The organism is Mesorhizobium sp. M7A.F.Ca.US.007.01.2.1 (assembly GCF_003998165.1).
Taxonomy (GTDB): Bacteria; Pseudomonadota; Alphaproteobacteria; order Rhizobiales; family Rhizobiaceae; genus Mesorhizobium; species Mesorhizobium ciceri.
Map to the genome: position 1 here is coordinate 1 of NZ_RZQP01000019.1, position 52,736 is coordinate 52,736.

At 59.9% G+C, this 52,736-nt stretch carries 42 protein-coding genes and 1 pseudogene; 8 read left to right on the plus strand and 35 right to left on the minus strand.

Translation table 11 applies throughout. The features are described 5' to 3' along the window. Positions 1–845: pseudogene (locus EN949_RS05825) on the plus strand (hypothetical protein); the annotation flags it as partial. Between the two features lie 10 nt (positions 846–855). Here EN949_RS05825 and EN949_RS05830 read toward each other — a convergent pair. The 10 genes from EN949_RS05830 to EN949_RS05875 form a co-directional block, all read right to left on the minus strand. Then, positions 856–2,478 (minus strand): alpha-glucosidase family protein, encoded by a 1,623-nt coding sequence (locus EN949_RS05830; RefSeq protein WP_127366938.1) that lies wholly within the window; start codon positions 2,476–2,478, stop codon positions 856–858. Further along, entirely contained in the window at positions 2,465–4,480 is a 2,016-nt protein-coding gene (glgX, locus tag EN949_RS05835) for a glycogen debranching protein GlgX (RefSeq protein WP_127370876.1), read from the minus strand. The genes EN949_RS05830 and glgX overlap by 14 nt, the downstream gene beginning before the upstream one ends. Positions 4,481–4,679: 199 nt before the next feature. After that, positions 4,680–6,308, minus strand: a complete 1,629-nt coding sequence (locus EN949_RS05840) for an alpha-D-glucose phosphate-specific phosphoglucomutase (protein WP_127367291.1) — start codon at positions 6,306–6,308, stop codon at positions 4,680–4,682. A gap of 3 nt (positions 6,309–6,311) precedes the next feature. Next, positions 6,312–7,757 (minus strand): glycogen synthase GlgA, encoded by a 1,446-nt coding sequence (gene glgA / locus EN949_RS05845; protein ID WP_127370875.1) that lies wholly within the window; start codon positions 7,755–7,757, stop codon positions 6,312–6,314. A 3-nt stretch (positions 7,758–7,760) separates the two neighbouring features. Continuing rightward, positions 7,761–9,026, minus strand: coding sequence for a glucose-1-phosphate adenylyltransferase (glgC, locus tag EN949_RS05850; RefSeq protein WP_013532699.1), 1,266 nt, complete (start codon positions 9,024–9,026; stop codon positions 7,761–7,763). Between the two features lie 52 nt (positions 9,027–9,078). Continuing rightward, entirely contained in the window at positions 9,079–11,292 is a 2,214-nt protein-coding gene (gene glgB / locus EN949_RS05855) for a 1,4-alpha-glucan branching protein GlgB (RefSeq protein ID WP_127370874.1), read from the minus strand. A 108-nt stretch (positions 11,293–11,400) separates the two neighbouring features. Then, positions 11,401–13,869: a glycogen/starch/alpha-glucan phosphorylase gene (locus EN949_RS05860; RefSeq protein ID WP_024503694.1), complete on the minus strand. Its 2,469-nt coding sequence runs from the start codon at positions 13,867–13,869 to the stop codon at positions 11,401–11,403. A gap of 232 nt (positions 13,870–14,101) precedes the next feature. Then, on the minus strand, positions 14,102–14,911 hold the full coding sequence (locus EN949_RS05865) for an ATP-binding cassette domain-containing protein (protein ID WP_224621066.1): 810 nt from the start codon (positions 14,909–14,911) through the stop codon (positions 14,102–14,104). Continuing rightward, on the minus strand, positions 14,887–15,948 hold the full coding sequence (locus EN949_RS05870; RefSeq protein ID WP_013532703.1) for an ABC transporter permease: 1,062 nt from the start codon (positions 15,946–15,948) through the stop codon (positions 14,887–14,889). The genes EN949_RS05865 and EN949_RS05870 overlap by 25 nt, the downstream gene beginning before the upstream one ends. A gap of 159 nt (positions 15,949–16,107) precedes the next feature. Beyond that, the gene (locus EN949_RS05875; RefSeq protein ID WP_024503693.1) at positions 16,108–17,124 is read right to left on the minus strand and encodes a sugar ABC transporter substrate-binding protein; all 1,017 of its coding nucleotides are present in this window, start codon (positions 17,122–17,124) and stop codon (positions 16,108–16,110) included. Positions 17,125–17,352: 228 nt separating this feature from the next. Here EN949_RS05875 and EN949_RS05880 point away from each other — a divergent pair, with 228 nt between their 5' ends. The 4 genes from EN949_RS05880 (at position 17,353) to EN949_RS05895 (ending at position 21,335) form a co-directional block, all read left to right on the plus strand. Then, positions 17,353–18,579 carry an ROK family protein gene (locus EN949_RS05880; protein WP_024503692.1) on the plus strand — a complete coding sequence of 409 codons (1,227 nt, stop codon included), beginning with the start codon at positions 17,353–17,355 and terminating at the stop codon, positions 18,577–18,579. Beyond that, positions 18,579–19,025 carry an RbsD/FucU domain-containing protein gene (locus EN949_RS05885; RefSeq protein ID WP_064995170.1) on the plus strand — a complete coding sequence of 149 codons (447 nt, stop codon included), beginning with the start codon at positions 18,579–18,581 and terminating at the stop codon, positions 19,023–19,025. Before EN949_RS05880 ends, EN949_RS05885 begins: the two co-directional genes overlap by 1 nt. Further along, on the plus strand, positions 19,022–19,945 hold the full coding sequence (locus tag EN949_RS05890) for a carbohydrate kinase (protein ID WP_063171709.1): 924 nt from the start codon (positions 19,022–19,024) through the stop codon (positions 19,943–19,945). The genes EN949_RS05885 and EN949_RS05890 overlap by 4 nt, the downstream gene beginning before the upstream one ends. A 247-nt stretch (positions 19,946–20,192) precedes the next feature. Further along, positions 20,193–21,335: a DegT/DnrJ/EryC1/StrS aminotransferase family protein gene (locus EN949_RS05895; protein WP_024503690.1), complete on the plus strand. Its 1,143-nt coding sequence runs from the start codon at positions 20,193–20,195 to the stop codon at positions 21,333–21,335. 14 nt (positions 21,336–21,349) lie between these two features. Here the strand turns inward: EN949_RS05895 and cysQ are convergent, their stop codons facing one another. The 3 genes from cysQ to cysD are packed head-to-tail and all read right to left on the minus strand — an operon-like array spanning position 21,350 to position 24,997. Then, complete coding sequence (gene cysQ, locus EN949_RS05900; RefSeq protein ID WP_164768101.1) at positions 21,350–22,141, minus strand: 3'(2'),5'-bisphosphate nucleotidase CysQ; 792 nt, start codon at positions 22,139–22,141, stop codon at positions 21,350–21,352. A 10-nt stretch (positions 22,142–22,151) separates the two neighbouring features. Next, a complete protein-coding gene (gene cysN, locus EN949_RS05905; protein ID WP_024503688.1) occupies positions 22,152–24,089 on the minus strand; it encodes a sulfate adenylyltransferase subunit CysN in 1,938 nt (645 codons plus the stop codon). Between the two features lie 2 nt (positions 24,090–24,091). Next, positions 24,092–24,997: a sulfate adenylyltransferase subunit CysD gene (cysD, locus tag EN949_RS05910; protein ID WP_013532711.1), complete on the minus strand. Its 906-nt coding sequence runs from the start codon at positions 24,995–24,997 to the stop codon at positions 24,092–24,094. On the opposite strand from cysD, the gene EN949_RS05915 reads away from it, so the two are divergent. From EN949_RS05915 to EN949_RS05925, 3 genes are read left to right on the plus strand one after another with little or no spacing between them, the layout of a single operon-like run. After that, positions 24,996–25,484 (plus strand): hypothetical protein, encoded by a 489-nt coding sequence (locus EN949_RS05915; RefSeq protein ID WP_127365706.1) that lies wholly within the window; start codon positions 24,996–24,998, stop codon positions 25,482–25,484. The genes cysD and EN949_RS05915 overlap by 2 nt on opposite strands. After that, positions 25,481–26,779, plus strand: coding sequence for an O-antigen ligase (locus EN949_RS05920; RefSeq protein ID WP_127365705.1), 1,299 nt, complete (start codon positions 25,481–25,483; stop codon positions 26,777–26,779). The genes EN949_RS05915 and EN949_RS05920 overlap by 4 nt, the downstream gene beginning before the upstream one ends. Continuing rightward, positions 26,776–27,711: an NAD-dependent epimerase/dehydratase family protein gene (locus tag EN949_RS05925; protein ID WP_027164099.1), complete on the plus strand. Its 936-nt coding sequence runs from the start codon at positions 26,776–26,778 to the stop codon at positions 27,709–27,711. Before EN949_RS05920 ends, EN949_RS05925 begins: the two co-directional genes overlap by 4 nt. A 62-nt stretch (positions 27,712–27,773) precedes the next feature. Here the strand turns inward: EN949_RS05925 and EN949_RS05930 are convergent, their stop codons facing one another. The 22 genes from EN949_RS05930 to EN949_RS06035 all read right to left on the minus strand — a co-directional run bounded on the left by EN949_RS05930 (position 27,774) and on the right by EN949_RS06035 (position 52,508). Beyond that, on the minus strand, positions 27,774–28,313 hold the full coding sequence (locus tag EN949_RS05930; protein ID WP_024503684.1) for a sugar transferase: 540 nt from the start codon (positions 28,311–28,313) through the stop codon (positions 27,774–27,776). 122 nt (positions 28,314–28,435) lie between these two features. After that, complete coding sequence (locus EN949_RS05935; protein WP_127365704.1) at positions 28,436–29,371, minus strand: glycosyltransferase family 2 protein; 936 nt, start codon at positions 29,369–29,371, stop codon at positions 28,436–28,438. A gap of 93 nt (positions 29,372–29,464) precedes the next feature. After that, positions 29,465–31,453, minus strand: coding sequence for a nucleoside-diphosphate sugar epimerase/dehydratase (locus tag EN949_RS05940; protein WP_164754745.1), 1,989 nt, complete (start codon positions 31,451–31,453; stop codon positions 29,465–29,467). A 311-nt stretch (positions 31,454–31,764) separates the two neighbouring features. Continuing rightward, positions 31,765–32,607, minus strand: coding sequence for a glycosyltransferase family A protein (locus tag EN949_RS05945; protein ID WP_127365703.1), 843 nt, complete (start codon positions 32,605–32,607; stop codon positions 31,765–31,767). 56 nt (positions 32,608–32,663) lie between these two features. Beyond that, entirely contained in the window at positions 32,664–33,962 is a 1,299-nt protein-coding gene (locus tag EN949_RS05950) for a CmcI family methyltransferase (RefSeq protein ID WP_164754743.1), read from the minus strand. After that, positions 33,962–34,798: a TylF/MycF/NovP-related O-methyltransferase gene (locus tag EN949_RS05955; protein WP_127365701.1), complete on the minus strand. Its 837-nt coding sequence runs from the start codon at positions 34,796–34,798 to the stop codon at positions 33,962–33,964. The genes EN949_RS05950 and EN949_RS05955 overlap by 1 nt, the downstream gene beginning before the upstream one ends. Further along, positions 34,795–36,150, minus strand: coding sequence for an ABC transporter ATP-binding protein (locus tag EN949_RS05960; protein WP_127365700.1), 1,356 nt, complete (start codon positions 36,148–36,150; stop codon positions 34,795–34,797). The genes EN949_RS05955 and EN949_RS05960 overlap by 4 nt, the downstream gene beginning before the upstream one ends. A gap of 84 nt (positions 36,151–36,234) precedes the next feature. After that, on the minus strand, positions 36,235–37,014 hold the full coding sequence (locus EN949_RS05965) for an ABC transporter permease (RefSeq protein WP_127365699.1): 780 nt from the start codon (positions 37,012–37,014) through the stop codon (positions 36,235–36,237). A 29-nt stretch (positions 37,015–37,043) separates the two neighbouring features. Next, positions 37,044–37,763, minus strand: a complete 720-nt coding sequence (locus tag EN949_RS05970; protein WP_127365698.1) for a glycosyltransferase — start codon at positions 37,761–37,763, stop codon at positions 37,044–37,046. A gap of 2 nt (positions 37,764–37,765) precedes the next feature. Next, positions 37,766–38,689, minus strand: coding sequence for a hypothetical protein (locus EN949_RS05975; protein WP_127371650.1), 924 nt, complete (start codon positions 38,687–38,689; stop codon positions 37,766–37,768). Beyond that, entirely contained in the window at positions 38,638–40,590 is a 1,953-nt protein-coding gene (locus tag EN949_RS05980; RefSeq protein WP_127371651.1) for a class I SAM-dependent methyltransferase, read from the minus strand. The genes EN949_RS05975 and EN949_RS05980 overlap by 52 nt, the downstream gene beginning before the upstream one ends. Further along, complete coding sequence (locus EN949_RS05985) at positions 40,591–42,024, minus strand: sulfotransferase (protein ID WP_127367330.1); 1,434 nt, start codon at positions 42,022–42,024, stop codon at positions 40,591–40,593. Beyond that, complete coding sequence (gene rfbD, locus EN949_RS05990; protein WP_127367329.1) at positions 42,021–42,923, minus strand: dTDP-4-dehydrorhamnose reductase; 903 nt, start codon at positions 42,921–42,923, stop codon at positions 42,021–42,023. The genes EN949_RS05985 and rfbD overlap by 4 nt, the downstream gene beginning before the upstream one ends. Continuing rightward, a complete protein-coding gene (rfbB, locus tag EN949_RS05995; RefSeq protein WP_024503667.1) occupies positions 42,920–43,990 on the minus strand; it encodes a dTDP-glucose 4,6-dehydratase in 1,071 nt (356 codons plus the stop codon). The genes rfbD and rfbB overlap by 4 nt, the downstream gene beginning before the upstream one ends. Before the next feature lie 22 nt (positions 43,991–44,012). After that, a complete protein-coding gene (gene rfbC / locus EN949_RS06000) occupies positions 44,013–44,567 on the minus strand; it encodes a dTDP-4-dehydrorhamnose 3,5-epimerase (RefSeq protein ID WP_024503666.1) in 555 nt (184 codons plus the stop codon). Beyond that, on the minus strand, positions 44,568–45,449 hold the full coding sequence (gene rfbA / locus EN949_RS06005) for a glucose-1-phosphate thymidylyltransferase RfbA (protein ID WP_127365504.1): 882 nt from the start codon (positions 45,447–45,449) through the stop codon (positions 44,568–44,570). 143 nt (positions 45,450–45,592) lie between these two features. Then, positions 45,593–46,924, minus strand: a complete 1,332-nt coding sequence (locus tag EN949_RS06010; RefSeq protein WP_127365505.1) for an O-antigen ligase family protein — start codon at positions 46,922–46,924, stop codon at positions 45,593–45,595. After that, complete coding sequence (locus EN949_RS06015) at positions 46,921–48,180, minus strand: hypothetical protein (RefSeq protein WP_127365506.1); 1,260 nt, start codon at positions 48,178–48,180, stop codon at positions 46,921–46,923. The genes EN949_RS06010 and EN949_RS06015 overlap by 4 nt, the downstream gene beginning before the upstream one ends. Continuing rightward, the gene (locus tag EN949_RS06020; protein WP_024503663.1) at positions 48,068–50,446 is read right to left on the minus strand and encodes a polysaccharide biosynthesis tyrosine autokinase; all 2,379 of its coding nucleotides are present in this window, start codon (positions 50,444–50,446) and stop codon (positions 48,068–48,070) included. Before EN949_RS06020 ends, EN949_RS06015 begins: the two co-directional genes overlap by 113 nt. A 29-nt stretch (positions 50,447–50,475) precedes the next feature. Continuing rightward, the gene (locus EN949_RS06025) at positions 50,476–51,258 is read right to left on the minus strand and encodes a polysaccharide biosynthesis/export family protein (RefSeq protein ID WP_024503662.1); all 783 of its coding nucleotides are present in this window, start codon (positions 51,256–51,258) and stop codon (positions 50,476–50,478) included. Continuing rightward, positions 51,258–52,067 (minus strand): CpsB/CapC family capsule biosynthesis tyrosine phosphatase, encoded by an 810-nt coding sequence (locus EN949_RS06030; protein ID WP_127365507.1) that lies wholly within the window; start codon positions 52,065–52,067, stop codon positions 51,258–51,260. The genes EN949_RS06025 and EN949_RS06030 overlap by 1 nt, the downstream gene beginning before the upstream one ends. A gap of 120 nt (positions 52,068–52,187) precedes the next feature. After that, the gene (locus tag EN949_RS06035) at positions 52,188–52,508 is read right to left on the minus strand and encodes a hypothetical protein (RefSeq protein WP_127365508.1); all 321 of its coding nucleotides are present in this window, start codon (positions 52,506–52,508) and stop codon (positions 52,188–52,190) included. Positions 52,509–52,736: the final 228 nt, after the last annotated feature.

The window sequence follows — 52,736 nt, forward strand, 5'->3', positions numbered from 1 at the left end:
GACTGGCAAACGGTTCAAAACAGGTCGACGTCGCCCTCGGAGCCACCATTCCCGGGGTGCTGTCGACCACGCTCGCCATCGCCATCGGCGAACCGCCGCAATCCTCGCCATGGCTGGCGGTTGGAGAAGCCGGCACCGTGGTGCGCACCGCGCAAACGCGCATCAAGCTGCTGTTCACCCTTGGGGCCGGCAGTAATCCGAACCTGAGCGGCGGCATCAGCCTGCTGTCGGTCAGGTTGCCACTGAATGTCGAAGTGGCCTATGCCGAGGCCAAGCTGACCGACATCAGCTGCCCGACCGGACCCGACAGCTTGAAGGTGACCATTGCCGCCAAGCCTGGCGTCGCCGCGCTGAAACTTGCGGCCAGCGATACCGATAGCAACCCCACTGCCTTTGCCAATTTCAGCAACGAACAGTCGTTCTCCGACGCCAACATCGCGGATGCCAGCCTCAATCTGCTGCTGCTAAAAATCCCGCTGCTACAGGTGAAGGGTTCGGCTGGGGCCGACGTCACCAACGTCAACCCGACCAACCTGGTCTTCAATAAAACCGAGATCGCTGCCAAGATCATAAAGGCGACGCCAACACGGGACCTGACCCAGACGCTGACCGCGTCACTTGTCAACGATCTGTCGCTCTACGTCGGTCCGCTTGGCATCATCGGGCTTGACCTAACCGCCATACTCGGCGTCGTAAAGCAGCCGGTCTTAGCGCTCTTGAAAACCGTGACCGCACCAGTCGACACATTGCTTTACAGCCTGCTCGATACGCTCGGCGTGCATCTCGGCGTGGCCGATGTCCGGGTCACCGGCGCGACATGCGGACGTGCCGTGCTGGTGCAGTAACGTCGGGATATCAGTCGAGCCTGCCCAAAAAGGCTCCGAGCGCTGGCAGCAAAAGCTCAGTCTCGACGACCGCGGCATTGCCATCCAGCTGCGCAACCGCTCGGATGTCCCCCGGCAACGGCCAATTGGCCGGTCCTCCGGCGAAATTGAAGACACAGAGCAGTCTTTCACCGCCGCCGTCGCGGATGAAAGCGAGCAGGTCACCCTCGGCGTCGAGAAAGCGGATCGAGCCGGATATCAGCGCCTCATGCTCCCCGCGCAAGGCCAGCGCAGCCCGGTAGGACGCGAGCACAGAGACCGTGTCGGCATTCTGGACGTCGACGGCGCGAGCGCGATGGCTGGCCGGTATCGGCAGCCAGGGCCTGGCCGTGGAGAAGCCTGCATTGTCGGCGCCGGCCTCCCACACCATCGGCGTGCGGCACCCATCCCTGCCCTTGACGCCTGGCCAGAAGCGGATGCCGACGGGATCGCGCAGATCTTCATAGGCCAGCTCCGCCTCCTCCAGCCCGAGTTCCTCGCCCTCATAGAGGCAGATCGAGCCGCGCAGGCAGGCGAGCAGCATGATCGAGAATCTTGCGACCGCGTCGGGCTCGCTGTCCGGCCTTGTCCAGCGGCTGACATGGCGCGCCACGTCATGGTTGGAGAAGGCCCAGCAGACCCAGCCGTCGGAGACGGCCGCCTCGAAGGCTTCGACGCAGCCACGCACATGCGCAGCCGAGAACTGCGGACCGAGCAGGTCGAAGGTGTAACACATATGCAGCTTGTCGCCGCCTGAAGTGTAGGCCGCGAGCGTCTGCAGCGAGCGGCCTTCATCGCCGATCTCGCCGACGGCGGCGCGGTCGTCATATTCGTCGAGCAGCGCCCTGAAACGGCGCAGGAACGCCAGGTTTTCCGGCTGCGTCTTGTCGAACAGGTGCTCCTGGTAAAGGTAGGTGTTGGTCTCGCTGTTGGTGCCGGCGACGCTTGATGCCAAGGGTGGATTGCTGCGCAACCAGCGGTCGTGGACATAGTAATTGACCGTATCGAGCCGAAAACCGTCGACGCCGCGCTCCAGCCAGAAGCGCACAGTTTCCAGAAGCGCGTCCTGAACCTCCGGATTGTGGAAATTCAGATCGGGCTGCGAGGGGAGGAAATTGTGCATGTAATACTGCCGGCGGGTCGAATCCCATTCCCAGGCCGGGCCACCGAAGACGGAGAGCCAGTTGTTTGGCGCGCTGCCATCTGGCTTGCTATCGGCCCAGACATACCAGTCGGCTTTGGGGTTATCGCGGCTGGCGCGGCTTTCGACAAACCAGTCGTGCTTGTCGGATGAATGCGACAGCACCTGGTCGATGATGATCTTCAGGCCGAGACGATGCGCCTCGGCGACCAGCGCATCGAAATCCTCGAGCGTGCCGAATATCGGATCGACATCGCAGTAGTCCGACACGTCGTAGCCCATATCGGCCATCGGCGACTTGAAGAAAGGCGACAGCCAGATGGCGCCGACACCGAGCGAGGCGACATGGGCGAGCCTCGATGTGATACCGGCGAGATCGCCGCTGCCATCGCCGGTCGTGTCCTGGAAGGAGCGCGGATAGATCTGGTAGATGACGCAACCGCGCCACCATCCCTTCTTGTCACTCGCCGCCATTGCGCTTCTCCCTTGTGCCGGCCTGCGCTCGTTCGATCATGAAGATCATCGTCCGCCCGGATATTGGCCGCGAGATATCCGCCGCATCCGGCGCTTCGATAGCTGGGGCCCAGAAGAATCCGTCTCGTTCAGGCAAGGTGAACATCCAGGCCCGGCGATCGCCGTTGATAAGCACCGCAAGACGGCGGTCGTCATCGCTGGCGCCACTCAGGACCATGACAAGACGGTGCCGCTGCGGATCCTGCCAGCTCTGTTCATCGAGCGGCGCGCCCGTCTCAGCAAGCCATGCGACGTCCGGTATCTCCGAACCTGCCGGCGGCTGGCCGGTGAGGAAGCTTGTGTCGGAAAGCGCCGGCATCGATCGGCGCAGCCTCGAGAGTTCCGCCGTGTAGCGCTCCAGCGCCTGGTCGCGGCCGGCCCAGTCGAGCCAGGTGATCTCGTTGTCCTGGGCATAGGCGTTGTTGTTGCCTTGCTGGGTGCGGCCGAATTCGTCGCCCGCGGTCAGCATGATGGTGCCGCGCGAGGCAAACAGCGCGGCGAGCAGAGCGCGCTGGTCGTTCTGGCGAGCCGCTGCCACGGCCGGGTTGTCCGCATCACCTTCCACGCCGTTGTTCCAGGACAGGTTTTCATTGTGGCCGTCGCGGTTCTGCTCGCCATTGGCTTCGTTGTGCTTGCGCCCGTAGCGCACGATGTCGGCGAGCGTCATGCCGTCATGGGCGGCGATGAAATTGACACTGCGGCTGGCGCCTTGCCCGTTCGCGGCAAACACATCGGACGAACCGGCGAGCCGGGTCGCCAGGGCGCCGACCATGCCGGCGTCGCCACGCCAGAACCGTCTTACATCGTCGCGATACTTGTCGTTCCATTCGAGGAAAGGCGCTGGAAAATTGCCGAGCTGATAGCCGTCGGGGCCGATGTCCCACGGCTCGGCGATCAACACGCGATCGGCCAGCAGTGCGTCATCGCGCATCGCTCTCAGCAGCGGCGCCTCGGCATCGAATGTGCCCTCGACCCGCCCCAGAATGGGAGCGAGGTCGAAGCGGAAGCCATCGACACCGGCATCCCTGACGAAATGGCGAAGCGTGTCGAGGACCATTTCCTGGACCACAGGATGGTCGCAAGCGACCGTGTTGCCGGTACCGGTGTCGTTGGCCAGCCTGCCATCAGGTGTGTGCCGGTAGTAGGCCAGGTTGTCGAAGCCGCGCAGCGACAGCGTGGGACCAAGCCTGTCGCTCTCGCCGGTGTGGTTGAAGACGAGGTCGAGGATGACGCCGATACCAGCCTGGCGCAGCACAGCGACCGTGTTTCGCAGTTCCATGATGCCGCCCGGCGCAAGGCGCGGATCGAGGGCCATGAACGTCACGGGATTGTAGCCCCAGGCGTTTCGCAGCCCGAGCGGCGGCAAATGCCGCTCGTCGATCGACGCGGTCACCGGCATCAGTTCGACCGCGCCAACGCCGAGTTTTTTCAGGTGCTCGACGATCGTCGGTTGAGCAAGTGCGGCGACTGTTCCGCGCAATTTTTCGGGAACGTCCGAATGCAGCATGGTGAAGGCGCGCACCGGAATTTCGTAGACCAGGCCGCCGGCGCGGAAGAGCGGCGGCGCAGCCTGCACAGGCTTCGGTAGCGCAGCCGCGATCGCCTTCGGCATCAGCGACGCGGTATCGCCCCCCTCGCCCCGGCGATCGGCCAGCCGCCAGTCGTAGGCATAAGGCCTGTCAATCTCGACGGCGTAGGGATCGGTCAGCAATTTGTCGGGGTCGAACCACAGTCCATGCTCCGGCGCATAGTCCCCGTCGGCGCGGAAACCGTAGCGGGTTCCGGAGCCAAGACCTGCAACGAACAGCGCGTGGACGCCCTCGCCTTCCCGCTGCAGTTCGAGCCGTTCGATTTCCCGCATGCCCTGCTCGTCGAAGATCGAGACCCAAAGCCGACGGGCGGCCTGCGACCAGGCGGCAAAGCGGATGCCTTCGCGGGTGACTGTGGCGCCGAGCTGGGTCATGCCCGCGCCTCACCTTCTCCCCTGGCGGGAGAAGGTGGATCGGCGCGCAGCGCCGAGACGGATGAGGGGTGTTGGAAGGAACGCGGCGTTAGTGATCTGGACATCGGTTTGCGCCAAGCTGGAGCACCCCTCATCCGACCGAGCTTCGCTCGGCCACCTTCTCCCACAAGGGGAGAAGGTGAAACGCGCGCAGCCACTCTCAAGTGATCACGCTCGGCTTGGGGCGGCCGGTATGGCTGTGAATCCCGGCAATATCGTCAGCCGCGGCAATCAGATCGGCAAGGGCGGCCTGGGTGTCGAGATCGTGCCGAGACTTGTCCGGCTCGTAGCGCTCGATGTAGACGCGCAACGTCGCGCCCGACGTGCCGGTGCCGGACAGCCGAAAGACGACCCGCGAACCACCTTCGAACAGAACCCTGATGCCCTGATGCTCGCTGATCGAACCGTCGACCGGATCGTGATAGGCAAAATCGTCGGCGCTGGCGATTTTCAGGCCGCGCACGCTGGTGCCAGGCAGCGAGCCGAGCTTGGCACGCAGTTCGTCGACCAGCGCGTTGGCGCGGTCGCTCTCGACCTCTTCATAATCGTGCCGCGAATAGTAGTTGCGACCGTAGGTCGCCCAGTGCTCGGTGACGATCTGCTTGCAGCTTTCGCCACGCGCGGCAAGGATGTTGAGCCACAAAAGCACCGCCCACAGGCCGTCCTTTTCGCGGACATGGTTGGAGCCGGTGCCGGCACTCTCCTCGCCGCAGATCGTCGCCATGTCGGCATCGAGCAGATTGCCGAAGAATTTCCAGCCGGTCGGCGTCTCATAGATGCCGACGCCGAGTTTTTCAGCAACGCGATCGGCCGCGCCACTGGTCGGCATCGAGCGTGCAATGCCTTTCAAACCGGCCTTGTAGCCGGGCGCCAGACGCGCATTGGCGGCGAGCATGGCGACCGAATCCGACGGGGTGACGAAAATGCCCTTGCCGATGATCAGATTGCGGTCGCCATCGCCATCCGAGGCGGCACCGAAATCCGGCGCGTCCGGTCCCATCATCTCGTCATAGAGGTGTTTGGCGTGGACAAGGTTCGGGTCCGGATGGTGGCCGCCGAAATCCGGCAGCGGCTTGAAATTGCGGCAGGTGCCATTGGGCGCGCCAAGCCGGTTTTCCAGGATCTCCTTGGCGTAGGGACCGGTCACCGCGTGCATGGCGTCGAAGCGCATGCGGAAGCCGGACTTGAAGAGTTTGCGCAGGGCGTCGAAATCGAACAGGCTTTCCATCAGCTCGGCATAGTCCACGACCGGATCGATGATCTCGACCGTCATGCCGGCGGCCTTGACCGTGCCTGTTGTGTCGATGTCGATCGGATCGATATCGGCGATCTTGAAGCTCGAAATCGCCTTGGTCTTTTCGAAGATCGCGTCGGTAAGCTTTTCCGGCGCCGGGCCGCCATTGCCGGCATTGTACTTGATGCCGAAATCCTCATGCGGGCCGCCCGGATTGTGGCTGGCCGACAGGATGATGCCGCCAAAGGTCTTGTATTTGCGGATGACATGCGAAGCGGCTGGCGTCGACAGGATGCCGCCCTGCCCGACCATCACCTTGCCGAAGCCGTTGGCGGCTGCGATGGCGATGGCCTTCTGGATGACCTCGCGGTTGTAGAAGCGGCCGTCGCCACCGATCACCAGGGTCTTGCCCTTGAAACCGTCGAGCGCGTCGAAGATCGACTGGATGAAATTCTCGGCATAGTGCTCCTGCTGAAAGACAGGCACCTTCTTGCGCAGGCCCGACGTGCCGGGCTTCTGGTCGGAATAAGGCTTGGTGGGAACGGTCCGTATCATGCTTCAGGCAACCCTTTTCGAAAGCAGCGAACGATAGAGTTCGACGTATTTTTCGGCGCTCTTGTCCCACGACACATCGGCTTTCATGCCCTGGCGCTGCAGCGATTCCCAGACCGTCGGACTGGCATGGGCGTCGACGAGGCGGCGGATAGCGTGCAGGAGGGCGCCGCCATTGTTGGGCGCGAACTGGAAGCCGGTAGCGACGCCGGCAGAGACGGCAGCCTCATTGGCGTCGATGACCGTGTCGGCGAGGCCGCCGGTGCGCGCGACCACCGGCACGCAGCCATAGCGCAGGCCGTAAAGCTGCGTCAGCCCGCACGGTTCGAAGCGCGAGGGAATGACGATGGCGTCGCAGCCGCCCTGCATGATGTGCGACAGCCCCTCGTCGTAGCCGACGACGACGCCGATGCGGCCGCGATGCCGGGCGGCAGCGGCAAGCAGCGCGCCTTCGAGACCGGCATCGCCCGATCCCAGGATGGCGAGCCGCGCACCCGTCGCGACAATGCCGTCGACCACCAACGCCAATATGTCCATGCCCTTTTGCCAGGTCAGGCGGCTGACCACGCAGACGATCGGGCTGTCATCGCGCTCAAGGCTGAAGCGGTCCTCCACGGCAATCCTGTTGGGCGCGCGGGCCTTCAGCGTGCTGGCCGTGTAGTTGGACACCAGATGCTTGTCGGTTTCCGGATCCCAGATGCCGGTGTCGATGCCGTTGACGATGCCATGGAGATCGCTGGAGCGCATGTTGATGAGGCCGTCGAGGCCCATGCCGAATTCGGGCGAGCGGATTTCCTGCGCGTAGGTCGGACTGACCGTGGTGATCGCCCAGGCGGCCTGCAGGCCCGCCTTGAGGAAGCCGACACCACCATAATATTCGACGCCGTCGAGCGCCATCGCCGCCGCCGGCAAGCCAAGCTCGCCGAAAATGCCGGCGCCGAACTGGCCCTGGAAGGCGAGGTTGTGGACGGTCATCATCGAAGGCACGCCGACCGCCTTGCCATAGCGCATATAGGCCAGCGTCATCGCCGACTGCCAGTCATGGGCGTGCACGATGTCGGGCTGGTAGCCCGAGATGGCGCCGCCGGCGATGTCGCCGCCGACCTGGCTCAACGCCGCGAAACGCCGCCAATTGTCTGGCCAGTCGACGCCAGTCGCATTGCCATAGGGGCCGCCGGGACGGTCGAACAGATGCGGCGCATCGAGCACGAACAGTTCGAGCCCGGCGAGTTGGACGGAATGGACGGAGGCCTTGCCGCCCTGCAGCAAGGGGTATTGCAGAACCGCCCGCTTTTTCTTGAAGGCAGCCATGACGGTCGGAAAGCCGGGCATGAGCGTGCGCACGGTCACGCCCTTGGCCGCCAAGGCAATGGGCAGCGCGCCGGTCACGTCGGCAAGCCCACCGGTCTTGATGAGCGGGAAAATTTCCGGCGTGACCGACAGAACCTGCATGCGTCAGAGCCCCAGCTTGTCGATCATGTCCTGGGTGACCAGGCAGATGCCCTTTTCGGAAACGCGGAAGCGCTTGGCGTCGAGAATAGGATCTTCGCCGACCACCAGCCCTTCCGGTATCCTAACACCATGGTCGATGACCACGCGCTTCAACTTTGCGTTCCGGCCGACATGAACGTCGGGCAGCATGACGACTTCTTCGAGCGTCGAATAGGAATTAATGCGCGCGCCGGTGAAGATCAGGCTTTTTTTCAGCGAAGCCCCCGAGACGATGCAATCGCCCGAAACCAGCGAAGACACAGCCGAACCGCGGCGGCCATCCTCGTCATGCACGAACTTTGCCGGCGGCTTCAATTCGGCATAGGTCCAGATCGGCCAGTCGCGGTCGTAGAGGTCGAGCTCCGGCGTGATATCGGTCAGGTCTATATTGGCTTCCCAATAGGCGTCGACCGTTCCGACATCGCGCCAGTAGGCCTCGTTCTCGGCGGTCGAACGGACGCAGGACTTGGCGAAGCGGTGCGCGATCGCCTTACCGTGCTGGACGATATAGGGGATGATGTCCTTGCCGAAGTCGCGGCTCGACCCCGGCTCGGCCGCATCGCGGCGCAACTGCTCCATCAGAAACTTGGTCTTGAAGACGTAAATGCCCATCGAGGCCAAGGCAAACTCCGGCTTATCGGGAATGCCGGGCGGATCGGCGGGCTTTTCGACGAAGGCGATGATGTTGTCCTTGCCATCGACATGCATGACGCCGAAGCCGGTGGCTTCCATGCGCGGCACTTCGAGGCAGCCAACGGTGACGTCGGCATTGGCGTCGACGTGCTGGCGAAGCATCATCTCGTAGTCCATCTTGTAGATGTGGTCGCCAGCCAGGATGACCATGTATTCGGGTCCGTAGGCCTCGATGATGTCGATGTTCTGATAGACGGCGTCAGCCGTGCCCTCATACCACTGCGTTTCCGAGACGCGCTGGCTGGCCGGCAGGATGTCGAAGCTTTCGTTTCGCTCGGGGCGCAGGAAGTTCCAGCCGCGCTGCAGATGACGGATCAGCGAATGCGCCTTGTACTGGGTGGCAACGCCGAGGCGTCGAATGCCGGAGTTAAGCGCGTTGGAGAGCGCGAAGTCGATGATGCGCGTCTTGCCGCCGAAATAGACGGCCGGCTTGGCACGCCGGTCGGTCAGTTCCTTGAGGCGGCTGCCACGGCCGCCGGCCAATACATAGGCCATGGCATCGCGCGCCAGCGGCTGGGTCCGTTTCAAGTCTGCCATTTCTACCCTCCCAAGTTACTCGATCTCGACATGTTACTCAGTGTCGATGGGTTCAGTCGGCGACGAGCTCGAGCATGATCGTGGACAGCGGCGGCAAGAGCATCGTCGCGGCGATGCTTCCTTCCTCCGCCCGCGCCTCGACCATGCCGCCATTGCCCTTGCCGGAACCGCCATATTCAGAAGCGTCGGTGTTGATGATCTCGCGCCATTTGCCTGATGTCGGCAACGGCACGCGATAATTATCGCGCGGCACCGGCGTGAAATTGGAAATGACGGCCACCGGGCTGCCGCCCGGCGCACTGCGCAGCCAGGCAAAAACCGAATTCTGGCTGTCGTCGACGATCAGCCAGGAAAACCCTTCCGGTTCGCAGTCGCGGCCATGCAGCGCCGGGCGCGAACGGTAGAGATAGTTGAGATCGCGCACCGTCTGCCAGACGCCGCGATGCGGCCGGAATTCAAGCAGGTTCCAGTCGAGCGCGCGCGCCTCGCTCCATTCGCGGCGCTGCCCGAACTCCTGCCCCATGAAAAGCAGCTTCTTGCCGGGATAGCCCCACATGAAAGCGTAGTAGGCACGCAGCGTCGCAAACTTCTGCCAGTCGTCGCCGGCCATCTTGCCGAGCAACGTGCCTTTGCCGTGCACGACCTCGTCATGCGAGAGCGGCAGCACGAAATTCTCCGAGAAGGCGTAGGTCAGGCCGAAGGTGAGGTCGTTGTGGTGGTGTTTTCGGAAGATCGGCTCCTTGGAGAAATACTCCAGCGTGTCGTGCATGAAGCCCATATTCCACTTGAAGCCGAAGCCGAGGCCGCCTTCATGCACCGGTGCCGAGACCTTCGGCCATGAGGTCGATTCCTCGGCGATGGTCATGACGCCCGGATGATGGCCGTAGACCTCCTTGTTCATCTTCTGCAGGAAGCTGACCGCCTCGAGATTCTCGCGGCCGCCCTTCTCGTTGGGGATCCATTCGCCGGCTTTGCGCGAATAGTCGAGGTAGAGCATCGAGGCGACCGCGTCGACGCGCAAACCGTCGACATGGTATTTCTCGGCCCAGAACAGCGCATTGTTGACCAGGAACGACACCACCTCGCGGCGGCCGAAATTGTAGATCGCGGTGTTCCAGTCGGGATGAAAACCCTTGCGCGGATCGGCATGTTCATAGAGCGCGGTGCCATCGAAATTGGCCAGGCCATGCGCGTCGACCGGGAAATGTGCCGGCACCCAGTCGAGGATGACGCCGACGCCGGCGCGGTGGGCGCCATCGACGAAACGGGCAAAGCCGTCCGGGTCGCCAAAGCGGGCCGACGGCGCGTAAAGGCCGGTCGTCTGGTAGCCCCAGGACGGGTCGTAGGGATGTTCAGAGATCGGCATGAATTCGATGTGGGTGAAACCGGTCTCGACCACATAGGGGATCAGCCGGTCGGCCAACTCGTCCCATGACAGGAACGTTCCGTCGTCGCGAAGCTGCCAGGAGCCGGCATGGACCTCGTAGATCGAGATGGCTTCTCGCCGGTGATCGGCATTGCGCCAGAAATTGCGATGCGCCTCGTCGCCCCACTCGTGCGCCGGCGGCACCGCCACGACCGAAGCAGTAGCCGGACGCAGTTCGGATTTGAAGGCGAACGGGTCGGCCTTCAGCGGCAGCCTCACACCATCGGGGCCGATGATCTCGTATTTGTAGGGTCGTCCGGCACCGATGTCGGGTACGAACAGTTCCCAGATGCCGGTGTCGCGGCGGTCTCGCATGGTGTGCCGGCGGCCGTCCCACTCGTTGAAGTCGCCGACCACAGAGACGCGCCGCGCATTGGGAGCCCAGACGGCGAAATGCACTCCGGTGGCGCCTTCGTGATCGATGACATGGGCGCCGAGTTTGTCGAACAGCCTTAGATGCGAGCCTTGGGCGATGTAGTAATCGTCCATCGGGCCCAGCACCGGACCGAACGAATAGGGATCGGTCAGCCACCAGTCGCCGCCGGCGTTCCTGGCATGATAGCGCAGGGGTTGCCGCTTCTTGATCGAGAGCTTGCCTTCGAAAAAGCCGCCATCGTCGCGCCTGGACAATTCACCCGCGATGGTGCCGGTCAGCGTGTAGGCGGTGACGAATTCGGCATTCGGAACAAAGCACCGGGCATACAGGCTCTTGCCGACCTCATGGACACCAAGGACGGCGAAGGGATCTCCGTGCGTGCCGGCAACAATCGCCGCGACATCGCCGGCTGGCGCCAGTCCATCCGGCCCGCTTGTCGCAGCGGTCGCGCGCGGCTTCTTCATCAGGCAGTGTCCCTCCCCGGGCACCAAGTGTTTGTTTCTAGTGATGTAAATCCAACATTCAAATTCACATCACCGGGACCACATTGTTTGCGGCCTCATGCAATCACATCAGACGGGCACGTTCCAGATTTCTTTCGCATATTGGCGGATCGTGCGATCGGAGGAGAACCAGCCGACACGCGCAACGTTGCGGATTGCCCGGGCGTACCAGTCGGGACTGTTGCGCCAGACCGCATCGACCTCGCGCTGGGCGGCGGCATAGGCATCGAAATCGGCGGCAACCATGAACCAGTCGCTGTTGTAGAGACCGTTGATGAGATCGCGGTAACGCTCCGGATCGTCCGGCGAGAAGACGCCTGACGAAACAGCCGCAACCGCTTGCGCCAGCTCAGGCGAGCCTTCGATGACGGCGCGCGGATCGTAGCCGTTGTTGCGCCGCTCGGCGACCTCGGCGGTGGTCAGGCCGAAGATGAAGATGTTGTCGTCGCCGACGCATTCCTTGATCTCGACATTGGCGCCGTCGAGCGTGCCGATGGTCAGCGCACCGTTCAGCGCGAACTTCATGTTGCCGGTGCCCGACGCTTCCATGCCGGCGGTCGAGATCTGTTCGGACAGATCGGCGGCCGGCATCATGATCTCGGCAAGGCTGACATTGTAGTTCGGCACGAACACCACCTTCAGCAGACCGCGCACGGCCGGATCGCGGTTGATGACCTTGGCGACATCGTTGGCGAGTTTGATGATCAGCTTGGCATTGTGGTAGCTGGGCGCCGCCTTGCCGCCGAAGAATTTCACGCGCGGCATCCAGTCGCGCTCGGGATGCGAGCGGATCTGGTCGTAGAGGGCGATCGCCTCGAGGATATTCAGAAGCTGGCGCTTGTATTCATGGATACGCTTGATCTGGATGTCGAAAAGCGCCGAGGGATCGACCTTGATGCCGAGCCGGTCGGCGACGAGGTTGGCCAGCCGCGCCTTGTTGGCTCGCTTGACGGCGGCGAACTTGTCGCGAAAGGCGGCATCGCCGGCGAAACCGTCGAGATCCTTGATGGCGTCGATGTCATCGAGAAAGCGGTCGCCGATCGCCTCGCGGGCAAGCGACGTCAGCCCGGGATTACACTGGATCAGCCAGCGCCGCGGCGTGATGCCGTTGGTCTTGTTGTTGATGCGATCGGGATAGAGCTTGTGCAGATCGGCGAACACCGTCTCCTTCATCAGGTCGGTGTGAAGCGCCGAAACGCCGTTGATCGAGTGCGAACCGACAAAGGCCAGATTGCCCATGCGCACCCGGCGGTCGCCATTTTCCTGGATCAGCGAGATGCGGCCGATCTGCTCGTCCGAGAACTGGTTGGACGCACGCGCCTCCAGAAGCACTTCAGCGTTGATGGCATAGACGATCTGCATGTGGCGCGGCAAAAGCCGCTCGAACAGCGGCACCGGCCAGCTTTCCAGCGCCTCGGGCAGCAGCGTGTGGTTGGTGTAGCCGAAGGTGCGCTGGGTGATGTCCCAGGCCTGATCGAAGTCCATGCCGTGGACGTCCATCAACAGGCGCATCAACTCCGGCACAGCGATGGCCGGATGGGTGTCGTTCAGGTGGATCGCAGCCTTGTCGGGCAAGGACTTCAGGTCGCCATATTGGCTGAGATGGCGCTGGACGATGTCCTGCAGCGATGCGGTGGAGAAGAAATATTCCTGCCGAAGCCGCAGTTCCTGCCCGGCCTTGTGGGAATCGGCGGGATAGAGCACGCGCGACAAGGCATCGGCCTTGTTGCTTTCGGCGAGCGCGCCGATGTGGTCGCCGGCATTGAACTTGTCGAGCAGGATCGGATCGACCGGCATGCCCGACCAGAGCCGCAGCGTGTTGACGCGGTTGGCCCGCCAGCCGACGACGGGCGTATCATAGGCGACGGCCAGCACATGCTCGGTCGGCTTCCAGACATGGCGTTCGAGGCGGCCGTCCTTGGAGGTGATCGATTCCACCGAACCGCCGAAACCGACCTCGAACGAGCGCTCACGGCGTTCGAATTCCCACGGGTTGCCGTGATCGAGCCAGGTTTCAGGCAATTCGACCTGCCAGCCGTCGTGAATCTCCTGGCGGAACATGCCGTTGGCGTAGCGGATGCCGTAGCCATGCGCGGGAATGTCGACGGTCGCCATGCTTTCCATGAAGCAGGCCGCAAGCCGCCCGAGGCCGCCATTGCCAAGTGCGGCATCCGGCTCGAGTGCGGCGATGAGATCGAGATCGACGCCCAGGGACGACAGGGCCTCGCGCATGTTGTCCATCAGGCCGAGATTGGAGAAGGCATCGCGCATCAGGCGGCCGATGAGGAACTCCAGAGACAGATAATAGACGCGTTTTTCCTTCTGATCGTACGCCTCCTTCGTCGCCTGCATCCAGCGATCGACGATCCGGTCGCGCACGACCTTGATCGAGGCGGTCAGCCAGTCGTACTGGGTCGCAACGGTGGTATCCTTGCCGACCCGGTATTTGAGGGCCACCAAGACTTCACGTGCGAGTGTCTTGGGATCAGGATTTTCGAGCAGTGGAGGAAGGGGTTCGGATGTCATCGCGCTCGTCATGATGCCTCTCGTGCGGTTGCCATGATCATACCGGCTTTCATCGCTCCTCCCAGCCCATGCTAGCTGATACCGCTATATATTCAATCGATTTAAACATGCCCGAACCGGCATGCCCCCTGCGGCAATTTGGCAATTCGCAAGTGTGACGCGCCAAGACGGTCGCGCGACGCGCTTCAAATTCCTGTTCCGTGCTTGCCGTGCCGCCAACCCTCCAGCACTTGGGCGACATGTATCAGGCCGCCAGCGCTGCCTCGGGCGGAACCTTTGCTCCGGTCATGAAGGCCACGGCATCGGACATCGTATATTGCTTGGGATCGATGACGCAGAGGCGACGGCCGAGCCGGTGGATGTGAATGCGGTCGGCCACTTCGAAGACATGCGGCATGTTGTGCGAGATCAGCACGATCGGCAGGCCGCGCTTCTTGACGTCGAGGATCAACTCGAGTACGCGGCGGCTTTCCTTGACGCCAAGGGCGGCCGTCGGCTCGTCCATGATCACCACACGACTGCCGAAGGCGGCCGCGCGCGCCACCGCAACGCCCTGCCTCTGGCCGCCCGAGAGCGTTTCCACAGCCTGGCTGATGTTCTGGATGGTCATCAGGCCAAGCTCGGTAAGCTTGTCGCGGGCGCGCTTTTCCATCGCCGGACGGTCGAGCATACGCAGCCAATCGCCCAGAAAACCCGGTTTGCGGATCTCGCGGCCAAGGAACATGTTATCGGCGATCGAGAGCGCCGGCGACAGTGCCAGATTCTGGTAGACGGTCTCGATGCCGGCTTCGCGTGCCTCCATCGGCGATTTGAAGGCGACGGGTTTGCCTTCAAGCCGGATCTCGCCTTCGTCGGGCACGGCCGCGCCGGAAATCGCCTTGATGAGCGACGACTTGCCGGCGCCGTTGTCGCCGATGACGGCGAGGATTTCGCCGGGATAAAGGTCGAAGTCGGCATTGTCGAGGGCGGTGACACGGCCATAGCGCTTGATCAGGCCACGCGCAGTGAGGATGGGTTCCTGGGTCATGGTCATGCCGACACCTTTCTGATCCATTGGTCGACTGCCACGGCGCCGATGATCAGCACACCGGTGAGCAGCACCTTCCATTGCGGATCGGCGCCCAGCATGTTGAGGCCCATGGAAACGACGCCGACGATCATCGCGCCGAACAGCGTGCCCAGGATGGAGCCGCGTCCGCCGAAGAGGGAAATACCGCCGATCACCGTCGCGGTGATGGCCTGCAGATTGTAGTCGGTGACGGCAGCCGACGGCGAGATCGAGCCGTTGCGGCCGATGGAGACCCAGGCCGCGAAAGCGGCGATCAGGCCGGCCAAGGTGTAGACCGTCATCAACACCTTCTTGGTCTGGATGCCCGACAGCTTCGCCGCCTCCTGGTCATCGCCAACGGCGTAGACATGGCGGCCCCACGCCGTGTGATTGAGCACGTACCAGAGGATCATCACGAGCAGGACCGTGGCAATGACGCCGAGCGTCAGCACCGCAGTGCCGACCTTGAAACTGATGGCAAAGAGATGCAGCAGCGGCGCCTGGGTATCGACGTCGGTGTCGCGGATCGTCTCGTTGGCCGAATAGATGAAGTTCGTGGCCATGACGATGTTCCAGGTGCCAAGCGTCACGATGAAGGGTGGTAGCTTCATGTAGGCGACAAGCACCCCGTTGAGCAGCCCGCAGGCGGCGCCGGCGGCAAGCCCGATCGCCACTGCGAGCGCGCTCGGCATGCCGTAGGAGACCGCGCAATTGCCCATGATCACCGCTGAAATCACCATGATCACACCAATCGACAGGTCGATGCCTGCGGTCAGGATGACCAATGTCTGCGCAGCCCCCAGAATGCCGATGATGGCGATCTGCTGCAGGATAAGCGTCAGCGTGTAGGACGAAAAGAAACGCCCACCGATGGTGATGCCGAAGACGATGATCGCCAGAACCAGGACGATCAGCGGCACCGCGGCCGGCGTCGAATGCAAGAAATGCTGGATACGCTTGACGGCCGATTTGTGCTCGTCAAAAGCAGCAACGCTGGTGTCGCTGCTCGAGAGAACCTTCTCGAATTCCTGAGCTTGAGCCATGTTTTCTCCCCGTAGGCTTCAGCCAAACGCCGACGCCAGTCCACGCCTTTCCGGTCTGCTGCCGGGATTGTTCGCGGTCACGCGAGCCATCGTCCACCCGAAGCAGCCGGGGATCAAGCCCCGACCGCTCAGGTTCCTTGGATGCCGGTCAGAACGGCATCAGCCCCAGCACTTGGCGAGGCCTTCCTTGGTGTCGATGGACTTGACGCCGGTGGCCGGCTTGTCGGTCACCAGGTTGACGCCGGTGTCGAAGAAGTTCTTGCCTTCGGTCGGCTTCGGCTTGGTTCCGTCCTTGGCAAAAGCGGCGATCGCCTCGATGCCGAGTGCAGCCATCTGCAGCGGGTATTGCTGCGAAGTGGCGCCGATGACACCTTCGGCCACCGACTTCACGCCGGGGCAGCCGCCGTCGACGGAAACGATCAGCACCTGGCTTTCGAGGCCGACAGCCTTGAGCGCCTGGTAGGCGCCGACAGCGGCGGGCTCGTTGATGGTGTGGATGACGTTGATGGTGTTGTCCTTCTGCAGGAGGTTCTCCATCGCCTTGCGGCCGCCCTCTTCGTTGCCGTTGGTGACGTCATGGCCGACGATGCGCGGATCGGTCTCGTCGCCGATCTTGTTGGGATCTTTTACATCGATGCCGTAGCCCATCATGAAGCCCTGGTCGCGCAGCACGTCGACAGTCGGCTGCGAAGGCGTCAGGTCAAGGAAGCCGATCTTGGCGTCCTTGGCCTTGTCGCCCAGCGTGGCGGCGGCCCAGGCCCCGATCAGCTTGCCTGCTTCGAGATTGTCCGTCGCGAAGGTCGCATCGGCGGCGTCGATCGGATCGAGCGGCGTGTCGAGCGCGATCACCAGCAGGCCGGCATCACGCGCCTTCTTCACGGTCGGCACGATGCCCTTGGTGTCGGATGCGGTGATCAGGATACCCTTGGCGCCGTCGGCGATGCAGCTTTCGATCGCCGCGACCTGGCTCTCGCTGTCGCCGTCGATCTTGCCGGCATAGGTCTTGAGGTCGACGCCGAGCTCCTTGGCCTTCGCGGTCGCGCCTTCCTTCATCTTGACGAAGAAGGGATTGGTGTCGGTCTTGGTGATCAGGCAGGCGCCGACACCGGCGGCGGATGCGGACGAGGCAAACGCCATCAGCCCCAGAGCCGCGGCGGCAAACACGGTCGATTTCAACAATTTTGTATTGGTCACGATTTTCCTCCCAGTGGAACCATTCCGATGCCGGCCAACCGGCACCTGCAGCGCATCCAACGAAATTCTCCCAGCGTGGACGCTGCCTTAACAGACACCAGGCCGAAGCCCCTGTCAATAATTAAATCACTCTTATTTATTATTGACAGCATTGCTTCGTTCACCCATTCTGGCCCAAAAGCATTGAGGGGAAACGACGGGAGGAACAGGGTGGAAACGGCCATTGCGAGGCACGGTTCGCCCGAGGTGAATGACAGCCTCATTCACCGCGGCACCAACCAGAGCGGCATGCGCGACCACAATGAGCGGTTGGTGCTGTCGCTGGTGCGTCAACACGGCAGCCTTGCAAAATCCGACATCGCCCGCATGACCGGACTTTCGGCGCAGACGGTTTCGGTCATCATGCGCGAGTTGGAGGAAGAAAGCCTCCTGCTGCGTCAGGCGCCGTTGCGCGGCAAGATCGGCCAGCCTTCCATCCCGATGGCGCTCAATCCCGAAGGCGCTTTCTTCATCGGCCTGAAGATCGGCCGCCGCAGCGCTGAACTGGTGTTGATCGATTTCCTTGGCAATGTCCGTTCGATGCTGCAGCATTCCTATCGCTACCCGGCGCCGCGCGAGACGGTGGACTTCGTCAGCAACGGCATGCGGCAGATGCGCGGCGAGCTCACGCCCGCGCAAGACAAGCGCATCGCCGGGCTGGGCATCGCCATGCCGTTCGAATTGTGGAACTGGGCCGATACCGCCGGCGCCCCGCGCGACGTGATGGACGAATGGCGTCACCGCGACATCAGGGCCGACATCCAGGCGCAATGCGATTTTCCGGTTTATTTGCAGAACGATGCCACGTCGGCCTGCGGCGCCGAACTCGTCTTCGGGCAGGCGGGCGCTGCGCGTGACTTCGTCTATTTCTATATCGGCGCCTTCGCCGGTGGCGGCATTGTGCTGAACGGCCGGCTTTTCGGCGGCCCGACCGGCAATGCCGGAGCGCTCGGCTCCATGCCCGTGCCCGGGCCGGACGGCAAGCCGACCCAACTGATCGATGTCGCTTCCATCGCCATGCTCGAAAAGGCGCTCAATGCGCGCGGCATCGAGGCCTCGCATCTGTGGACCTCGCCGGAAGACTGGGGCGAGATCGGACCCGAACTCGACGGCTGGATCGCCAGCGCCTCAAGGGCGCTCGCTTACGCCATCGTCGCCGCATCCTCGATCATCGATTTCGAAGCGGCGGTGATCGACGGCTGGATGCCGAAGGCGGTGCGCCGCCAGCTGGTCGACGCCATCATTGCGGCAATCGCCACGATCGACGGCGAAGGCTTGAAGCTGCCCGCCATTCGCGAGGGAACCGTCGGTATCCATGCCCGGGCGCTCGGCGGCGCCAGCCTGCCACTTTCCGAACGCTTCCTGATCGGCTCGACGACGATTTCCAGGAGCGCCTGATGCTGATCGGAATTCCGGCGCTGCTCGGTCCGGAGCTTCTGGCGATCCTGCGCGGCATGGGCCATGGCGACGAAATCGCCCTTGTCGACGGAAACTATCCGGCGGAACAGCAGGCAACCCGGTTGGTACGCGCCGATGGCCACCCTCTTATCCCGGTACTCGATGCGATATTGAGTATCCTGCCTGTCGATGACGCCGTGCCGGAGGCGCTGTTTCGCGCCTCGGTCCGAGGCGATCCCTCGCTTGCCGATCCTGTCCATCATGAGATCGAAGCGATCTGCGCCAAACGGGCGCCAGGCCGCAAGGTGGTTGCGCTGGCCGGCGCCGACTTCTATGCACGGGTCAAATCGGCGCATGCCATCGTCGCGACAAGCGAGCCGCGGCTCTACGCCAACATCATCATACGCAAGGGCGTGATCTATCCGCCGGAGACCAAGAAGCCATGATCCTCTGCTGCGGCGAAGCCCTGATCGACATGCTGCCGCGCACGACGACAGCGGGCGAGCCGGCCTTTGCGCCTTATGTCGGCGGCGCCGTGTTCAACACGGCAATCGCACTTGGCCGGCTCGGCGCGCCGGCCGGCTTCTTTTCCGGCCTGTCGTCGGATCTGTTCGGCGGCCAATTCCGGGATGCGCTTGGGGCGAGCAAGGTCAGTTCCACCTATGCACACACCTCGCCACGGCCAACCACGCTGGCCTTCGTCAAGCTTACCAACGGTCAGGCGACGTACACTTTCTATGACGAGAACACTGCCGGACGCATGCTGACGATCGACGATTTGCCGCAGCTCGGCAACGAGATCGAAGCCATGCTGTTCGGCGCCATCAGCCTGATTTCCGAGCCCGCCGGCAGTGCCTATGAAGAGTTCATGCGGCGCGAGCATGAAAGCCGCGTCATGATGCTCGACCCCAACATCCGGCCGAACTTCATCCCGGACAAGGCCAAGCACCTCAAGCGCATTCGCACCATGATGGCGATGGCCGACATCGTGAAACTGTCGGACGAAGACCTGAACTGGTTCGGCGAAGCCGGCTCGCATGAGGATGTCATCCGCAACTGGCTGGACCGCGGTCCGAAGCTGATCGTCGTCACCCATGGCGGCGAAGGCGCGATCGGCTACAGCAAGGAGCACGCCGTCACGGTGATGCCCGAAAGGGTCGAGGTGGTCGACACGGTCGGCGCCGGCGACACGTTCAACGCCGGCATCCTCGCCTCGCTGCATGAGCAAGGCCTGCTGACGAAGGCGGCGATTTCCGGACTGTCGGAAGACGCCATCCGTAAGGCGCTGGCGCTCGGCGCGAAGGCGGCGGCAGTGACCGTGTCGCGGGCCGGCGCCAATCCACCCTGGCGACATGAAATCGCCTGAGCAACGCTCAACATAAGTTGAGCCCAATCGATCACTTTATGTTTCGCAGGGGCTCTTTCCAAGGCTATAAGGGCGGGATGGCGCCCGACGAAGCCCGGATTTCCGGCATCTGACTGACATTCGCCGGGAAAACTGGTAACGGACTGCGACACTTCCGCAATTTAGGGCTCCGCCTGCCCGGCTTTCTCGGCAAGCGCAACTCTGGTACCAGCGGCCGATTATCTGGCTAACCCATTTTGAGGCCGACATGCAGTTCATCGATCTAGGCGCGCAGCGCGAACGAATCCGCGACCGGCTGAAGGCCGCGATCGACCGTGTCGTCGACGAGGGCCGCTATATTCTTGGCCCGCAAGTCACCGAATTCGAGAACAAGCTTGCCGCCTATATCGGTACCAAGCATGTCGTGGCCTGCGCCAACGGCACCGACGCGCTGCTGTTGCCGCTGTTTGCAGCCGGCGTCGGCCCGGGTGACGCGGTGTTCGTGCCGAGCTTCACGTTTGCCGCCACCGCCGAAGTGGTGGCGCTGGCCAAGGCCGAGCCGGTGTTCGTCGATGTCGACCCGCACAGCTACAACATCGACATTGCCAGCCTCGAAGCGGCCATTGCCATGATCAAGAAGGAAGGAAGGCTGAAGCCGAAGGCAATCATTCCCGTCGATCTGTTTGGCCTTGCCGCCGATTACGAGGCGATCATGGCGATCGCCAACCGCGAAGGCCTGATGGTGATCGAGGATGCCGCCCAGTCGATGGGCGGTTCGCTCGACGGCAAGATGTGCGGCTCCTTCGGTGCGGTCGGCTCGACCAGCTTCTATCCGGCAAAACCGCTTGGCTGCTACGGCGACGGCGGCGCGATGTTCACCAATGACGATGCGCTGGCCGAACAGCTTCGCTCGTTCGCCTTTCATGGCAAGGGCGAGACGCAGTACGACAATGTCCGCGTCGGCATCAATTCGCGGCTCGACACGATACAGGCGGCGATCCTCATCGAGAAGCTGGCCATTCTCGAAGACGAGATGGTCGCCCGGCAGGTCGTGGCAAAGCGCTATGCCGATGGGCTTGGCGACGTCGTTACCGCCGCCCGCAATCTGGACGGCAGCCGTTCGGCCTGGGCGCAATACGCTATCGAGACGCCGAAGCGCGACGGGCTGAGGGCGCATCTCGGCGAAAAGGGCATTCCGTCTGTCATCTACTATGTGAAGCCGCTGCATGCCCAGGTCGCTTATCGCGACTATCCGCGTACGCCGACCGGCCTTGCCGTTTCGGAAGACCTGCCGAAGCGGATCCTGTGCCTGCCGATGCACCCTTATCTCAGCGAAGCCGACCAGGACCGCATCATCGAGACGATCCGCAACTATATAGGCTCGAATTCGGCGCAGGCAGCGGCCGAGTAAGCTACCGGGCCTTCTCAGGCGGGGCGGACCCCTGCCCCGCCGCTGGCAATGAAATGCGGATTGGCGAAATCCTCGTCGTCACTTTGCCGGCGCTTCCCATAGACCAGAGGCTGGCCATCGAGCGTGCGCGTCATGCCACCGGCGGCGCGCAGGATGGCGTCGCCTGCCGCCGTGTCCCATTCCATGGTGCGGCCGAAGCGCGGATAGACATCAGCCTCGGCACTGGCGAGAAGGCAGAATTTCAAGGACGAACCGACCGAGACGATTTCGGCGGCACCAAGGTCGCGAATATAGGCCTCGGTTTCCGGCGTGTTGTGGGAACGGCTGGCGACGACGGCCAGAGGCGCCACGGCCGTTCTCACCGAGATCGGCCGGCGGCCGACGATCTGGTAGCCGCCATCGATTTCGAGAGATTCCGCCCTTCCCGGCAGGCCGGAAAAGAAGCGGCCCGTGCAGGGCGCAAAGACGACGCCGACTTCCGGCACGCCATCGCGAACCAGCGCTATGTTGACGGTGAAATCGGTGCGGCGGTTGACGAATTCCTTGGTGCCGTCGAGCGGATCGATCAGGAAGAAAGCCCCATTTAGGTCGGGCGGCACGATACCGGCGGAAGCTTCTTCCTCGGCCACGCAGGGGATATCGGGAAATGCGGCACGCAGTCCGGCGAGAATGATCTTTTCGCTCTCGCGGTCCGCCTCGGTCACCGGCGAGGCGTCGGACTTGCGGTCAACCGCACAGCCGGCGTGGAACACGCGCATCACCTCGCGCCCGGCCGACAAGGCCAGGCGCTCGAAGATTTCGAGCATCAGCCTGTCGTCAGATGCCGCCGCCGCTATCGTATTGGTCTTCGGCAATGTCGCGCTCGTTCAGCCAGTGTTCCAGGGCGTCGACCATCTCTTCGGCCGATTTGCCGAGTGTCTGCAGATGGATCTCCGGGGTTTCCGGCGCTTCATAAGGGGAATCGACGCCGGTGAAATTCTTGATCTCGCCATTCAGCGCGCGCGCATAGAGGCCCTTCGGATCACGCCTGGCGCATTCCTCGAAGGGCGTATCGACGAACACCTCGACGAATTCTCCGTCGGCCATCAATTCACGTGCCATGCGCCGCTCGGCGCTGAACGGCGAAATGAACGAAACAATGACGATCAACCCGGCATCGGCCATCAAACGCGCCACCTCGGCGACGCGGCGGATGTTCTCGACGCGATCGGCATCGGTAAAGCCAAGATCGCGATTGAGACCGTGACGGACGTTGTCGCCGTCGAGGATATAAGTATGACGGCCGGTGGCGAACAGCTTCTTTTCGAACAGGTTGGCGATGGTCGACTTGCCGGATCCCGACAGCCCGGTGAACCAGAACACGGCGGGCCGCTGGTTCTTCATGTCGGCGCGCACGCGCTTGCCGACATCGAGCGACTGCCAATGGATGTTTTCGGCGCGGCGCAGCGAGTGCAGGATCATGCCGGCGCCGACCGTGGCGTTGGAGATGCGGTCGATCAGGATGAAGGCGCCGGTTGTGCGGTTTTCGGCGAAGGGATCAAAGGCGATCGGCGTCCGCGTCGAGATGTTGCAGATGCCGACTTCGTTCATTTCGAGCGACTTGGCCGCTTCATGGGCAAAGTCGTTGACGTTGATCCGGTATTTCAGATCGGTGACGGTGGCGCTGGTCTGGTCGGTCTCGGTGCGCAGGATGTAGGAGCGGCCCGGCAGCAGCGCATGCTCGTCGAACCAGACGATGTTGGCGGCGAACTGGTCGGCGACCTGCGGCCGTGCGGCAGGCGAAACCAGCATGTTGCCGCGCGAGATTTCGACTTCGTCGTCGAGGACGAGCGTGACGGCCTGTCCGGCAGCCGCCTGGGCGAGATCGCCGCCATACGAGACGATCCGCTTGACGCGCGAGGATTTGCCCGACTTGGCGACGACGACCTCGTCGCCGGGCGCAACCGAGCCGGAAGCGACCGTGCCGGCAAAGCCGCGAAAGTCGAGATTGGGACGATTGACATACTGGACCGGGAAACGGAACGGCAGTTCGACCATCGCTTGGTCGACCGACACGGTTTCGAGATGCTCGATCAGCGTTGGGCCGGAATACCATTCCATGCTTTCCGACCGACGGCTGACATTATCGCCATAACGGGCCGACATCGGGATCGGCACAATGGTCTGGAAGCCGAGATCGCGCGAGAATTGCCCGTAGTCTTCGACGATCCGGTCGAAAACCGTCTGATCGAAATCGACAAGATCGATCTTGTTGACGGCCAGCACGACGTGGCGGATGCCGAGCAGCGAGGCGATGATCGAATGTCGCCTTGTCTGGCGAAGCACACCCTGCCGGGCATCGATCAGCACGATCGCCAGGTCGGCGGTCGAGGCGCCGGTGGCCATGTTGCGGGTGTATTGCTCGTGACCAGGTGTGTCGGCGACGATGAATTTGCGCTTCGGCGTGGCAAAGAAACGGTAGGCGACGTCGATGGTGATGCCTTGCTCACGCTCGGCCTCGAGGCCGTCGACCAGCAGTGCGAAATCGATGTCGTCGCCCGTCGTGCCATGCTTGCGCGAATCGCGTTCGAGCGCGGCGAGCTGGTCCTCGAAAATCTGCTTGGTGTCGGACAGCAGGCGCCCGATCAGCGTCGACTTGCCGTCATCGACCGAGCCGCAGGTCAGGAAGCGCAGCAGCGACTTCTTCTCCTGCGCCGCCAGATAGTCGCGAACGCCGTCGGTGGGGGCGAGGCTCTTTGCCATGATGTGGCGCATGGTCAAAAGTACCCCTCGCGCTTCTTCTTTTCCATCGAGCCGGCTTCATCGCGGTCGATCAGGCGACCCTGCCGTTCGGATGTCCGTGCCGTCAGCATTTCGCCGACGATGGCTTCCAGCGTGTCGGCCTCCGATTCGATGGCGCCAGTCAGCGGATAGCAGCCAAGCGTGCGGAACCGCACGAGCCGGTTCTCCACTGTCTCGTCGGGGCGGAGTTTCATGCGCTCGTCGTCCCGCAGGATCAGCATGCCGTCGCGTTCCACCACCGGCCGTTCCTTGGCGAAATAGAGCGGCACGATCGGGATACTTTCCTGCAGGATGTACTGCCAGATATCCAGCTCGGTCCAGTTCGACAGCGGAAAGACGCGGATCGATTCACCCGATGCGATGCGGGTGTTGAATATCTTCCACATTTCGGGGCGCTGGTTCTTCGGATCCCACACATGCTGGGCATTGCGGAAGGAAAAGATGCGCTCCTTGGCGCGCGATTTCTCCTCGTCGCGACGTGCGCCGCCAAAGGCCGCGTCGAAGCCATATTTGTCGAGCGCCTGGCGCAGCGCCACGGTCTTCATGACATGGGTGTGGGTGTTCGAACCATGGTCGAACGGATTGATGTTGTCGCGCACGCCGTCTTCGTTGACATGAACCAGGAGATCGAAGCCGAGTTTCTGCGCCATCTGATCGCGAAAAGCGATCATCTCGCGGAACTTCCACGTCGTGTCGACGTGAAGAAAGGGAAATGGCGGCTTGGCGGGATAAAACGCCTTCATCGCCAGATGCATCAACACGGATGAATCCTTGCCGACCGAATAGAGCATGACCGGCTTGGCAAAGGCGGCCGCAACCTCGCGGAATATATGGATGGACTCGGCCTCAAGCCGCTGAAGATGCGTAAGCGCTGTTGTCATGGACCGTGGGCGTTCTTTCGTATTTCCAACAGAAGACCTGCCTCAAATCATCGAGCTTTTGCGCCCGGTTCGAGCCTTGTTTCTGGACAATCTTCCTCGTGCCGGCGTTCTAGCAGATCGCCGTTGTCAAGAACAATGCAAGACTGGCCCGGCCGCACATGGTTCGAGAATGAATTTTCCACAGATACCATCAAACCCGGAAATTCCTGCCCGCAAGCTCAACAACCGAGAAAACGCGGGGAAAATATTGCTTGAATGGCCGGCTACGGCTTTCAAGCGACTTCCCTTGGCCGACCGTCGCCTGCCGCCGATTTTCGGTGGCAATCCACCAGATACACTATTGAAAACGGGGGGCGGCCGCTATACCAGCTTCGGCAGCGGGCAAGCGCGTTATGAGGCCTGGGCAATTTCGAGGCGAGCGCATTCAACTTCGCTAAACAAGATCCGCCGCATGACACTTGCCGAAAACAGCGAGCCCGAAAATTGAGCCGGCTTTCATCCCTCGCACAGCAATTCTCGCCTTCGCGGATCAACAACTACTTCTCCATCCTTTGCTTCTTTTTTCCACCGGTTCTGGGGTCGGTGGTCAGCTTTGTGTTCAATGGCGGAGGCCTTTCGTCCGCCCTGCTGATTGCTTTAGGGAAAAGGCGCTTCAACGCCGACCGGCCCATGATCTGGATGACGGTCGCGATCTATGCCTACTGCGCCGCCAATCTCCTGGCGTCCATCGTCAACAACTCGTTTGTCCGGGATGCGCCGCATCTTATCCCGCTCGTCACCTTCCTGTTTTTTCCCGTGTCCTATTCGACCTGGAGCAACACGCAGAAAACCACGCTTGCCCGCATCGTCGTGCTTTCCAGCATGGCCGCCTGCTTTGTCGCGCTGCTCATGGCCGTCATCCAGCAATATTGGATTGGCGTCAGGGCGGAGGGGGGAGCCGGAAATCCGATCGTCTTCGCAACCGTCGTCTGCCTTGCCGTGGTGACGTGTGTGGCTGGCGCCTTGTCCAGTATTGAGCAAGCCCGGACACCCCTCTTCTACGCGACACTGGCCGGGACGATCGCCGTCATCTATTCCGGCTCGCGTACCATCTGGCTGGCACTGCTGATCGCCGGCATAGCCGTCATGCTGATCAACAGGCACAGGCTCAGGGGCAGGAATGCCGTTCGCCTGCTGCTGTTGCTGGCGGCGGTCGGCGTCGTGATCGCCGCTTCCAGCTTCCAGGCGATATCCGGGCGGGTCGACTTTTTGCGCTCCGATTGGGGTGCGCTTGGAGCCAGCGGCAACTACGACACCTCGTTGGGAATACGTGTTGCGCTTTGGGAGATCGGCCTCAAAGCATTCCATGACATGCCACTGTTCGGGCACGGTGTGGGTGCAACCCAGCTTTTGATCAAACAGGGCTTTCATGAGCAGTTCGCGATGGACACAGGCTTCAACCATTTCCACAACGGCTTCCTGACCGCCTTGGTGCAAGCAGGAATTCTGGGCGCCGTGACGCTGGCAGCGATCTTTATCGTTGCTGCTGGAAATGCCGCCCGGGTCTTGCGAAACAGCAGCGATCCGAACGAGCGGTTCGGCGCCACCATGATTATCGTCGTGGTGATCACCTATCTGACGGCCGGAATGACAGGCATCCTGGTCGGCCATGACATTCTGGACTCGGTGCTGATGGTCTTCCTGGTGAGCGGAACATATCTCGCCTCCGGACGCCATGTTCCTTTGCTGGACGAACCGGCACTTGCACCAGTCACGCAAGACCTGTCTCGGGCAAGGCCATGAAGGTTCTGGTCACGGGCGCGACAGGTTTCATCGGGCGTCTTGTCGTGCGCCACTTACGCGAAGCCGGTGCCGAGCTTCGCCTCGCCTCCCGCCATCCCGAGAGGCTTGGTTCGGAGAACGAGACTGTGCCGATGCCCGGCTTCGATGCGCCGGCCGCCGCCTTTCTGGAACTGACCCGGCATATGACTGACGTCGTCCATTGCGCTGGCCTCAACAATGATCGGGGAAATGCAACCGAAGCCGATTACCAGGCGGCCAATGTGGAACTGAGCGCAAGGCTGGCGCATGCAGCGGTGGCCCAGATAAGCGGACGTTTCATTCATCTCTCCTCGATCCGGGCGGTGATCGGCGCGCACGTCAGCGCAACGATCGACGAGGACACGCTTCCTGCCCCACAATGCGCCTATGGACGCTCGAAGCGCGAAAGCGAGATCACGGTTTTGGACGCCTATGCGTCGCATGGCCGCTCCGACGCCGCCGTGTTGCGCCTGCCTCCGGTCTATGGAAGCGGCATGAGGGGAAATCTGGCAACGCTGATGCGCCTTGCCGATACGCCGCTGCCGCTGCCGACGGGTGCCCTGACCGGAATCCGTTCGCTGATGTCTTCCGAGGCCGCGGTGCGAGCAGTGTCGCACCTGCTCAGCCATTCCGGGCCGCTTCGCCCGATCTATGTCGGCGCCGATGTGCCGCCGGTCGCCCTCGACGCCGTCATCGCCGCCTTTCGCAGAGGTTTGGGGCGGCCTGTGCGCCTGATGGCGGTGCCGGCCGGGCCGATACGGCCGGTGGTGGCCGCACTCGGCAGGCGGGCGTTCTGGGACAGCCTGACCGCGACACAGATATGCGACCCCGCCCTGCTGATATCGCAGGGGTGGACGCCCGAAGCCGGCACGCTTGAGCGGCTGGCCGAGCTGGCGCGGCTCAGCAGATCCTGACTTTCTTGCTTGACCATGATCTTTTCCAAAAACCGGTTTCCACTTTTGGGATCATGGTCTGCTCAGCTTCGGTAGAGCGTTCCAAACAGGATCCGAAGATCGAGCCAGAACGACGCGGTGCGGAGGTAGGCAGCATCCGTTTGCGCCAAGAGCTCCGGGTTAGACATGTCGATGCCCCTGATCTGGGCCAGGCCTGTTATGCCCGGCAGCGCCGCCAAAACCCCCAGCCGCCTGCGACACTCGATCAATTCCGTCTGGGTCGGCAGGCAGGGCCGCGGCCCGACCAGGCTCATTTCGCCCTTCAAGACGTTCCAGAATTGCGGCAGCTCATCCAGCTTGAACTTCCGCAAGACTTTTCCAACCGATGTCACGGAATCCGCCGGCGCCTCATGCGAGGGTAGCGACGGCGTCCCGACATACATCGTGCGCAACTTGTGGCAGCGGAAAAGCCGACCGTCACGGCCGACCCGCACCTGTGAAAAAATGGCCGGGCCCGGCGACGATGCCCGAACGGCAAGGACGGTGAGCGCCAAGACAGGAGATGTCGCCACCAGCAGCAGAGCCGCACCGGCAAGATCGAAGATTTGCTTGGCTGCCTTCATGAACGGCCGATAGTGCTCCCTGCCGAAGTCCCGAGGCAATGCCGCAGGCCAATGCCGTCAATCCGGTCGACGTAGCATGAGCCGATCTCTTGACCAAGCGCGCCACGCAACCGTCGCAATGTTCAGATGCGCCCCAGGACGAAGGCGAGATAGAGCCCCAGGTTTCCGGAAACGGTCTGCCGATAGACGCCGCTTCGGCGCAAGCCTGCCAAGCGGCGGAAAAGGCCGCCGTCGCGCCCGCGGGTGAAAAGGTCGAGGCACGCCGCCGCGTCCTCGGTCAGGAGGTCGCGATTGACGGCGAGGCCATCCAGGTTGAGGTCCGTCCAGCCGGCGAATTCCCCCTTGAACAGGCGGCCAAGCCGGGACACCCTTGCTTTCCAGGATACGTTGGCGCCGACCAGGTTTGCCGCATGCTGCCGGTAGCGCACCAGCGGCCGCGGATCGTAGCGGACGATGCCACCGGCAGCGGTCACGATGAGATAGGCCCACCAGTCGTGGCTGACGAACCCGGTCCGCATGCAGGCCCTGGCCAGCAGGTCGCGTGCCGCTGCGTTGAGCAGGATGGTGTTGCCGCCGGCGATGCTTTGCACAAGCGCGTTGCGAAAGGTTGGCGGCCGGGCAAACAAAGGCGAATGGCCGACAAGGCTTCCTGTTTCCGTCATGGTCGCGGTTCGCGAACAAAACATCAGCGGGATTTTCGCATCCTGGGTCCGCATCCAGTCGATAGCGCTCTCCAGCCTGTCGGGCTCCCAGATATCATCCTGGTCGCAGAAGGCATAGCAGTCCGCCTCGATGCGTCGCTCGACGATCATCGAGCGGAAATTGGCGGCGAAGCCTTGCCGCGGCCCCTCGACGAGCGTCATTCGACCCTTGGGCCGCCAGCGGGATTTCCATGCCTCGATGATGGCGGTCGTGCCATCGGTGGAGCCATCGTCTGAAATCCACAGGTCGACCAGAGGGTGCGACTGCTCGAGCAGGGACTGCAGCTGCTCCTCGATGAAGGCGGCGCCGTCTTTCGTGCCCATCAGGACCGCGATGCGCAGATCATCTTTGCTCACGAGCAAGATCGCTTTCTGATTCTGATTGGATCTACCTCTTTGATTTGGCGCAATTCCCAAAGGTAAGCGCCGTGCGCTTTTCCCGGAATTGTTCTAGGTCGCCTGCCCGGCCGTCTTCGGAATCGCGTCTTGACGTGCACTTGCCCTGGCCTTCTTGGCGCGGTCGAGACCTGCCAATGCGGCGAGCGCGGCAGCCTTGTCCTGGTTTTTCGCCGACTGCTGCAGCGCCGTGAGCGCGACCTGGACATCCGACCATTCCACGACGTCCGTGCTGAGGCCGAAAATCTTCGAGATGCCGAGTTCGACGAGTTCCTCGTCTTCGCCATGCAGCGTTTCGTGGAGTTTTTCGCCCGGCCTTATGCCGGTGAACCGGATCGCGACGTCCTTGTATGGGCTCTTTCCGGACAAGCGGATCATCGTTTCGGCCACTTCAAGGATCGGCACCGGCTTGCCCATGTCGAGCATATAGACGGCATAATCGTCTCCGCTCTGCCGCGACGCGGCATCGGCCGCCGACATGATGACGAGATCGACGGCTTCGGCCACGGTCATGAAATAGCGCGTCATGCGCCGGTCGGTGATGGTGACCGGCCCTCCAGCCTCGATCTGCGCCTGGAATATGGTCGCCACAGAACCATTGCTGCCGAAGACATTGCCGAACCGCACTGCAATGAACTTGGTGGCCGGACGACGCCCACCCGTCTCGCCTGCCGGCGTGCCATGCAAGGCGCTGATGATCTGTTCGGCGGCCCGCTTCGTCATGCCAAGCACCGACGAGGGATCCACCGCCTTGTCGCTCGATATCAGGACAAATTGCGCAACCCCGCACTTGGCGGCGACTTCGGCACAGACGAGCGTTCCGAAGATATTGGTCTGGATGGCCGAATCCCAGTTTTCCTCGAGCAGCGGAACGTGCTTGAGCGCCGCGGCGTGAAAGATGATGTCCGGCCGGAATTCCGTGACGACACGCGTTATCTGGCGCCGGTCCGCGACATCGACGATGCGCACCTTGAGGCGGTCGTGGTCCTTCTCGTCAACGTACTGGCTCAGCTGGAAAATGCCGAACTCGGAGTTGTCGGCGACCAGCACCGCCTCGGCTCCCAGTTCCAGCGACCGCCTGACCAGCGTCTGGCCGATCGAACCGGCACCGCCGGTCACAAGAACGCGTTTGCCCCCCACAAAGGCGCCGATGCGCTGGATGTCGGCCGCGACCGTCGGACGGCGCAGGATCGTTTCCATCTCGACGGTGTCGAGAACCAGCTTTCCGTGCTGCTCCAACTCCGAAAGGCCTGAGAACTGCACCACATTTATGTCGCCGTGCCGGGCAATGCGCACAAGTTCCGGATAGTCCTCGATTTCATGCTCGGCGCCGCTGCCGAAAATCAGCAGGTCCAGGCTTTTGGTGCCGGTCGCATAGTCTTCCAGGACATCGATCAGGCGCGGCATGGTCGCCACCACGGGAACACCTTGAATCCGCGTGCCCAACGGTGCGCCGCGCTCGGTCGCCATGATGCCTGCGATGGAATAGTCCGCCGGTTGCGCCGTGCGGGTGAAGCGAATGATCAGGTCGGCCTCGCCGAGCCGGCCGACAAACAGAGCGCGCTTGGCCTGCCTGGCGTCGGTCTTGCGGCCCAGAATCCCCCAGCTCGCGCCGTCACGCAGGAAGCGGTAGAACAGCCGGGGTGCCGATATGATGGTGAAGGAGACGAGGAAGAAGACGATGAACTGACGCTCGTTGAGCCCCGCCACCGGCCGGTAAAAACGCAGCAGCAGCGACGCCATGTAAAGAGTGAACGTCAAAATCGCGCAGCTCTTCAGGATGTTGAAAAAGTCCGGCGTCGAGGCGAAGCGCCACACCGTGGTGTAGAGGCCACTGTAGCGGAACAACAAATGGCTGATGACGACGATGCCCGCCCATGTCGCCAGACCCTCGTTGGAGAACGCTTCGAACGAAAGATTCGACCGCGAAAGAATAAGGCTGAGTGCCACGGCGACCAGGACCATGACCACGTCCTGGACCATGATGAAGGCGCGCCGCATCTGTGGCCTGAGCCCGAACACAGCTTCAAGGTGGGATTTCATTGGACGGCACTAGACTCCAGGCTCAAGGGCATCGACACCAGCGAAGTGCGAACACGAAGATACTTCGCGACCAATCCACCCTAAGTGCCATCCCCGGCCCCCGCCGTGGTGTATCGCATACTGCGGGGCGGAGGGCATAGCTAGAGGTTTTTTCGAAATACGCCGGACTGCCCGGTCAATTCGTAGCGTGTGCTTGGAATCGACCCTGTACAGCACCGAAGCCGAAGTCGTGGCATTATAGGTTATCTGAACTATTGTCCCCGGCTCATCGCCAGGGAGTGGCTATTGGAATCGCTTGTTCGCCGGACGCCTCAAACCAGGCCAATGCTCGCAAATTTCGCAGCCTCCGGGCGAAGAGGACCGAGATAAATCGCGTCAAAATACGGACGCTGGTACTCGCGTTGGAAAATCGAAAGATACTCCTGCGCGAAGGTGGAATGATGAAGCTTGCCTGACGTTGCAACTCCACCATGCACTTGATGAAATGTCATGTCCGATAGCAGGCAGACATTTTTGGCACCGTGGCGTTGAACGTATCGCGCGAAAATCTCGAGGTTGGCCAAGCCAGCACCAGGGGAAACAAAGCCTTGGTGGAAACCGCCCATCTTGTCGAGGAGATGGCGCGGCACCGAAAACGCGTTGCTTTCAACGATCGGTTTCCAGAAGCCGTTGCTGGAAGAGCCCGCAAATACCGAAATATCGTAGAGAGCGGACGACTTCGAAGGCCAACCGCTTTCCGCGATCAGCCTGTCCTCAACGTCCTCATTATATCCTTGGGTGGTCGAGACCATCTGCACGCTCGGCCCTAGGTGGCAGCCGAGAGTATAGACGAACGCATCCGCACACATTGAGTGTGCCTTCAACGTATTGGAGATCAATTGATCCGAAAAAATGCGGGCGCCGTCGATCGCAAAGAGGATATGCGTGCCCCTGGCCACGTGCCTTGCTGCCCAGTTGAGCGCAAAGACAGGGGACGGTCGCGGGTCAGGCATGCTGACAATCCGGGGCACCGGCGACAAACCGGCGCTATCGCGCAGCGTAAAAGGAACTGCCGAGCCATTGTCGACGACAATGACCTCATAGTCCTCCGACGAGACATTTTTTTGATAAGGGCGGCAAGCGGACAGGATCGTACGCGGCGCCTCTCTTGCCATGTCATGTATGCAGATGATCACCGATAGGAACGGTCGATGCTTTCGTGGAAAAAGCCTCATGTCTTTCGTAGATATCCATTAGGATTGTAAGTCATGTTCCGACCGAACATATCACAGTAGGCAACGTCTATTTCAAAAGACCCGAAGCCTCTGGCAAGAAATTCCGCAATCGCTCTGTTGGGCCCCCCCTCATACCGGGCCGACCATCCGAGATCTTCGAGCACGCCGTCTTCCATGACGAGATATTCGCCGGTGCGAAGATGCTCTTCGAAAAACTCCAGAACCGAGGTGCACACGGCGTAGCTATGAGCCGAATCCTCGACCACCAGCCAGGGCCGTGGCAAGTCGAAAAGTTCGTGCTGGCGAAACGGGACCTCAAGATTGGCCGCATCCCCTTGAACGAACCGAATTCCTTCCGAAGCGGCCAAGCCAGGCTGATCCAGATCGATAGAAACGATTTGGGCCTGGATATCCATTGCCCGGCAAACGTCGCGGAACAGCATGGCGCTTCCGCCATGTTTCGACCCGATCTCGATGATCGATGCAGGCCGCAGTTGGTCCAGCAACCGCAGATAGATTGCGATGTCGACAGGGCTTTTTAGACACGGAATCCCACGGTAACGATATTCCATCGTCCCGGCGTGATAAGCAGGGAGACCGGGGCCAGCCAGGCCCGTCACGTAACTTCGTTTCGAGCGACACTCATTCAGTCGCTCAAGATCGTCTTGCAATGAGGCCGCCGGCCGCGGTGCGACAATTCCGGCGATTTCCTCGATCGTATCCAATTGGTAGCGGCCGTTCAGAATCCCAGCCTCGATATCGCGATAGGCTTCCGTAAGGGTGGCGTCGCCCGGCCTCAATCCCGAGACGATGCACAGTCCCTTCATCTCGACATCGTATGTTTCCACGATCAGGTCAGGTCGGAATTTCCGCAATATCGTAACCAGCTTATAGACATCACCAGTCCAAACCTGAGTGTTGCGCTCACGGCTCGTGTGAGCGATGTCGCGTGGCAAAACATCGTCGATCACAATGACGCCCTGCGCGTGGCTCGCACGCTCACAATTGATGAAATCGCGGAGGGCAAACTCCGCATTGTGCATGCCGTCGATAAAGGCGAGATCGACCGGCCCCCCCACCAGCGCGGCGACGTCACGCTTGAAGAAGTCGTCACTCGTTTCAGCGAACAAACGCGTTGGCGCCTTCAGCGGTACCCTGATTTCATAGTCCGGATCGACCCCGATCGACGAAGCCTCCGACAACGCAAGGCTATGGCCGAAACGCGATCCGATTTCGAGATAGTTTCGGGGTCGCAATATCCTGTGTATCGACGAGAGGGCTTGAAGGTAATCCATCACGCGGCCTTGCGGAACCAAACGCCCGTCCAATCGACCTGGTGCATTTGAGGAAGATCGCGCAACGTGCGCGCAAAATAGTCTGCGACCGCGAGACGACATTGCTCGATCGCGTAGTCATCGATGATCACGATACCACCTGGCGAAACTTTCTCGTAGAGCGCATCGAGGGAATCCATCGTGGATTCATAAAGATCGCCATCCAGGCGAAGCAAGGCAATTTCACGCGTCTGTAGCCGAGGAAGTGTGTCCTTGAACCACCCTTTGGCAAAAACGACCGAATCGGACTCCAGCCCGTAAACGCCAAAATTCTCGCGAACAGTTTCCTCACTGACCGCAAGCTCGGGATAGACTGTCTTGCTCAGGTCAAGTCCGGCATCCTGTGCAAGGCTCGGAGGAGGTAGTCCTTCGAAGCTGTCGGCGACAAATATCCGGCGGTTTTCGGCCGGGTTAATTTTCAGATATCCCGCCATGAAAATACAGCTGCCGCCGCGCCAGACGCCACACTCGACAAAATCGCCCGGAATGCCGTCTCCAACCACTGTGTCGAGACACTCGTGGAGCATGTCCAGACGCGCCTGCCCGATCATCGTATGCGAATATCCCGCATTGTGGATGCTGCGGCTAAAGAATCTGCCATCGGCGCGCCCTGCGATCATCTCGGCATAGGCATCGGCCCGTTCATGGCGAATATCGTGCAACACGCGGGGGTCGAACACTTCGGAGCCCGCAATGCAGTTGCGCAGATAGATGATGCGAAGCTCATTATCGAGATACACGCAGTTCAGCAGCGAGCGCTTCAGGAGATCGAGATAAAGGTCGCCATGGTCCTTCATGCGGAAAACTCCTGGCCACCCAAAGTTTCCATCGTGATCGACTGCATGGGGATACCCATCAGGCCTTTCGCTACATGCGATGAGAGAACGTGAAAGAAAATGGCATCATCGACGCGGTGCTGCTTGATGTGTTCCGCCTGGTTTCCGGTGGCTAATGCGACCGTAATTCCATAATCACCGGTCGGCAGGTAGGGCATCTGAAACGCGAACCGGGCAATGATCGTCTCCCCGGCCCGTATGACGATGTCATCGTGGCGATAGGTTAGGAATGTGTTGTCGGCAAAGACAGCCTGGCCAAGTCGGTCACGAACGGTGAACCCCAGGATTGGACGCTCAAGGTCCGCATTCGCCTTTGCCTTGATTTCAAAGAGTACGCTCTCTCCACCCGAAAGATTGGTGAGCGGCAAGCCCGCAGGGGTCTTCAACCCTGCAGAAACGATCGACCCCGAACGGGTGCCGATCCAGGTGGCGTCATCGTCAAAATCGAAGACCTTGATTTCGTTGGCGAGCGAGGATGACCGCAGTATTTCGGAACGATGATCCGGAGGCGGCGGAGCTTCGGGCGGGCGCTCGCCGCGGCGACCGCCAAACTTCAACTCGGCGGTGCTGTCGCCTTCAAGCTCGATTGCACGGCGGTACTCGTCGCAGACCTCCTTGGTCTCGCCGATCATGCGGATCCTGCCACCGTCGACCCAGACGACGCGGGAACATAGGGCCATCACCGAGCTCAGATCGTGCGCGCACAACAGCATCGTCCCGCGCGACTTGAACTCGCGGATGAAACGCATGCATTTCTGTGAAAAGGCCATATCGCCAACGGCCAGGACCTCGTCCACGAGGAGAATTTCCGTCGGCAGATGCGCAGCGACGGCGAAGGCCAGGCGTGCATACATGCCACTCGAATAGGTCTTGACCGGTTGATCGATGAAATCGCCGATGCCCGCGAACTCCAGGATCGAACCCATTCTGGCTTCCGCGTCGGACCTCGACATTCCAAGAATCGCGGCACCAAGATATGCGTTCTCGCGTCCGGTGAAGTCCGGGTCGAAGCCGGTCCCAAGCTGCAGCGAGTACAGCTTGCCTTTTCGTTCGATCGATCCTGAGGTCGGCTGCAAGTTGCCCGCAATCATCTGAAGAAGCGTGGATTTGCCGCTGCCGTTGCGGCCGATGATGCCGATCGTCTCTCCCTCAAAAACGTCAAACGACACTCCGTGTATGGCCGGATATTCCCGAAACCTGCGAACACGGCCTAGGGTTGCCATTTGGATCAATCGATCCTGGGGGCGCGGATAGATACGAAATACCTTCGTCACATCCTGCAGACGGATAGCAATAATATCACTGCTGGTCATGGCCAACGATCCAATCAAAACGAGAAACGCTTCAACATGTCGCGCACACGCGCGGCGATGCACGAGCGCCGGCCGCCAAACCTATCAGAGCACATCGGCAAAGCCCCTGCGTGTCCTCTGGAAAAACTGATAGCCGAGAAAGGCGATCGCAATAGCCGCGATCGAATAATTGCCCAGCGCCATCCAGTCCGGCCACACACCGAAGAGAACCGTGTCGCGAAAGCTCTCGACGGGAATAGCGAGCGGATTGAATGAGAGCCATGGTTGCAGCCAGGTAGGCAGCGCGGTCCTCTGGAAAAAAACCGGAGAGAGGAACATCGTCGCCGTCACAAGTGGGGCTACAATCTGGCCCATGTCGCGAAAATAGACGCCGATCGATGACAATATCCAGGCTATGCCAAGCACCAACACCATCAGTGGCGCCAGGACCACCGGCGCCAGAACCACCGTCAGCGGAATGCTGCCGAAGATCACATAGGCAAATACCAACAACACGAGCAGGCTGACTGCTGCGTGAAACAAGGCGGCACCTGCCGAAACCACAGGCAGGATCTGGATCGGAAACACGACCTTCTTGACGTAGTTGGCATTGGCGACGATCAACCCAGGCGCAAGCGAAACCACCTCAGCAAAGAACTGGAAGACGATAAGCCCACAGAACAGGACCACCGCGAACTCACCAGTTGAATGTGTCGCGCTCTGCTGGTCAGGCATCGTCCAGCGCGACTTCATTACTACGCCGAACACGAAGGTGTAGACAGCCAGCATGAACAGCGGATTGAGCAGCGACCACAACAGCCCCAGCACAGAGCCGCGATAACGGCCGGTAATCTCCCGGCGAATGAGGCTCAGAATCAACACCATCTCAACTCACCCAGCCACTTGGCGCAATTTTATAAATCCTCAGCGAACGGCACTGTGAAATGCCGAACTCCATCATCGAACTTACGATAAAAATTAAACTTAGTCGAAATAATCCTCTGACTTAACCGCCAGTCCGACATCTTTTTTTCACTAAAAGAATCAACCTTACTATAGTGCTTCATCAAAATCCCGCCAGTGACGCCAACGCTATATCCGTGAATATGGCACCTATAGGAGAAATCAATGTCATAGCACGTGAACCCAGGTATCTCCTCTGAGAATCGCAATTCCCTTGCCACGCTAGCCCTCGATGCAATGAATATCCCATCCAAAGCCTGAGCTTTGCAATTATCTTCAACAGGAGAAAAAACCTCAATCTTATCCCCCCGGCCAGCATAATCGCCGGGAACAACTACTCTTCCAAGCAATTCACCGGGGTCAGAATAATACCAATTTGACGATTGACAGCGACTTGTCCCACAGACGCCAAAGACATCAAACTCTTCGAAAGCGGCAGATAAAATTCGGCTCCTAACTTTTATGATTTCTATATCGTCATGACAGAAAATCAGCCAGTCACCGCTCGCGCGATCTATCCCTGAATTATAACCGGAAGTCATAGATTCAGCTCCATAAATTGGCACGAACTCAATATCGTATTGGTTATTGCCAACCATAGAGAAACTATCCATCATACGCCGATAATTATTTATGTTATTAGTACACGTTATTATAGAAAAAGTGACCATAGCTACACCGAAATCGCCATTTCCAGCTCTTGCAAAAACCGGCCAACGCCAAGGCTCAAAGACTCGAGCTCCGAAGCCTTTTGTGATCCGCCCGAGCTAAAGAGCCTCAACGCGCGCTTGACGCTCGCGTAGTCCAGAGATCCCGTATATTCGACTATGGATTCCTTCATTGCCTCCGGGCGCTGCCCCAAAGTCTCAGACAGAACCACACAACCACAGGCTGCCCCAAGATAGATTCTAGGCTCAAAGGAAGGCATTTCGTCCGCGTGAATGTTAAGGACAACCTTCGATCTTCTGAACAAGGCAGCCAAGGCTCGCCCGGACAATCCATGGGCCACCCATGCAAATTTTAAGTCCGTCGAACGTAAAAAATCGAGTTCCGCGACCCTATGTGGTGTAGGCTTACCTATGAAAGCCACATCTATCGGCCGACGACCTGCATTTGGACGAAAGGCGGAAGTATCAATAGGCAAAGGTCGATAAGCATTGATCGGCCACCCCCTTTTTTCGATAGCCGATTTTTTAGTTGCGTCATAATATATACAATAGTGATAGCTCTCCCAACTCATCCTGGAATACACGCTACTTCGAAGTGCGCTTTCCGGCGTCTCCAATTGCCCAGGCAGTTGGATTGGCTCACTTAAGAAAGCGACCCTTTTTCCAGTGATAGACTTTATATATTTCTTTGGATATAATTCCGGCCTATAGAATACCGTTAAGTCGGGTCTGAAATTAATCATCCTGGTTAAAAAAGAATAGTCCCACTCATCAACATCGAGGCACAAGACATCATCTCTGCCTCTCCAGTTCTCCGGGAAATGATTCTCGAAATAAGTATAAGGTCCAACAAATCCTATCCGCATCTTCGACACACCTACTTGCCCATCCACCCCTTGAGGTACCGAAGCGGTGCAGTCATCTTCCAACTCGTTGAAGCCTCGTAGTGCTGCCGAATTGTCTGCAACTGATTCTTATAATGCTGCAGGGCCCACTGAGCATCGGTCAATTGCTTCCTCATTTCCTTGACTTCCCCTGAACTGGATTGATTGCCAGGATCAGCAACGAGCAACGGCTCAGGCGGCATTTCGGCGGCTAGATATGCGGAGCGAAGGGGCAGCAGATCTGCAATCTGCGACACAGTGGCACGATACGCATTGAATAGGCGCGCATCTTCGACGAGCCGCCTGAGATACGGATCGCTCAAGCTCTTCGATCCAACAAACAGCACCCCTAATCCATGCGAATGGGTAAACTCCAACGATGGGAACTTATGTTTTAGCTCCCCCCAGAGCCGCCATACCCCAAAGTCGCGTTCACGCACGCTAATGTCGTGGAACATGACCACACCTTTGTCACTCATGACTGGCAGCCAATTTTCGTAGTCGTGCTTAACTGCCTCGTAGGTGTGCAATCCATCGATATGAAGCATGTCGACAGACTGGTTTTCAAACTCCGCTCTCGCCTGATCAAACGTCGATCGAATCAGGTGAACACCTGAAAAACTCCGACCTAGGAACGACTGAAGGTCATCATATATCCTTTCTCCTTCATAACGCCCGGCATGGTCATCCCCTTCCCAAGTATCCACGCCCCACAAATTGGTCTTCAAGTCATAACTTTGCGCAGCCGTAGCTGCAGCAATCAGACTCGCTCCAAAATGCACGCCGAGATCAACGTAATGCGCAGGTTTCAGATTTCGAAATAGCACAAATAGAAAGGGGATATGGCCACCCCATGCCGTAATCGGCAACTTTCGAGGCAGCGAGAAGAGAGGGGCTACATATCTGTCCTGCACGTCAACAGGATCGAATAAAGCAACGTCAATCTGATCCATAGCATTCTTACCAACTCTATTTTCACGTTCCATCGAATTCTTTCCTAAATTTTCTACGAACACCGCAGAAAGAACCTCACCGTCTGATCTAAATATCATTCGACCAGAGCCATCAAGCAAATAAAACCCATCGATTGCCGGATTGATACTGGGAGAGCCCTCCGTCAATTTCTCCGGCTCGAATCCACTTCGAACATAAGGAAAATTGAAATCGAGCCGTACAGGTCGAGTTTTTGCCTTTAGATCGATGTCTGGATAGAGCAATCCGATATTCTTAAGATCATCGTCAGAAAGATCCTGTCTCTGTATGAGCTCATCGTGCTCGATCCAGTGAGATCCTAGGCGGTTTTCGTTGAGAAACCTGTCCTCTCGCACAACCTTGGCGGATAACTTCATCTTCTGCAGATACTTATCTCGGAACGGGATTGGCATATGAAGCAAGCCGAGGGAAGATACCTTAGAAGGTAAAACCGATTTCGGAATACCTATGACAGTATGATAACCCTGCGTAACGGTCATTTCGGGATATGAGCGATAAAACTCCCGAGATATCCCAATCTTGGTATATTTTGACGGCTTCGATAGCGTGACAAATCCTTCTGAAAAACTACTCCTCCCGTCTAGATTTGTAGGAACAATGTTTCTCCAATTAAAATCGAAATATCCTTTGTTATTTTCAATCGCTTTTTCTAGTTCTTTTCTGTTTGCGAACGGCAGGTACTCGTCACAATCTAGAAATAGAAGAAAATCTGCGTTAAAATCTTCGAAAGCTAGCCTTGAGAATATATTAGCCAGCTGCGCCTGAGGATATCCGCTCGATACAAGCTTGAAAATCTCTGCCTTTTCTAGCCTTTCTCTTATGAGGACAGAAGAATTGTCGACAGACGAATGATCCACGAAGAAGGATAAATCGAAAAACTCGTCGATTTGATCGCAAAAAGGACCAAGTATCGCCTCTTCATTTTTAAACATTGTAAAACTGGCGATACGCATCTACTGTGGACTCTTACCTTTTGTCTTCCGCCGAAACAAAGACGCCATTCGCCATACATAGCTCGTGTAACCGGCTCTGAGTTCCTCAAGGACGTTCTGCTTTTCACCCAGAGCCTGATCTCGTTCCTGAAGTATCTTTTCTTGATCGGCGCGGAGTACCTTCAATTCCTGCGTCAAAAATTCGGACTGACGCTCTGCTTCGCTCACCAGTCGCGCTAGCCGATCCACTTCTTCGTTCAATTCGATCTCGCGAGCGTTTCTATCCCTCTCCCTTGCTTCCCGATCCGCGGTCAACGCTTCGACGCTCGCCAACTGCGCGTCGGTTAGGTGTTGAAGGGCGTCCTGCTGCCTCGCGAGGGAGGCATCTTTGTCAACCATTTCTCTTCGGAGACTTTCAAGTTCCTCCGTTCGCCGATCAATCTCTCCAGCTTGCGTCTCTGCAAGATGCTCGATTTGGGAATACCTTTCAGCGCTTATAGCCGAGCGAACGCGCATCTCAGAAAAAAAGGCCTCACCGAACACCGGACTGACGCTGTTGAAAGCAGCTCTTATTGTGTCAAGCCGTGCCATGGCGCCAGCGTCGTTCGGGTCCCCTTCGAGGGTCATCAGGGCGCTATATGTGTCCTTCACCCATCTAGTCGTGCGCGGATCGGCTTCAAGACGCTCTCTGCTTGCAACATGATGCTGGTGCGCCGTTGAAAAATGCGTTGAAAGTACTGTCTCTGCAGTAGGGATTGGCTGCGGCCACTCTATCTGGAGGGTAGCTGTCATTTTTTCCACCCCAGAGCTCCAGTCGTCGAGCATAGTTTCGTACGACAAGAAAACGCGCGGGTAGTCGCGTGTCGCATACTCAGCCTCTAGCTCATGCCGCAACCACAAAAGCGCGCTGAAGCCATGGGTAAAACTGCCTCGCTTTTCAAGCGAAGCGACGACTGCGAGCGGGTTGCGCTCAGTCAGAACGTAACGAACGTCGATGCGCATGCGCTTCAAGACTTCCGCATAAAGCGGCACGAAACGTGAGATACGCGGCTCCTTCAGGACAAATAGCGGCGCGTTGCCGTATTCCTCGTCTATCAACCGCGCGATCTCGGCCTTGTAAAAGCGAAGACGTTGCGCGCCGAGATCGGCCTGGTCGAAGGATCGCCAATCGTCCCAGCAGCTGCCTGCTTCAGCAAGCATCTGCTCATGAAGTTCTATCAGCCGCAGAGGTTCCCAATGGCCGGCAGGATTGGTCGGATTGGCGCCCAGCATATTTTTAGGCAGCTCCGCGCCCAGCAGATTGATCGCCCTCGTCAACGCGCTGGTGCCCGAGCGGTGCATCCCCAGCACCATGATGCAGGTGCGCTTGGCCGCCTTTGCCTTGCGCGCTTTCGGCGCCGGCTCGTCGACAGGAGCGGCATCGCGCGTGTTTTCCGCTGCAGGGTGCTTGTTCATGCCGTCAATGCCTGTTTCGTCTCACCGGCTAGTAGCCGGCGCACCACTGCCTCCGTCGATTGACGCCAGTCCGGTGCATTCCAGCCGAACACGTCGGCGAATTTCGCGCTCGATAGCCGGGAATTGGCGGGGCGGCGCGCCTTGGTTGGGTAGTCCATCGTAGCAATGTCCCGTACCCGCGCCCAGGGACCACCCAACACGCGGCTTGTGTCGAGGATATGGCGGGCAAAGCCGCTCCAGTTGGCCTCGCCGGTTCCGGCCAGATGATAGATGCCGGATGTGGCGGCGCCCTCGTGCAGCTGTGCCGCCGCATGCAGGATTGCGTCGGCGATATCAAGTGCCGATGTTGGATTTCCCCACTGATCGGCCACAACCGAAATCTCGTCGCGGTCGGCGGCCAGCCGCAGCATGGTTTTCACGAAATTCTTGCCGAACGGGCTGTAGACCCATGCCGTGCGCAGGATCAGATGGCGCGGATTGGCCGATGCAACCGCCTGTTCGCCGGCAAGCTTGGAGGCGCCATAGACGCTGCGCGGTGCAGTGGCGTCGGTCTCGACATAGGCGCCGGGGGCGGTGCCGTCGAAGACATAGTCGGTCGAAAGATGGATGACGGGAACGCCAAGCTCCGCCGCGGCTTGCGCCACCTTGCCGGCGCCGACGGCGTTCACCGCGAATGCCAGATCGGGCTCGTCCTCGGCCTGATCCACCGCCGTGTAGGCGGCAGCCGACACGACGATATCCGGCTTCGCGGCCGCGATGGCTTCGATCACCGTGTCGGGTCTTGCAAGGTCGAGTTGCGGACGGCCAATGGCGATGACCTCAACGCCGGTGGCCGCCTGGGCGGCCTCCAGGAGGCTTGCCGCGACTTGTCCGTCGCGCCCGGTGACAACCAGCCTCACGCCGCCCCCTTGCGTGCTTCGCCCAGCCGTTCACCGGCATAGCGCTGCTCGCGGATCGGTCCCCACCACCATTTGTTGTCGAGAAACCAGTCGACGGTCTTGGCGAGGCCGCTGTCGAAATTCTCATTGGGCGTCCAGCCCAGGTCCCGGCCTATCTTCGAGGCGTCGATGGCATAGCGGCGATCGTGACCGGGGCGGTCGGTGACGAAGGAAATCAGGTCGCGATAGCTCTTGCCCCCTGCCCGCGGCCGCCTGCTGTCGAGCAGATCGCAGATCGTCTCGACGACGCCAAGGTTCGTCCGCTCGGAATTGCCGCCGACATTGTAGCTTTCGCCCGGCAGTCCCCTGGTTGCGACAAGTTCCAGCGCGCGCGCGTGATCCTCGACGAACAGCCAGTCGCGCACATTGGCGCCGGCGCCATAGACCGGCAGCGGCTTTTCGTCGAGCGCATTGAGGATGACCAGCGGGATCAGCTTTTCGGGAAAGTGATAGGGTCCATAGTTGTTCGAGCAATTGGAAAGCACGACCGGCAGGCCATAGGTTTCGTGCCAGGCCCGCACCAGATGGTCCGAGGCCGCTTTCGAGGCGGAGTAGGGCGAGGATGGCGCGTAGGGCGTTTCCTCGACGAACATGCCGCCATCGAACGGAAGATCGCCAAACACCTCATCGGTCGAGACATGATGGAAGCGGAAATGGCTCTTCCTGTCCTCGGGCAGGCCGCGCCAGTACTCCAGCGCGGCATTGAGCATCTTGTAGGTGCCGACGATGTTGGTCTCGATAAAAGTGCCCGGCCCATCGATCGAGCGGTCGACATGGCTCTCGGCGGCAAGGTTCATGACGATGTCGATATCGTCGCGCCGGAGGATGTCGAGCACGGCCCTTTCGTCGCAGATATCGGCCTGCGCGAAGCGATAATTGTGTGCGTTCTCGATCGGCCGCAGCGAGGCCAGGTTTCCCGCATAGGTCAGCTTGTCGAGATTGGTCACCCGATAGGCCGGGTTGGCGCATAGATGCCGGCACACCGCCGAACCGATAAAGCCAGCACCGCCCGTCACCAGAAAATTCATGCCGCTGTCCTCAAATAACCCATCAGGCGAACACCTCGGCGGCAGCCAGCAGCGGCGCCTTGAGGTCCTTGTCCGAGAGCTGGAACCCGCCGGTCAATGACGGCCATTCGATGCCGATGGCGGGATCGTCGAAACGGATCGACCGGTCATGCGCCTGCGAATAGGTGTCGGTCACCTTGTACAGGACCTCGGTGTCGGGCACGAGCGTCACGAAGCCGTGCGCGAAGCCTTTCGGCACCAGAATCTGGTTGCCCTTTTCGGCCGACACTTCGAGAGCGACCCATTTTCCGAAGGTTTTCGAACCGCGGCGAATGTCGACCGCAACGTCGAGAATGCTGCCCCGGATGACGCGCAGCAGCTTGTCCTGGGCGCGCGGCGCAAGCTGATAGTGAAGCCCTCGCAAGACGCCCGCCGCGGCGGAATAGGAATGATTGTCCTGCACGAAAGCCAAGTCTATGCCGGCCTGCGAAAAGCGCTCGGCATTGTAGGTTTCCACGAAGAAGCCGCGCGCGTCGCCATGTCGCTTCGGAACGATTTCCAGCACGCCATCGATGCCAAGGGGCCTGACTTCCAGCACCTAGGCCTCCGACAGGTCGACGACACGCCGGCGCAGATAGGCGGCATATTCGTTCTTACCCAGGTGATCGGCGCGACGCAGAACCTGGTCCACAGTCAGCCAACCCTGTTCAAAGGCGATCTCTTCGGGACAGGCGACCTTGATGCCCTGGCGGTGCTCGATGGTGCGCACGAAGGACGAGGCCTCATGCAGGCTGTCATGGGTGCCGGTGTCGAGCCAGGCATAGCCGCGCCCCAACCGATGCACATGCAACTGGCCGCGCTCAAGGTAGACGTTGTTGACCGCCGTGATCTCGAGCTCACCGCGCGCCGAGGGACGGATGGCAGGGGCGATGTCGACGACATCGTTGTCGTAGAAGTAGAGACCGGTGACCGCCCAGTTGGATTTCGGCACCTGCGGCTTTTCCTCGATCGTCAGCGCCGTTCCCGTGGTCTTGTCGAAGGAAACCACGCCATAACGCTGGGGATCCTCGACATGATAGGCGAACACCGAAGCGCCCTTTTCGCGCGAGGCAGCGTCGCGGCAAAGCTGCGACAGCCCATCGCCGAAATAGATGTTGTCGCCGAGAATCATCGACACGTTGTCCTTGCCGATAAAATTGCGGCCGATGATGAAGGCTTCCGCCAGCCCGTTGGGCTGCGGCTGCTCGGCATAGGACAGGTCGAGCCCGAACTCCGATCCATCGCCAAGCAGATCGCGAAAAACCGGCAGGTCACGCGGCGTCGAAATGATCAGAATCTCTCGGATACCCGCGAGCATCAGAACGCTCAGCGGATAATAGATCATCGGCTTGTCGTATATCGGCAGAATTTGCTTAGAGACTGCTAATGTTAGTGGATAAAGACGCGTTCCACTGCCTCCAGCAAGGATAATTCCTTTCAAGAAGCTCTCCTTGACATGCCTGAACCCCCCGGCCCTAGCCGCCCGTGCTTAGGTTCCATGCACTGGCTTGTCAATCTCGGCGTTCGTCAAATGACTGGGTCACGATCCGGCGCCAATCCATGGCCAATTCAGGCGACGCATTGCTATCGTCTTGCCAAAGCCGGCCTGACGGGAACAAGCAGATTGTCATCATGGGCGGCGGTCGACTCGCCTCTCTGGCTCAGCCGCTCAGCAAGTCCCTTGTGAAAGATAACGCCATTCATATAGGCGAAGGTCATCGCCAGTGCCGCCGTTCGCAAGGGATAATCGACCAGGGAATGAACGAGCAGAAACGATACTGAGAGAAACGCCATTTTCTGCAGCGGATCTCGCCGTGCCGTAACGGAAAACGCAAAAAGCAATATCGCGTAAGCTGCGACCAGAAAGACAACAGGAGCGCCACCTTCAAGTGCCAATTCCAGATAATCATTGTGGGCGTGATTGACGTAGGGCTTGAAGATCATCTCTCCCTTTTCGTAAATCTGATAGACCTTCGGAAAACTCCCAAAGCCGACGCCCGTCGCCCAGTTCTCTTCAATTCCCGCGATCGTCGTGCGGGCAAATTCGGCCCGTCCAAAGGCCGGGTCAACCACTTCCGCATCGATCTTCGTCCACGCCCCGATCGTGTAGAGTGAAAGCCCGATGAAGACAGCGGGTATTCCATACCCGCCCAGCCTCGAGCGCGCGGACAGAAAGACGACTGATACCATGGTGATCGCCAGCCCTATCAGAATACCGGCGCGCGAACCGGCGGCCAGAAGCAACAGCAGCAGCGTTATCAAGCCGAGCGACCCGGACAGAAGGTGCCCGCGAAACAGGCCGTAGTAGACAACGAAGGGAATGGAGACGAAGAGCAGAGCCGAAAAATGGTTCTGGTTGGCAAACAGTCCCGCATTGATCGTGAACGGCAACAAACCCTGTATGGCAACCGTATCGGAGAGCGAATACTGGATCGCCGCAGCCAGTCCGTTACAGATGACACCCATGAAAAAGAAGGGCAGAAGGCCGTAGACCTGATCTGGGCGCAAGCGGGTGACGCTCAGAAAGAATGCAGCCATCGCCACGAAATACAACAGACACTCGATCGTACGTCCCACGCCGACACTGACGAAACGCAGCCCGGTTTCACCGCTCAGCCACGGATTTGCAAGTAGAACCTCAGGCCGCAATCCGCTCAACAGAGCGGCGGGCAGCGGCACGATTTGAAAACAGAACACGGCAAGGCCCAGAGCAAGCAACCACAGGGCCGAGCGAGGGATGCCGCGTTCCGACGGCCTTGAAAAGACGGCCGCGGCCGAGACGATCGCCGCCACCTCGATCAGCGCTTCGGTGTAGAGACCGCTCGCGGTGCCGCCGCCAATCAGCACCGACAGGAAGAGAACCGACCCAAGCAGATATTTTTCCCATTCCGTGGGCCGGGTCGACCGCTCTCTCAAGATGAAACTCTTTCGATGCTCAATTTGTGCATGACCAACGTGCCAACGTACCGAAATCGCCAACTCTCAGCGATGGCAGCTGTTTCCAGCCGCAACAATTGCATGGGACACGCGCTTGGTCCGATCGCGAAATCCAGGCTCAACTCCCGCCGATCGAACGTGCCTTCCGGAATGTCGAACCGAGCTATTTCGCCCGCCGGATCCGCGCATCTGATGGACCAGAACAACTGCTTGGGCAGTTTCAGGTTTCTCGCGGAGGCGATCAGGGAAATCCTGTAGGAGCCGGGAGGCAGTTCGACATATTGCTGGAGCGCGGCGTTCTTCACCGGCGTATTCAGGAATCGGACAGTCGCTCCGCTATCGCCTTCGCCGACATCGCGCGCCCCGGCAAAGGTAATTTCCAGACCGGAGCGGTCGCGAACCTGCCAGTCGAATGGCTTGCCGCTGAGGATCTGTTCAAAGCCGCCGTTGAAAATGTATCCGGCCAGTGTCCGCTCCTGATCGGACAGACTGAACAGGAACAGCCGGTAGGCCGCCTCGTATTCCTTTTGCCTGATATATCCGTTGATTACGGCAGACAGTTCCTTCGACGTCGGTTGTGAGATCGATCCGGCAAGGTCCAGCAACAGTTGATTTGCGACGCGCAGGCCCCGCGGATCCTTGCCAAGCGCGGTGAAAAGACTGGATCTCCACGGTGCCTCGATCCTCAAGGCTGCCAGGACAGCCTGATATCCGTCCGGGTTTGAAAGAATAGCCGGCAAGCCAGCCGCAATGACTGGAAATCTGTCGGGCCACCGGCGCAGCAACGTGTCGATCTCGGCAACGGCCTTTGACAGATCGCCCACCTCGATCGAGCGATCGATCGATCTCTGAAGCGAATGGATTTCAGTCTTGGACAGCTTTCGAGCCTGGTCGAAGAGTTCGAAAGCCTCGTCTTTCTCGCCTTGTCGATACTCAATCTCGCCTATCAGGCTGTAGAGCCGGGCATCCGCGACATTGAAACGAAGCGCGCCCTTCGCCTTTGTTGCCAAGACATCGAGATCAGCACCGTCGCCTGTTTCGCTCAACCGACCGGCAATTTCGCCTATCAAGGCATCTACGTTGAACGGATCGAGCGCAAGCGAGACGGCCGGCGTTTCCGACTCAAGAAGCCGACTTAGCCCTACCGACGAAACCGCCAACACCAGAACGGAGGCGACGAACCAAACGCCTGAACGCCGGAGATTTCGCGTGAGCGGGCTGGCCTGCTCCGTCATCGACTTTGCCCTCAATTTTCGGGGTACTCGCGCCATAGTCGTAGTACTGATAGTTCATGTATTTATAGGCGTAATTGTAATCGAACTTGTTGACCGTAAATTTCGACATCGCCGCTCCGATCACATTCGCACCGGCTGAGCGCAGACGCTTGAGTGCCGTTTTGGCTGACTTGCGTGTGACCTGATTGGTCGAAACGACCATCAATGTGCCTTCGGCAAGCCGGCTGAGGATTGGTGCGTCGGAAAGACCGACGACCGGCGGGGCGTCAATGATGACCAGATCGAAGCGTTTGCCTAGATTGGTCAAGATCAACGCCATCTTCGGCGACGAGAGCAGGTCGGCCGGATTCGGCGGAATCGTTCCGGACGTCAGCACGGTGACATTGGGATATTTCGTCGGTCTGAAAATGCCCGGCAGATCGTCCTTGCGAACGGTATTTGTCAGCAGGTTGCTCAACCCGATCGCATTGTCGAGGCCGAACAGCCGGTGCAGGTTGGGTTTGCGGAGATCGCCGTCAACAAGCAGAACCCTTGCGCCGAGTGCCGCGAAATCCTGGCCAAGCTTGAACGACGTGGTCGACTTGCCTTCCGACGGTTCCGAACTGGTCACCAGCAGCGATCGCGGCGCGCCCTCCGCACCGGAGAACTGCAGCGATGTTCGCAGCGAACGATAGGCCTCGGAGAGCCCGGATTTTTGATCGGCGATGCTGGCTATGAGTTCGCGATCACCAACAAGCGGCAGGATGCCGAGCATCGTCAGTCCCAGCTCTTTCTCGATCTGCTCCGGGTTGGTGAAAGTGTTGTTCAGCAACTCGATGATGTAGATGATCGATGCAGCCAGGGCCATGAAAAGCGCGAGAGCGACTGCAAGATTGATGCTCAGACGTGGAGAATAGGGGGCTGTGGGCAGCGAAGCGAAATCGACTATCGCAGCGCTTTGCGTCTTGAGTTCCGAGCTAACACCGACTTCATTCAGCTTGGCGATAAGGCTGTCATACTGCGACCGGTTGGAGTCGACTTCGCGCTTCAGGATCGTGTATTTGATATTCTTGTCGTTGAAGACGACCTGCTGCCTCTCCATCTCCGCGAGCTTGGACTTGAGGTCGGTTTCCTTGTTCTGCGCTTCCTGATATTTCAGCCGCAACGAATCGGTTATCGCCAGCACGCCGTTGTTGTAGAGTCGCTGCAGTTCCTTGATCTGCGATTGCAATTGCTGCATTTCCGGAAAACCGGGTTTCAGGATGCCCAATTTCTGCTGGTACTGGCTGGTCAGATCCGCCAGCTTGTCGCTAAGCTTCTGCAGACCTTCGCTTTCCAGAACCGGACCGAGGCTCGACCCGCGGCCCTTTTCTATCTGATCGACCACCCGCCCCGCATCAAGACGCTCCTGGATTGCGGTGGCCAGGGCGGTGTTCAGGGCTTCGATGTTCGAGCCGATCAGCGATTTGTCGTCGCCGGTAACAGTGATGCCGGCATCTTTTGCATAGGTGACCAGTTCCTTTTCGGAGGTCTGCAGCTTTTGCTTCACCTGCAAAACCTGCTCCTGGATGAACTGCCGTGCCAGATCGGAGGTCTCGCTGGTCTGATCGAGACGTTGATCGATAAAACTCTGCGCGACCTGATTGGCAACGTCGCTTGCATATTTCGGCTTTTGATCGACGAAGGTGATCGATAACAGGCTTGTATTGGTGACCAGATTGACCGTTAGATCTTCCTGGATGCGCTTGATGGCAATTGCCTCGCGCTCTTCGGGCGTTTTCTCCTCAATGGAAGGTGATTTGGACATCCCGAACGCACGGTAAACAATATTGCTCGGGGAGAAGCTCGGCGTCGGAAACAGAAAGTCCGGCCTTTCGCCAAGCCCAAGCTGGAACACCACGCGCTGAGCCAATGCCCGGCTCTTCAGCTTCTCCCGCGCGGTCAGGAAGGCCCGGACGTCGCTGTTTTCGGAAACAACCTCAATGTCCTGAAACACTTTCGCCGAAGGCACCAGAACTTCGAGCTGTGTCGTCGCCTGATATTTTGGTGTCTGCATCATCGTCACGATAACGCCGGCAACGAGCCCGGCGGCCGCCATCATGACGATCAGCCAGCGATACTGGACGATGTATAAAAGCAGCTTGAGCGGGTTGAACCCCTCATCCTGGCCCGCATAGTCGCGACCATAGGGACCGTAGTTTTGCGGCACGTCGTAATAGGAGTCCGCGGACAGGGCCTGACCATGTCCGGGTCCGGCAAGTTGGGGCTGCCTGTTGCGATCGAGCATGCGCGAGGTGATCCTGGGGTTGTCCGTGTCTACGGAATGACCGCAATGCGGGCAGCGCTGGAGGCGAGGCCCAGCGCATCCTTCAAATTGTTCATCGCGATTTTCGACTTCGAAGCAAAAACGACGACCACGTCGCCGCCATAGATGCGCGGGTTGCGGTTCTTGCCGGCGCGGATTTCCTCGACATTGTAATTTGCGACCAGCTTGTTTTGGCCGACATTGCGATAGACGAAGACCTTGCCGGCATCACCGACCGGATTGAACCCTCCGGCAAGGGCGATCGCGTCGAGCAAGGAAGCGCTGCTGGACACCGGATAAATGCCGGCCTTGTTGACCTCACCATCGACCGTGATGCGCTGGCCAATCGACTCCTTGACGAAAATCGTCACGTCAGGCGACTGCAAGTACTTTTCACCGTAGGCAGTCTCGATTTCCTTCTCGAGCTGACGAACGGTCTTGCCGGCTGCAGTCATGGTTCCAATCAGCGGAAGCGAAATCTGCCCGCCTGCGTCGACCTGAACTGTTCTGTTCAAATTATCGACCTGAAACACACTGACCTCGAGCACATCGTTGGCGGACAGCGGCTGCTCGCTGCCATTCTGGGTATTCTGCGGCGGCGGAAGATCCTTGACCACCTGCAGCGTACCACCGCCAGAGAGCGCCGATGAAGACGCCGTCGGCTGCAGCGCATCGACAGAACTGGTGGTGGACGTCGATGTCGACGACGTGCTTGCGCAAGCAGATATCGCTAGCGATGCGAGTAAGGCGGGCACGGTGCCCGCACGACTTCTTGCAAGATCGAAAATGCCCATCAAAGAGCCCCGCTCTTGAACAACCGGCCCAATCCGCCAAACCGCCCCGCACTGCTGCCGCCCGACTTTCTCGCGCTTTGCTTTCCGATGGGCACGAGCGGCCGATCCTGCAATATCGCGTCCGGGCGTTTCACTGCCATGTTGTAAGCCTCATCTTCCCCACACCGGTTCGCGATGGCGACAACCGCCTGCGAAAGCCCTGGCCGCCGGCGGCTGGCGCCGTGCGTATCGGAGGCGACAATATCCACCCTGCCCTCATCCAGCAGCTTCTCCGAGTAGTACAGCGCCGTACGTCCAAAGACCCCCGTCACAGAATCAGCCGTGAGCTGAATAAGGCAGCCTAGCGTATTCAACCTCTCGATGACGTCGTAATTCGCCTTGATCCAGGTCAACCGTTCTGGATGAGTGAGGATCGGCACGAAGCCGGCGCCTATGAGACGGGCGGCGAAGTCTTCGAGCCGCGGAGGCAGAATGTGATGTGGCGGCTCGAACAGGAAATAGCGGGATCCGTTCAGAGTGGGCACCGTGCCAAGCCTCAATCGATCGGGAAGATCCGGCGCGAGATGAACATCAGCGCCAACATATAGGGTAAGCGGTATGGCAGCGCGATAAAGCTCCAGTTCCAACGCCTGAACAGCCTCGGCAATGTTTGGCGTGGCGTTCTCATAAACCCCAGGCATCACATGCGGCGTACATGCCATATGCGTTGTACCGTCGGCGACTGCCAGCCGTGCCATCTCCAGCGACATGGCCAAGTCAGGAGAACCGTCATCGAGACCGGGCAGGATATGTGAATGCAGGTCGATCATTGGCGTTTCTGGTTGAGAGGAGGCAAAGCTTCGCCTCGACAAAATAGAAATGCGTCACCCGCATGAAGGCGAATGACGCATTTGACAAATTTACACAAAACAACGGGTGTCGTATCCCGCCTACCGGCTGACCGCGTCGTCGTCATCCTGCAGGCCGATAATAAGGGCGGCGGCACCACCGACGGCGGCGCCGCCCAAGAGAACCGGCAGCATGCCAGGTTCTGAGCTGGCGGGTACGATCGTCGCAGTTGGTGTCTCAAGCGAAACGCACATGCCGCCTTCGATAGGGTCGACCTTGACGGTGGCATTGGCTGGAATATCGAGCGCGCAATTGGTTCCGATAGCCAGCGAAGCAGACGCCTGCGCCCCGGTCATGATGCGAGCGCCCGCATACACCGGCGCCTCGGCATCCACCCCTGCATAGCCGCCGGCCTGGGACATCTGGACATCACCCCGGACCTGCGTAAGCCGACCTATCGCGTCTGCGGACGCCGGCACGGACGCAAGACAGGAACAGGTTTGTTGAGCTACAGCCTCGGGCGCGGCCAACAGGACGCCCCCTGCGACGAATGCAACAAAAGCAAAAGCAGCCCCGAACCGATGGTAACTCATCATTTTTACCCCACCAAAACCTGCAACTCGCCCTGCCGGTACGAATCACACCCACCC

Coding starts and splice junctions, on each gene's coding strand:
- EN949_RS05830 (WP_127366938.1), bottom strand. CDS start 2,478: ATGGCGGCGAGTGACAAGAAGGGATGGTGGCGCGGTTGCGTCATCTAC.
- glgX (WP_127370876.1), bottom strand. CDS start 4,480: ATGACCCAGCTCGGCGCCACAGTCACCCGCGAAGGCATCCGCTTTGCC.
- EN949_RS05840 (WP_127367291.1), bottom strand. CDS start 6,308: ATGATACGGACCGTTCCCACCAAGCCTTATTCCGACCAGAAGCCCGGC.
- glgA (WP_127370875.1), bottom strand. CDS start 7,757: ATGCAGGTTCTGTCGGTCACGCCGGAAATTTTCCCGCTCATCAAGACC.
- glgC (WP_013532699.1), bottom strand. CDS start 9,026: ATGGCAGACTTGAAACGGACCCAGCCGCTGGCGCGCGATGCCATGGCC.
- glgB (WP_127370874.1), bottom strand. CDS start 11,292: ATGAAGAAGCCGCGCGCGACCGCTGCGACAAGCGGGCCGGATGGACTG.
- EN949_RS05860 (WP_024503694.1), bottom strand. CDS start 13,869: ATGACGAGCGCGATGACATCCGAACCCCTTCCTCCACTGCTCGAAAAT.
- EN949_RS05865 (WP_224621066.1), bottom strand. CDS start 14,911: ATGGATCAGAAAGGTGTCGGCATGACCATGACCCAGGAACCCATCCTC.
- EN949_RS05870 (WP_013532703.1), bottom strand. CDS start 15,948: ATGGCTCAAGCTCAGGAATTCGAGAAGGTTCTCTCGAGCAGCGACACC.
- EN949_RS05885 (WP_064995170.1), top strand. CDS start 18,579: ATGCTGATCGGAATTCCGGCGCTGCTCGGTCCGGAGCTTCTGGCGATC.
- EN949_RS05890 (WP_063171709.1), top strand. CDS start 19,022: ATGATCCTCTGCTGCGGCGAAGCCCTGATCGACATGCTGCCGCGCACG.
- EN949_RS05895 (WP_024503690.1), top strand. CDS start 20,193: ATGCAGTTCATCGATCTAGGCGCGCAGCGCGAACGAATCCGCGACCGG.
- cysQ (WP_164768101.1), bottom strand. CDS start 22,141: ATGCTCGAAATCTTCGAGCGCCTGGCCTTGTCGGCCGGGCGCGAGGTG.
- cysN (WP_024503688.1), bottom strand. CDS start 24,089: ATGCGCCACATCATGGCAAAGAGCCTCGCCCCCACCGACGGCGTTCGC.
- EN949_RS05915 (WP_127365706.1), top strand. CDS start 24,996: ATGGACCGTGGGCGTTCTTTCGTATTTCCAACAGAAGACCTGCCTCAA.
- cysD (WP_013532711.1), bottom strand. CDS start 24,997: ATGACAACAGCGCTTACGCATCTTCAGCGGCTTGAGGCCGAGTCCATC.
- EN949_RS05925 (WP_027164099.1), top strand. CDS start 26,776: ATGAAGGTTCTGGTCACGGGCGCGACAGGTTTCATCGGGCGTCTTGTC.
- EN949_RS05930 (WP_024503684.1), bottom strand. CDS start 28,313: ATGAAGGCAGCCAAGCAAATCTTCGATCTTGCCGGTGCGGCTCTGCTG.
- EN949_RS05940 (WP_164754745.1), bottom strand. CDS start 31,453: ATGAAATCCCACCTTGAAGCTGTGTTCGGGCTCAGGCCACAGATGCGG.
- EN949_RS05945 (WP_127365703.1), bottom strand. CDS start 32,607: ATGGCAAGAGAGGCGCCGCGTACGATCCTGTCCGCTTGCCGCCCTTAT.
- EN949_RS05950 (WP_164754743.1), bottom strand. CDS start 33,962: ATGGATTACCTTCAAGCCCTCTCGTCGATACACAGGATATTGCGACCC.
- EN949_RS05955 (WP_127365701.1), bottom strand. CDS start 34,798: ATGAAGGACCATGGCGACCTTTATCTCGATCTCCTGAAGCGCTCGCTG.
- EN949_RS05960 (WP_127365700.1), bottom strand. CDS start 36,150: ATGACCAGCAGTGATATTATTGCTATCCGTCTGCAGGATGTGACGAAG.
- EN949_RS05965 (WP_127365699.1), bottom strand. CDS start 37,014: ATGGTGTTGATTCTGAGCCTCATTCGCCGGGAGATTACCGGCCGTTAT.
- EN949_RS05970 (WP_127365698.1), bottom strand. CDS start 37,763: ATGGTCACTTTTTCTATAATAACGTGTACTAATAACATAAATAATTAT.
- EN949_RS05980 (WP_127371651.1), bottom strand. CDS start 40,590: ATGCGTATCGCCAGTTTTACAATGTTTAAAAATGAAGAGGCGATACTT.
- EN949_RS05985 (WP_127367330.1), bottom strand. CDS start 42,024: ATGAACAAGCACCCTGCAGCGGAAAACACGCGCGATGCCGCTCCTGTC.
- rfbB (WP_024503667.1), bottom strand. CDS start 43,990: ATGAATTTTCTGGTGACGGGCGGTGCTGGCTTTATCGGTTCGGCGGTG.
- EN949_RS06015 (WP_127365506.1), bottom strand. CDS start 48,180: ATGACGGAGCAGGCCAGCCCGCTCACGCGAAATCTCCGGCGTTCAGGC.
- EN949_RS06020 (WP_024503663.1), bottom strand. CDS start 50,446: ATGCTCGATCGCAACAGGCAGCCCCAACTTGCCGGACCCGGACATGGT.
- EN949_RS06025 (WP_024503662.1), bottom strand. CDS start 51,258: ATGGGCATTTTCGATCTTGCAAGAAGTCGTGCGGGCACCGTGCCCGCC.
- EN949_RS06030 (WP_127365507.1), bottom strand. CDS start 52,067: ATGATCGACCTGCATTCACATATCCTGCCCGGTCTCGATGACGGTTCT.
- EN949_RS06035 (WP_127365508.1), bottom strand. CDS start 52,508: ATGTCCCAGGCCGGCGGCTATGCAGGGGTGGATGCCGAGGCGCCGGTG.